Raw genomic sequence first — 40,417 nt, 5'->3', positions numbered from 1 at the left:
ATCGGTGGCGCTTTGCTTTTGAGGCCAACGCGGCACGCAGGCGCCTGGCGCTTGGCGCCTAACGCGCCACGCGGTACGCGATACGAAACCCTCCCCAGTGACGGCCGTTCACGTAGATCGGCGCCGACGCGTCCTTCATCACCACGAACTCCCCGCCTCCCATATCGCGCCGATACGTCTGCAGCAGCAATGGCTTGGTGTTGCGACCGGCCGCGGAGCCCGTACGGTCGTTGAACAACCGCCGGTTGCGGCAATGCGCCGCGTTCCATACGGGATCGTTGGTCGGCGTCTGCGAGAACTTGCGGTTGTGCGTTGGCAGATAGCCGTTCTCGTCGACGGCCGCGCAAAAGGCGATGCGCTCGTTCAGCGCGAGCAACGGTTCCTGAATGGCGGGCAGCGTCTCGTCGGTAAATCGCGTGAAACGGGCCATCAACTGCTGCGGATTGGAGCCGGGAATCGGTTCGTAGCTGCGATCGAACAACTCCTGCTCGCTGATTCGCCCCTTGGCCAGCGCCGCCTCGAAGCTCTCGCCGACTTGCCGCGCGGCGCGCCGCACGGCCCGGATGAACGGCGTGTCTTCCGTCTCGACATCCGCTTCGGCGATGAGCCCGATCAAGTGTTCCGAGACGGACAGCAAGCCGTTGATTCGCTCGCGCGCGCGCTCGACGTGTTCGGCCGAATGCGTGACGCCGTCAGCCATTTCGTCGACATGCGAGGCCAGCGTCGTGCACTCCGTTTCGATGGCTTCGCTGACCTGTGCAATCTGTCCCGCCTGACGATCGAACGTATCGAGCGCGGTACCCGCCGTCTCGATCACGCTCGCGATGGCGCGTGTGCCTTCCCGGGCGTCGTTCGCGCGGGCGACGTTGGCGTTGCTCTCGCGCATGAGCCGCTCGGTGCGCTCGCCCAATGCGGCGAGCGTGTGTTCGATCTGTTGCGTCGCTTCGGCGGTTTTGCTGGCGAGCAGTTTGACCTCGGTGGCCACGACCGCGAAGCTGCGGCCGGCCACCCCCGCGCGCGCCGCTTCGATGGCGGCATTGAGCGCCAACAGATTGGTTTGCCTGGCGATGACCGAGATACCTTCGGCAACCTTGCCGACATGATCGAGCGCTTCGCGCAGCCCGGCGATTTCGTCGGCCATGCCCGAGACGCCTTCCACGAGACCGTGGATCGATGCCAGCGAAGCGTGCGCGGTGTCGCGCGACGCCGCGATCTCGGCGCTGGCGCGATCCGCCACATCGCGGGCGTCTCGCGCGGCGGACGCAATGCGCTGATTCCCTTCACTGGTGTCGGCGGCAGCGCGGCGCAGTTCCTGGAACACTTCGGCCTGCCGTTTGATGCGCACCGCGATCTCGTCGACATTACCGGCGATGTCGCACAGTTCCACGCCGAGCGTACCGGCGTTGGTGGCCACCTCGTTCATGATGTTGACGGTCTGCGCGGCTCCCCTTGTGCGCGTGAATAGCCCCATCGTCAGTCTCCTCGCGTCTCTGATCTGCTTGTTATGACGAGGGCGCGAGCGCCGCCGGTACGGCGAGAACCGCCAGGCACACCGGGTAGACGTCTGCGCCGCACGCCGGCGCTTTCTTGCGCCGAGTGTCGAAAAGTATAACGGGAGAAAAAACGGCCGACTTGAGGGTTTCCTCTCGTTTTCCCGGCCCCGCTTCCCCCTCGCGCCCCGGCACGGGGCGACGCGCGTTGGCACTTTTCGACGTTGTCCGAGCACCCTCTCACGCACGGCTTACGCCGGACTTACTGCGTGGACTGACTACGCGTCGCGCCCCGTTGACGCACCGATCGCCACGCGCAGCGCATCGCCCACCGCGCGCACGAGCGCGCCGGCGTCGCGGCGATGCAGCAATGCGACTTCGCTGCTCGCGCTTTCGTCGTCGAGCGCCACGCGGTGCACTTGTGCACCGGCGAGCGCACCGAGGCTCTCCGGCACGATAGCCACACCGAAGCCCGCGGCCACCAGATCCACGAGCGTCGCCTTGCGCGACGTGGCGGCAGCCGCCCGAGGGAAGAAGCCATGCTGCTGGCACAGTTGTGCCACGCGATAGCTGAGTCCGCCGCGCTCGCGATGCGGCACGGAGACGAAAGGTTCGGCCGCCAGCGCCGCCACACTGACCGAGGTTTTCCCCACGAGGGCATGATGGGCCGGCACGAGCAATTGCAGGCGCTCCCGCGCAACGACCTCGCACACGATCGACGGCGCGGGACGCAGCACCGGCAGCCGCACCAGTCCCAGATCGACGCGCCCGGCTTCGATCTCGTCCTGCTGCTGCTCGGACGACAGCGTCGAGACATCGACGCTCACCCCCGCATGAGCCTGCAAATGTGCATGAAGCGCGGCGGGCAGCGCGCCGGCGAAGGGCACCGAGCTGGAATGCGCGAGCCGCACGGTGCCATGCTCGCCGCGCGCCACGCTGCGCGTGAGCGCCACGGAGCCGTCGAGGTCGGTGAGCACGCGCCGCGCCTCGCTCACGAACGTGCGCCCCGCCGGCGTGAGCGTCACGCCCTTCGACGAGCGCTCGAGCAACACCGCCTGAAGCTCGCGCTCGAGCTCCGATATCTGCCGGCTGAGCGCCGACTGTGCGACGAACAATCGCTCCGCGGCCGCGCTGAAGCCGCCTGCGTCTACCACTTCGAGGAAATACCGCAACTGCCGCAGCGACACCATGACCATGCCGTTTCGAGATCGAACATCGCCACATTCTATATTGGCGCGCATTAGCCTCGCCGCCCTATGCTGACGACGATCCCGCGCATGCCTGCGCGCCACTCGAACTCGCCAGCCCTCGCCCGTCACCATGCTCCCGATGCCGCTTCATCTCGTTCCCGACACAATCCTGGGCTCGCTGCTCGCCGCGCTTCCTTCCCCCGGGCATTGGGCGCTCATGAGCGCGGCGCTCGTCGTCGCGTACGTCATCTTCGGCATCGCCGGCTTCGGCACGGCACTCGTCGCCAGCCCTGTGCTTGCCTATGCCTTGCCCGTTGCGCAGATCGTGCCGATGCTCGCGCTGCTCGACTTCGGTGCCGCCTCGGGCAATGTGATGCGCAACGCGCGCGCAGCGGATGTGGCCGAACTGCGCCGGCTCTTACCGTCGATCGTCGCTGGCAGCCTCGTGGGGGGCGCGCTGCTGCTCACGTTGAAACCGGACATCCTGTTGCGCGCGCTGGGATGGTTCGTCTGCGCCTACGCCCTCTTTTCCCTGGCCGGACCGAAGGCGAAGTCACGACTCTCGCAGGCGTGGGCGATTCCGTTCGGCGCGCTGGGCGGTCTGTTCGGCGCCATGTTCGGCAGCGGCGGGTTTCTGTTCGCGATCTACCTCACGAGCCGTCTGGAGCGCGTCGAGGCCATGCGCATCACGCAGTCGACACTCATCGGCTTCAGTACCCTCGTGCGCGCCATGCTGTTCCTGATCGCCGGCGTCTACGCCAACGTGTCGATGCTCGCGACGGCCGCCTCCCTCGTGCCCGCCATGATCGCGGGAATGTGGCTCGGCAAGCACGTCACCCTGCGGCTCTCTCGCCAGCAGTTCGTGAGGCTCGTCAATATCGTCGTGCTCGCAGCCGGCATCGCGCTCCTGCTGCGCACTTGACGGACGAGCGGCCCAGCGCATGGGCGCCCCCGTTCGCTGGCGAGTGCGTGCCGAGCGTTGCAAACGGATATGCTGGCGACTTCCCCACCCGAGGTGTGCCCGTCATGCCCTCTGCCGCGCTCCCGGCTTTGCTCGTCTTCGGTGAAGCGCTCACCGACCTCATTCGTCAGCCGCACGGCGACGCCCGCCACTGGGTCAGTCGCGCGGGCGGCGCCTGCTGGAACGTGGCGCGCGTATGCGCCGCCATGGGGGTGCCGACGGGGTACGGTGGCGCGATCAGCACGCACGCGCCGTTCGGCACCGAGCTGCTCGCACTGACGCGTGCCGCCGGGCTCGACCCACGTTATGTCCAGCCGGTCGACGCCCCGCCGCTGGTCGCCGTGGTGCATCGGCACGATCCACCCGACTACTTCTTTCTCGGCAACGGTGCGGCCGATCTGGCCTTCGATCCGGCGGCCCTGCCGTCGGGCTGGCAAGACGCCGCACGCACGGCGCACTTCGGCTGCATCAGTCTCGTGCGCGAGCCGCTGGCAGGCACGTTGCTGGCGCTCGCGTCGTCATTGCACACGCGCGGCGTGACGATCAGCTTCGATCCGAATCTTCGCAACCTGATGGGGCCGGACTATCGTGCGACGTTTGCGCGAATGGCCGCGCTCGCCACGTGGCTCAAGCTTTCGGTCGAAGACCTGCGAGGACTCTATCCCGGTCGAACCGACGAGGACGCCCTTGCCGACGTCAGGCACATCGCCCCGCAAGTCCGAATATTGCTCACCGACGGCGAGCGCGGCATGCGCCTGTTGCTGCCCGGGGCCGAGGCGATTGCCCAGCCCGCCTACCGCGTGGACGTGGCGGATACCGTCGGCGCGGGCGACGCCGCCATCGGTGCATGGCTCGCGAGCCTGTCCCGCGCACCGGACGCCGCGCTGGCCCACCATCTGCGCCGTGCCGCGGCCGCCGCCGCGCTCGCCTGCACGCGCACGGGCGCGCACGCCCCGGACTGGCATGCGGTCGAAGCACTGATTCACGCGGCTCCCCGGGCGTGATCCGCACGCCGCCCCGGATCATCCATCCAGATTGTGGCTATGATGACACCCAATCATCACCATTTCCGATGGATTTACCATGACGCCTGACCAATTGCTGACCTTTGCGACCGTGGCCGAACTGGGCAACATCAGCCATGCGGCTCAGGCGCTCCATCTCTCTCAACCGGCGGTGTCGGGCCAGTTGCGACTGTTGCAGGAGTCGTTCGGCGAGCCGCTTTACCGGCGTGACGGTCGGGGAATCCGGCTCACCGCCGTGGGGGAGCAGGTCGCGGTATACGCCAACAAATTGCGGCAGGACTACCGCCAGGCGCTCACGCTGCGCGACAGTCTGCGCGGCATGGAAACCGGCGCGCTGCGCATCGGCGCGAGCACCACGCCCGCGAGCTACCTGCTGCCGTATGTCATTGCGGCGTTTCACCAGCGCTATCCGGCCGTCGCGCTCCACATCGTCGACGGCAACACGAGCGAGATCGTGGCGCAACTCGACCGGCTGGACGTGGCGTTCATCGAGGGCGCCGTGCCGCCGGGCCTGTCGCCGGAGATCGCGGTGCGGCCTTGGCGCGACGACGAGATCGTCGCCATTGCGCGGGCCGATCATCCGCTGGCACAGCATCCCGAGGGCGCGTCGCTGCAAAGCATCGCCGAGTACCCGTTGATTCTGCGCGAACCGGGATCCGGGGTGCGGGCGCTGGTGGCCCGGGCGTTCTCCGTGGCCGCGCTCACGCCGCGCGTCGCGCTGGAGCTGGCCGGCGTGGAAAGTATCAAGGAAGCCGTACGCGCGGGCATGGGCGTGGGATTCGTATCCGCGATGTCGATGCGCCACGAAGACGCGGCGCTCGCGGCGGTGCGTATCGACCCGCCACATGGGCTCAAGCGCCTGCTCACCGCACTCGTGCCGCACGCCGACGCGTTGTCGCGCCCCACCGAGCGCTTCCTCGCCCAATGCTTCGCGGGAGACGACACCGATTCGGCGGCCTTGCGGTGACACGCGGGAGCGACCCCATCGTACGCCCCGCGGCACTCGTCGCAACGCCCACCGGACCGGCGCGTCAGGCCGGGCTCCTACGGCCTCATTTGAAATCCCACGCCATCTGCTCGGCAACCGGGGTCGCCTCCGACGAGCGCACGCACACCTCCAGGTAGTCCGTCACCGACGGCGGCGCCGGGGTGCCTTCGGCGAGCAGGCGCCGGTTGTCGAAGACATAGTCGAGCGCCGCGAAGGATCCGTAGCGGCGCAACGCCTTGGCCATCAGACGGCTGTTGCCCTGCCCCAACTCGCTCGCGAGCCGCGGCGCGAGGCGGTCGATCTCGTCCGCCCCGACATGACGGAAGCGCTCGCCCAACGGCGCGACGCCCCGCGCCATGGCCAGCGCCGCTTCGATCTCACGGATCGTGCGCGCGCCGCCCTCGCCCGCCGACACGTGATAAAGGTCGTGGCGCAGGTGCGGCAGGAAGGCCAGGTCGATCAGCGCATCGGCGCAGAAATCGACCGGCACCACGTCGAGCCGGTCGTCGAGACCGCAGGTGAACGCCCCCAGCAACTGCACCATCCGGAACATCCAGAAGATGCTGCCCGACGGTTCGCACCCCAGCCGTGTGTGCCCCACCACGATCGACGGACGCGCCACGATCAGCGGCAGCCCCGGCCATTCGCGTCGCAGGCGACGCTCGGCTTCGGCCTTGGAGGCCGTGTAGGGCACGACCTGCCGGTCGGCACACGGCAGATCGTGCGATTCACGCACGAGCCCCGAAAGCGCATCGCCGCAGGCCATGGCGGTACCCACGTGCACGAAGCGTTCGAGCACCGGCGACGCGGCGACGGCACGCGCCAGCGCCAGCGTGCCGTTCACGTTGACGACGTCGAGCTTAGGGTGCGGCGAAAAGCTGGCGATCGCGCCCGCGTGGATCACGTGAGTGACGCGACGCATCCGTGGGTCGTCATCGAACGACACCGGATTCGCCAGGTCGCCGCACACGATGTTCGCTTCGGTCAGCGCAAGCCGATGCACCGGCGCCACACGGAAGCGATCCATCGCGGCGCGAACCCGCGAGAGTCCGTCGCTGCCGGTGCGTGCGCGCACGAGCAGCAGCAATGACGGGCCGAACCCGTCCTTCAGGAGCTGGGCGACGACGGCGCCGCCCACGAAACCGGTGCTTCCGGTAACGAGAATTCGCATGGCTGTGGCCTCACAAAGGCTGGAAGGTCAGGAACGCGGCGCGTGCTCAGAACGTGTAGTTCAGCGTTGCGGCGGCCTGGTAATTGGTCTTGTTGAATACGATGGGGCTCTTCGACGCATTGCCGGTGTAGCGCATCACGCCGCCGGCCACGTTTGTGCTCCAGTGCCTGGTGAACTTGTGCGTCCAGCTCGCCGTGAGACTCACGCCGTACAGCCCGCCACCGGCCGAGTACTGCCGATAGCCGGAATTCAGGCTTTGCGTCGGCGTCACGCCGAAATAGGTCTGCGCGTACTTGCCGCTCGCGAAGTGTGCGGCGGCGCCCACGGCGATCGAGTCTGCCGCCGACCGGTACACATCGCCGTCCACCGAGAAGCGATAGACGTTGCCGCGATCGCGATTGGACAGCGGGACATCGGCCGCCACACTGACGACCGCAATGTCGCCAATGGCATAGCCGGCTTGAAGCGTGGTGAACACCGAGCCTTTGATGTCCCCCATGCCACGCAGCTTGTTCGAGCCCGAGTCCAGCCCCCTGGCGCGATCCTTGCGGCCGCCGTCATACGCCATCGCGGCCGACAGGAAGAAGCCCTTCGGGAGGGAGAGCCGATACCCCACGCCCCCCAGGCCGACGAAAACCCCATAAGGCGTTTGCAGCGCGAGATTCAGCGCCGGGGTCGCACGATACTCGTCGCTGCCCATGTAGCGAGGCGACACACCGACACCGCCGCCGATCGTGAACTCGTAACCGCTCTCGGGTGCTTGCGAGGGAAGACTCTGATCGGGCTGAATGCCACTGTAGCGCGCTGGCTCGACCGCACCCGCGAGCGGCACGATAACGCAAAGCAGCAGGCCGGCGCCCGTCAGGCGCGGCAGATGTCGGGAGGTGCGTGCGAGGCGGTTCGGGCAAACGTTACAGCTTTTCATGGGACTCCTACAAAAATTCGGGGGATTTCGTTCGTCTTCGGCGGGGGGGGGCCAACGAATGCCACGCATGTTAGGCGCGATGCATTGCCATGGCTGTTACCCGATTTAGGAGAGTTGTGAACAAGTGTTTTCAATTGTTCGCAGGTTTGAAACGCCCGCCCGGCGGGGCGGCGGGGCAGTAGAATGCGCCTCGCGGGAGTGCCGCCGACCCTTCGCGGCACAGCACAAACAGGAAAAGGAATACGGCCATGTACCGTGTCTTGTTGGTCGAGGACGATGCGCGCCTGGCCGCGCTCGTCACCGAATATCTGCACGCCTACCGCTTCGAGGTGATGGTCGTGTCCAACGGCGCGCGCGCGCTCGAGCGTTTTCGTGCGTTCTCACCCGACATCGTGGTGCTCGATCTGATGCTGCCGGGCTTGGACGGCATGGAAATCTGCCGGCAATTGCGTGCCGTGAGCAGCACGCCGATCCTGATCCTCACGGCCCGCGAAGACACGTACGACCAGGTCGCCGGGCTTGAAGTGGGTGCCGACGACTACGTCGTGAAGCCGGTCGAGCCGCGCCTGCTGCTCGCCCGGCTGCGCGCGCTGCTGCGCCGGGTCGTGCCACCGGCCGAACCCGAGATCGGGTCCGACGACGGCATCGCCTTCGGCCAGCTGCGCATCGTGCCGCGCGACCGCATGGTGTTCTGGCGCGGCGCTCCGGTGGAGCTCAAGTCAAACGAGTTCAGCCTGTTGCTGATTCTGGCGCGCGGCGCCGGCCGTGTCGTGACCCGCGACGAGATCCTCCAGCAATTGCGCGGCATCGAGTTCGACGGCATCGACCGTACGGTCGACGTCGGCATCTACCGGTTGCGCAAGCGCTTCGAGGACACCGACGGCGAGCCGCAGCGCATCAAGACCGTCTGGGGGCGCGGCTATCTGTTCAGTCCGTCGGCGTGGGAGAGCTGAGCCATGTTTCGCATTCTTTTGAAGCTCTATGCGCTCGTCGCGATATCGCTGGTCGCCACCATCCTCATCATCAACCATGCGTTCGGCTACATCTTCTATGACGTGCTCAACCAGGCGTCGCAAAAGCAGTTGGGCGCGTACGCATGGCTCGTCAATGAGCGGATCAAGGCCCTGCCGGAGTCGCAATGGCCGGCCTTCATCGCGCAGCTGGAAAGCCACGGCAACGACAAATTCGAGATCAAGCCGCTCACCGACGTCGCCCTGCCGCGCGAGTACGCCCGCCAGGATCTCGAGGCCGGCAAAGTCGTTGCGACTGCAACGGACGGCGATCACTTTGCCATGCGCCTGGGCACTTCCGACTGGGCGCTGACCTCGGCAAGCGGCACGAGCACGGACTGGAATCTTCGGACCATCAACTATCTGGCCTACGCCGTGCTCGCATTGCTCACGCTCACGGCCGTGCTGACCTGGGTGCGGTGGTACTGGAACGACATGCAGGCCCTGAATCGGGCGGCGAGCCTGTTTGGCGAAGGCGACTTCACCGCGCGCGCCCGCGTCTCGCGTTTTTCCAACCTGACGGCACTCGTGCGGGTGTTCAACACCATGGCCGATCGCATCGAACGTTCGATCAAGACGCAAAAGGACATGATCAATGCGGTGTCGCACGAATTGCGCACGCCCATCGCCCGACTGGACTTCGGACTCGAGATCCTGCAACAGCGCCGCCACGAGCCCGACGCCAACGAGCGCATCAACGCGCTCAAGGGCGATATTCGCGAGCTTGACGAACTCGTCACGGAACTGCTCTCGCTCGCCCGCCTGGACCAGATCACGGCGCCTCCGGCGCGTCACGCGGTGTCGCTGCGCCTGATGTTCGACAGCCTGGCCGCAAATAGCACCGAGGTGCTCGCAGCCCGTTCCATTGCGCTCGATATCGCGGCCGAGCCCGGCGCGGACTGCGTCGAAGTCGAACCCAAGTTGCTCGCGCGTGCCGTGCAGAACCTGCTCAACAACGCCATGCGGCACACCACGCGGCGCATCGTTTGCGGCGCGAAGTCCTGCGACGGCGGCGACGTCATGATTTACGTGGACGATGATGGCGAAGGCGTGCCCGAGCCTGAGCGTGCACGCATCTTCGAACCGTTCCACCGCCTGGACAGCAGCCGCAATCGCGCCACCGGCGGCTTTGGCCTCGGGCTGGCGATCGTGCGGCGCATCGCCTTGTTACACGGGGGCAAGGTCGGTGTCGAGACCTCGCCGCTCGGCGGTGCGCGCTTCACCATCACGCTACCCGGACCGGCGCCGCGCTGATACGGCGCCTGCCCGGGCCTTCCCCGCGAACGCAACACCCGCGGCCGGCGATCGCATCGCCGGCCGCTTTCGTTACACGGTCCGCTTTGGCTGCGGTGGCTGCGGTGGCCGGGGTGCCCGGCGACGCCGGCCGCGTCGCCCGCGTCATGCACGCCGCGCACCTCGCGCAGGGAGAGCGCGTCGCACTTCGGACGACGACACATTGTCACGTCAGCGACATGTTGGCCGCTTACATTGGCGGCTCAATTTAATCCCAAAGAGGACCCTCATCATGAAACCCAACTTCCGCATCGCGGCGGTGGGGTGCTGCCTGGCGTTCGCCGGCAGCCTGCCCCTGCCCGCTCTGGCCCAGTCTCACGTTCAGCTCTACGGGCTGATCGACTCGGGCGTCGAATTCCTCACCAACGCCGACAAGAACGCCGCCGGCAGCACCGTCAACCTCACCCGCTTCACCTCGGGCAACCTCGCCGGTTCGCGCTGGGGTATCAAGGGCGCCGAAGACCTCGGCGGCGGCAACAAGGCCTTTTTCCTGCTCGAGAACGGCTTCAACCTCGGCAACGGTCAATCGCTGCAAGGCGGTCGCGAGTTCGGCCGTCTGGCCTATGTCGGCCTGTCGAACCGGTCGTTTGGCGCTTTCACCATCGGCCGCCAGGGCGGCGTGTTCCTCGACTGGGTGAGCAAGTTCAACCCGCTCAACAACGCCGTGTACGCGATCAAGATGCAGGACACGGCGTTCTCCGACCGGCTGGACAACAGCCTGCGCTACACCGGCAAGTTCGGCGGCGTGGAGGCCATGGTCCAGTACTCGAAAGGCTACGACGACGTGAACTTCGGGTCGGCGAGCACCACGCCGGGCGACAATCGCCGCGCGCAGGTCGTCGACGCCGGGGTGCGCTACGCCAGCGGCGCGCTGTCCTTCGTGATCGCCTACGATCAGAAGAACGGTGGCGCCACGTCGCCCAACGCCGCCATGACCGCGAAGGTCGGCGGCTACGAAGGCAACATCGACCGTCGCATTGCCGTCGCCGCGAAATACGCGCTGCAAAGCGTCGACCTCTTCGTGGGCTACCGCTACCTGAATGCCAAGGCCATCCATCTGTCGGCACTGAACAAAAGTCCTGTCGAAGCGTCGAGCTACTACTGGCTGGGTTCGACGTGGCATGCCATGCCCGCGCTCGACCTGTCGGCAACGGCCATGTACCAGGACTTCTACGGCACGAACCGCGACCCGCTGTCGTTCCAGGTCAGCGCCGACTACCGCTTCTCGAAGCGCACCGACGCCTACGTGAACCTCGGCTATGTGGTCAACCGCAACGGCTCCGATCTCGGCCTGAATGGTTTCGGCAGCAACGTGGTCGCCGGCAAGCATCAGTTCGGCACCATGGCCGGCATCAAGCACACCTTCTGATGACAGGCGACACTCGCGCCCCGTCGGCGCACGGCGTGTCGGTGTCGATACGCGCGCTGCACCAGCGCTTCGGTGCAACGCGCGTGCTCGACAGCGTCGATCTCGAGGTCCCGGCCGGGACCACGACCGCGTTGCTCGGGCCTTCGGGCTGCGGCAAGAGCACGCTGCTCAGGCTGCTCGCCGGACTGCTCACGCCCACCGGCGGCGAAATCCGCTTCGACGACCAGGTCGTCGCGAGCGAACACGTGTGCCACGCGCCCGAGCGGCGCTCGCTCGGCATGGTCTTCCAGGACTACGCCCTGTGGCCGCACATGAACGTGGCCGCCAACGTCGCGTTCCCTCTCGAGATGCGTGGCGTGAAGCGCCACGAACGGGTCCATCGCGTCGAAGAGGCGCTCTCGCTCGTCGGGCTCGCCGGCCTGGGCACACGTCGACCGCAGGCGCTCTCCGGCGGACAGCAGCAGCGTGTGGCACTGGCGCGCGCCATCGTCTCGGCCCCCCGGTTGCTGCTTTTCGACGAACCGCTTTCCAACCTCGACCGCGATCTGCGCGCGCGCCTGTGCGCGGACATCGGCGCGCTGCTCTCGCGCCTGGGCACCACGGCCGTGTATGTGACGCACGACCGCGACGAAGCCGAGGCGCTGGCCGATCAGATCGTGATCCTCGCCCACGGGCGCGTTGACAAACGTATTACGAGGTAGCCCATAATGCTCCACCGCAAAATCATCGCGACACTTACCATGGCCTTTGCTGCAAGCGTCGGCGTGCAACATGCGCATGCATTGACCGTCTATACCGCCGGCCCCGGCAATCTCAGCAAGAAGCTCGCCGCGGGTTTCGAAAAGAAGACCGGCATCAAGGTCGACGTGTTTCAGGCCACCACCGGCAAGGTCATGGCCCGCATCGAAGCCGAGCAGGCCAATCCGCGAGCCGACGTGCTGATCTCGGCGTCGTGGGACACCGCGCAGGACCTCGAGGGGCGCGGCTGGCTCGCACCGTTCCAGAGCGTCAACGCCGCGCACGTGCCCGCCCCGTTCAAGACGTCGCACTACGTCGCGCAAGGGCTCTCGGCGCTCGGCATCGTGTGGAATGCAAAGTCCGGCACGCCGGAGCCGCACGACTGGCGCGACCTGACCCGACCCGCCTATCGTGACCGCGTGACCATGCCCGACCCTGCCCTCTCGGGCGCGTCGGCCGATCTGCTGCTCGGATTGCAGGCGCGTCTGGGCAGCGAGGCGTGGAAGCTCTTCGACGAACTCAGGCAGAACGGCATGGTCGTCTCCGGCCCGAACGCGCAGGCGCTCAACCCGGTGCTGCAGGGCGCGAAGGCGGCCGTGTTCGGCGCGGTCGATTACGTCGCATACGCGGCGGCGGCCAACGGCGAGGCGATCAAGGTGATCTTCCCGACCAGCGGCACCGTGATCGCGCCGCGGCCCATGATGATCCTCAACACGTCGAAGCGGCAAGGGGAGGCACGCCAGTTCATCGATTACGTGCTCTCGGAAGCCGGCCAGCAACTGGTGGCCGAAGCGTGGCTGATTCCCGCGCGCGAGGACATCGCCATCAAGCGCGCCTCCTTCAAGGATCTACGCCTGCTGCCACAGGGGGAAGCGCAATCGTCGAGCGCCTCGCGCGCCGAAGTCCTGGCACGTTTCGCCAAACTCAACGGCCAGCACTGACGATGATCCCGTTTCGACGACTGCCCGCGGTGACGGTGGCCGCGCTCGCCGTGGTCGTGGCGTTGCCGGTCGCGTTCGTGCTGTTGCAGGCGATCTTTCCGCATCTGGCGACGGGTGCCTTCGACGCGCCGTTCGCGGCCGTGTGGCCGACGTTGTCCGACGCCGCCACCTGGCCGCTCGTGACCGATACGCTGCGCCTTGGCATGGCCGTGGCGCTTGGCACGGCGCTCGTGGGTGGCGCGCTGGGAGCGCTTCGCGGTCTGTTCCACGTGCCGGGCGCGCGTCTGTGGGACGTGTGCTTCCTGCTGCCGTTTCTCGTGCCGCCGTATCTCGCCGCACTCGGCTGGATGTTGCTGCTGCAAACCGGGGGATACGCCCAGCAACTCAGCGGGATCGACGCGGGCCGGTTCCTGTTCTCGCTGCCCGGCCTCGTCTTCGTCATGACGCTGAACATCTTCCCGGTGGTGTACTTCGCCGTGTCGCGCGCGTTTGCGACCACGGGGTCGCGTCTGGCCGACGTGGCGCGCGTGCACGGCGCGAGCGCCTGGCGTGCGTTCGCCAGGGTCACGCTGCCGCTTGCACTGCCCGCCTTTGCCGCCAGCCTGCTACTTGCATTCACCATGGCGATCGAGGAATTCGGCGCGCCCGCCGCGCTTGGCGCGCGTGCCGGCTTTTCCGTGCTGGTGACGTCCATCGAGGCCCGCTTCGCCGACTGGCCGATCGATCTGCCCGGCGCCTCGGTCCTCTCGGTCGTGCTGGCCGCCATGGCGTTGCTCGCATTCGTCTTGCAACACCGGCTCGCGGCAGGCAAGGATTTCGAGACACAGACCGGCAAACCGGTCGCCTCGCCCGCGCGCACGCTCGGCCGCTGGCGATGGCCGGTGCTGCTTGGCTTCGGGTGCGTGGCCATGCTCGCCACGGCCGCGCCGCTCTTCTCGATCCTGGCCACGGCGTTCTCGGGCACGCTCTCGGGCGGATTGTCCGTCGCCAATCTCACGACATCGCATTTCGCCGCACTGCTTGCCCAGGGCGCGGAGGGCCTCGAAGCGCTGGCCACGAGCCTGTCCCTCGCGCTGGGCACGTCGCTCGTGACCGGCGTGCTGGGGTTTCTGTGCGCCTGGTGCGTGGTGAAGTCGACAATGCGCGCGCGCGTGCTGATCGACGCCCTGTCGCTGCTGCCGCATGCCCTGCCAGGCATCGTCGTCGGCGTCGGGTTGATACTCGCCTGGAACCTGCCCTTCTGGCCGGTCACGCCTTACAACACGTGGGGCATTCTGCTGCTGTCCTACAGTTGCCTGCTGCTGCCTTACCCGGTGCGCTACACCAGCGCGGCGCTGCGCCAGATGGCTGCGTCGCTCGAAGCCGCGGCGCGTGTGCATGGCGCGCCGTCGGGCGTCACGCTGCGACGCATTACCCTGCCACTGGTCATGCCGGCGCTCGGCGCATCGCTGATGATCGTGTTCGCCATTGCCTCGCGCGAACTGGTCACCTCGCTGCTGCTCGCGCCGAGCGGCGTGCAGACGGTCTCGATCTTCATATGGCGCCAGTTCGAACAGGGTTCCATCGGACAAGGCATGGCGATGGGCGTGGTCTCGATGGCCGTGAGCGGCACCTTGCTCATGCTGGCCTCCCGACTGGGAGGCCGGCGCCAGGGCCACGCCTAGCGGCGCCAGCGCAGGGGACGCCGCAGCGGATGCCGCTGCGGCCCGACCGGCGCCCACACCGGCGAGGCTCCCGCCATGCCGGCCGCCTCGGGGCGGTAGTCGTCGTCGGCCACCCGGTCCATCGCCTCGGCCTGCTCATCTTTTTCGACGGTCTTGCTCGTGTCGATGAACAGCGCAGCCACCACGCCCGCGCCCAGCAGGGCCGCCGAAATGGCGAACGGCACGTTGTAGCTGCCGCTCGTCTCGATCAGATAGCCGAACGCCACCGGCGAAATCATGCCCGCCAGCCCGAAGCCGGTGTTCATCATCCCGCCCGCCGTGCCGGCGTACTTGCCCGCGATGTCGAGCGGCAGCGTCCACAGGACAGGGTTGGTGATTTCAAGGAAGAAGAACGACGCGGAGAGCAGCAGCACCGCCACGAGCGGATCGGACACCATCGTCATGGGCAGCAGGAAGGCGAGCGATCCCCCCATGCCCACCACCAGCACCGAGACGCGCGCGAAGCGCAACCGGCCGGTCGCCTTGTACAGCTTGTCGGAGACTACCCCGCCCAGCGTATCGCCAATCACACCGGCGAGCAGCGGCAATGCCGTGAACAGCGCCAGTCGCTTGAGATCGAACCCCTGCGACTCTCGCAGATAGGAAGGCATCCAGGTCAGGTACACCCAGAGCAGCCAGCCGTAGCAGAAATCGACGAACGTCACGAGCCACATGCGGCGGATGAGCTTGCGCCATGGCGTCGCGGCACGCTTGGCCCGCTCGCAGTCGCCCGTGCGATAGCCGATCTCGGTCACTTCCTCGGGCGTGATGCGACGATGCTGGTCGGGCGTGTTGGTGAACACCTTCATGTAGAGCAACGTCCACGCGAGGCTCACGACACCGAGCACGATGAACGCTTCGCGCCAGCCGAACGCCACCACGATGGCGAGCACCACCGGCGGCGTGATCGCGCCGCCCAGGCGCGCAAAGCTGTGCGTGATGCCCTGGGCGAAGCCGCGCTCGCCCACCGGCATCCAGTACGTAAAGGCGCGCGTGGCGGTCGGAAACGCCCCGCCTTCACCGATGCCGAGCACGAAGCGCAACACCACCAGCGTGAGGATGCTGCCGGCAAAGCCAGTCGCGAGCGTGGCCGCGCCCCAGATCAGCGAGAGCACCGTCAGCACCAGCTTCGGCCCGAAGCGATCGGCGAGCCACCCGCCGAAGATCTGCATGGCGGCATACGGGTAGGCGAAGGCGGAAAATACAAGCCCGAGTTGCACCGTCGTGAGTCCCATCTCCTGGCGGATGAACGGGCCGGCGACGGCAATGTTGACACGGTCGATGTACGAGATGAAATACATCAGGCACATGACCGCAAGAATGATGTGGCGCGTCTTCACGCGACCGGTACGCTTGTCCATGATGTCTCCTATGTATTTACGTCGCACACGTCATGCGTCTGCGATCGTGTCCTGCCGGTGAAACCATGCCCGGCCGGCGGCCGGCGCACGTGGGGGCGCTAACGTTGCAACAGCTTCAGGCGCTGCACCTTGCCCGACGGTCCGCGAGGAAGATCCGTCACGAAGTGAAACGCCTTCGGCGTCTTGTAGCGCCCGAGCGTCTTCAGGCAGTGCTCGCGCAGCGCCGCCGCGTCGGGGGGCATGTACGCCACGCCATCCACGCTACCCGTGGCATCCGCGGTGTCGGAGCCGTCCGGGCCACCCGCGCCGCGCACCACCACGAAAGCGACGATCTCCTGCCCGTACGCGGCGTCGGGCACGCCAACCGCGGCCGCTTCGAGCACTCCCGGGTGGCGCAGCAGGGCCTCGTCGATCTCGCGCGGTGCGATGTTCTCGCCGCCCTTGATGATCAGCTCCTTCGCACGACCGGAGATGTAGAAGTAGCCGTCCTCGTCGCGATGCCCGAGGTCGCCCGTGCGCAACCAGCCATCGGCCGTGAAGGCGTCGGCGGTTTCGTCGGGCCGCTTGTAATAGCCGCGCATGACCTGGGCGCCGCGCAGGACGAGCTCGCCGGTCTCGCCGGGTTCGGTCTGGGAGCCGTCGCGCCTCACGACCTTTGCCTCTGCACCCGACGGCAGGCCGATGCTGCCGATGCGGCGCCGCGAGGCATCGTAGGGGTTGCTGAATACAGGCGCCGCCGTCTCGGTCATGCCCATCGTCTCGATGATGCCGATGCCGAATCGCGCCTCGAATGCGCGATGGTGCTCGGCCGGCAGCGCTGCCGACGCACTGCGGCAGAATCGCAGGCCCGCCAGCACCGCGCGCTCAGGCGCCGGCGCTTCGAGCAGATACGCCACGATGGTCGGCACCACGTTGATCCACGAGCAGCGCGAAGTGCATACGTCGTGCCAGAAGGTGCGTGCCGAAAAGCGCGGCGCCATCACGACCGATCCACCGTGGAAAAGCGGCGTGAGCAGCGTGACGACCAGCCCGTTGATGTGATAGAGCGGCAGCGAAGCGAGCACGCGATCATCGTGGGTCAGGCGATGCTCCGCACTGATGAACGTTGCGTTGGTCAGCAGGTTGGCGTGTGTGAGCAACACCCCCTTCGGCACGCCCGTCGTGCCCGACGTGTACATGAGCAATGCCACGTCGCGCAGGTCGGGCGACGCGGGCGCGCGAGGCCCGTCGAGCACGGGGATCTCCGGGGACGCGCTGGCGTCCGGCGACGTGCAAACGAGCGCGACCGCCCGCGTCATGCCCTGCGCGCGCGCCGCGTCGAGCGCCGCCTGGACGGCCGGGAGCATCGCCTCGGACACGAAGACGAGGCGCGTGTCCGAATGCTCGACGATGTATTGCATCTGCGCCGGCTGACACAGCAGATTGATCGGATTGACGATCAGGCCGCTGTACATCGCCGCAAGAATCAAGCGAGCGGACTGGATACCGTTGCCCATACAGACCGACACGATATCGCCAGGCTGCAGCCCGGCTTGCACGAAGCGGCGCGCGAGTTCGCGACAATCGTCACGCAGTTCGGCGAAAGTGAGCGCCGCGGCCACGTCGTCGGGGCGTGCGCCGCCCTCCGCCGCCGGAATCAGATACGGACGCGCGCCGAGCGCCGCCGCCCGCGCGTCGATCAGCTCACGCACGGTGGCCGCCGATGCCGTCAGCACATCGAGCGCCGGACCGTCGAGGTCATTGCACGGGGTCTGCCGCGCAATGGCGCCTGCCACCGGGGCCGGATTCATGGGGGCGTTCATCGTCCGTACCTCGCGAAATAGTCGGCCAGCAGATCGTCGGCCTCGGGCACCTGCGCGGCGATCGGGTACGCCACACGCGTGACGTTCAGGTACTGACGAAAGCCCAGGTTGTCGGTGAAGTTGTTTTTTCCCCATGTCCCGCAACCCATCGACAGCGAGAACGGCAGCCCGTTGTCGAAATTGCCGCCGGTGGCGAAGCAGTGCGCCTGGTTCACGATCACGCGCGCGACCGGCAACATCTGTCCCAAATGCACCGCCTGTGCCGGATCGGCGCCGTGCAGGCCCACGGAGTGACCCGCGCCCATGTACGCGTAGATACGCTCGACGAGCGCCACGGCATCGTTGAAATCGCGCGCCCGATACACGGTGAGCACCGGCGAGAGCTTCTCGCCGGAGAACGGATACGCCGGGCCGGTGCCGGTCTCCTCCACCATCAGGAACGACGGGCGTTGCGCGGCCACTGCGTCGAGCCCGGCGAGCTGCGCGATCACGTCGGCGGTCTTGGCCGTGCAGCGGCCACTGAGCTTGCCGTCGTGCCACATCGTCGCCTCGAGCGCGCGCTTTTGCGACGCATCGAGGAGCACGCCGCCTGCGGCACGTAGCGCGTCGAGCATGGCGTCGTACACGACAGTGTCGATCACCACGCTGTTTTCCGAGGAGCAGCTCGTGGCATTGTCGAAGGTCTTCGAACGGGCGATCTTTTCGGCGGCGTCGCGCAGATCGGCGCTCGCCGAGACGATCGACGCCACATTGCCGGCGCCCACGCCGAAGGCGGGCGTGCCGCTCGTGTAGGCCATGCGCACGTTCGCCTGCGAACCGGTCGCGACCACGAGATCGGCCTGCCGCATCAGCGCCGCGGTGGCGGCCTTGGTCACCGGCTCGGGCAGCATCTGCACGAGGTCCGGCGACAGGCCCGCCTTTGCGAGTTCCGCGTGAATGAACCGCAGCAACAACGCACAGGCGCCATACCCCTTGGGCGAAGGAGCGACGATCACCGCATTGCCGCACTTGAGCGAATTGACGATCTTGTTCGCCGGCGTTGCGGCGGGATTGGTCGACGGTGTGATGGCGGCCACGACGCCGACCGGGCGAGCGATCTCGACGATCCCGCGCCGGGCGTCCTCGGCGATCACGCCATGCGTCTTGCGACCGTGCAGATCGCGCAACAAGCCGAGCGTCTTGCGAAAGTTCTTCTGGATCTTGTCGTCGACGTTGCCGAGTCCCGTGTCGTGCACGGCAAGCTCGGCGAGTTGCCGGTTGCGCGCCGGCGCCATGATCGCCCACGCGGCGGCCGCTGCGGCCGTATCGAGCGCCTGCTGGCCGCCCCGGGCGAAGTCGCGCTGCGCGGCGCGGGCGCGAGCGACGATCGCGCCCACCTGTGTCTCGATCTCGTCGGCGGCGGTGCCCGCCGGCGACGACGCATCGGCGTTCGACTGCGCGAGGGTCGCGCCGAAAGCCCGTGAATTCATGTGATGCCTCCTGGGTTTTTATCGATTGAGCTCGCGTACTCAATCTAGCCAACCCGGCGGCACCACAGGTCTCAAATTCCCGGACAAACCGGACACATCAGGAGGGTGTACAGGCTGTCCCGATATTCGGGACCGATAAAGTCCGCAAAAGTCATCAAACCGATGCAGAATCACAGGAAACAGCGCGCGCAACCACGACCCGGATCACGGCGCGGGCGTCGCGTAAAGGAGACGACATGACGGCATCGAACCAGTCGAACGCAGCCGCGGTGCGCGCGTTTCGGGTTCTCGAGACGCTCGCCGTGGCCGGCGGCCCGCTCTCGATGACAGACCTCGTGAACGCGCTGGGTCTGCCCAAACAGACCGTGCATCGCATCCTCACCCAGCTCAAGGACGCATGGCTGATCACCCGCAATGCGAGCGACCGTCGCTACGAGTGTTCGCCGCGCGTGCGCGCACTGGCGATCAACGTGTTGATGCAGACCGGCCCGGCGGCGGCGCGCCACGGACTGCTGCAACAGTTGGTCGCGAGCATTGGCGAGACCTGCAACCTCACCATGCTCTCGGGCAACGATGTGATCTACGTGGATCGGGTGGAGACGGAATGGCCGCTGCGCATGCACCTGCAGCCAGGCTCGCATGTCCCGCTGCACTGCTCCGCGAGCGGCAAGCTGTTGCTGAGCTTTCTTCCGAAAGAGCGGCGCGACCATCTGATCGACACGTTGCCGCTGCGCCGCTTCTCCGAGCGCACGTTCACCGACCGGACGGCACTGCGCAGCGAACTCGAACGCACGCGACGTCGCAAGATGGGCATCAACGACCAGGAGCACTTGCAGGGCCTGATCGCGATTGCCGTGCCGGTCATGCTCAGCCGCAATCGCGCCTGCGCCGCCATCGCCGTGCAGGCGCCCATCGGCCGTCTCACGCTCGACGACCTGCTGGCCTTCGAGCCGGAGCTGCGCATCGCCGCGGAGGAGACCGCCAGGACGTTCCGGCACTGACCGCCCACCGGGGGCCCGGCGGAACATGCGAACGGTCGTCGTTCAGGTACCGCTCACCAAGCTTTCGAAGACGTCTTGGCCGCCCATCTGCCCGCCCTTGAGCAGCACCTCCATGCCGTCGAGCGCAGGCACGTCGCTGTGCAGCCGACACAGCGGGGCGCCGTGCGCCAGCGTGCCGGCGTAAGTCATGCCCCACGCGTCGAGCGCACGCATGCCGTGGCTCGACGTGTCGCCGCCCGCGATGGCCATGCGCGAGACTTCGGCGCCTTGCAATACTCGCCGCAGCAAATCCCCACCGGCACGCGCGAGCGCCAGCGCCGATACGCCAATCGGCGAGGCGTGCGATGACGTCGACGCCTGCGAGACCTGCGATGCCTCCTGCGCTACCGTGCATGCCAGCGTGTGGTGACCCGCGCACAGGCGCAGCGACAGCTCGGCCGCCATCGCGTCGCGGTATCGTCCGTCGGACTCCACCAGTCGAGCCGCGTCGATACGGCACACGTCGAACGAGCGGGCCGCACGCACCTGGGCCGCCGTGACGGGCGACAGACTGCCGGCGAGCACGAACACGGGACCGCGCGCCGGTGCCACACGCGCCGCCTCGGGCACCGCGCGCAACGCCATGGCACTCGCGAACGCCTCGGTCACGCTGCTCGGCCCGACCGTGAGCAAGGCGGCACGCTGCGCCTGGCGCCAGAGCACCTCTCCGATGCGCGGCAAATCGGCGGGCACGGCCACGTCCCAGAGCACCGCGCGCACGCCTTCCCGCCGCAACGCGTCCAGTCGTCCCGCGAACGACTCGGCGGGCGTCGTCCAGGGCACGAGGCCGATGTCGGTGAGTCCCTGCGCGCCCAGATGCCGCCGCAGATCCGCCTCGTGCATCGGTGTCACCGGGTGCCGGCTCATGGTCGGATGGCGGTCGATACGGAACACTTCGCCGCCGGTGCCGGCCGCCGCGAAGAGATTGCCGAACAGACAGTACCGACCGAGGTTGGGCTGCCCGCCCAGCACGGCCGTCCATTCGCCCGGCATCGACGGCGCGAGCACTCGCACCGCCTCGCCGATGCTGCCCACGCCCGGCGCGCTGTCGAACGTCGAGCACGTCTTGTAGTGCAACACCGTGGGCTGCAAGCGACGTGCGAGCGCCGCGATCGGCGCCAGTTCCTCGCGCATGGCCTGCGGCGTGAGCGAGCGCGACACGCCTGCAATGCCGAGGCAGTCCAGACCGCGCAGGGCGTCGTCGGCCGCCATGGCCTCGAGCCTGGCCGAATCCGGCGGCGCGAGCAACAACAGGCTGCGCAGTCCCGCTCGGGCGGCCGTCGCCAGCGTGTCGGTGGCCCCGGTGAAGTCGTCGCCGTAGTACAGAAGGTGCGGGCGAAGCATCGTATCTGCCCTTGAAGTCATAAGTGTGTTGCGTGCGTGCTTCAGCGCCCGAAGAAGCGCACGGCGGCGGCCAGCGCGGGCGCATGGCGTGCCGCTTCATCGAGCGACTGCCCGGCGCGCATCGCCTGCCACGCGTCGCGCAGGCTCTGCACGCCGGCGCCCGCCCCGTCGGGATGCGCGAGAATGCCGCCTCCCGCCATGAAGAGCAGGTCGTCGCGCCCAAGCGCCTGCCAGGTCGCGGGCACCGTGCCGGCCCACTGACCGGAAGAAAAAGCGGGCATGACGCGATCGTCCGGGCCGTCGCCCGCATCGACGCAAAGCGGGGCATAGCAATCAAGCGCGGATTCGATGACCTCGTCATCGGGCTGCGCGAACTTGCCTTGCAGACCGTGCACGTGCATGTGATCCACGCCCGCGAGCCGCCAGAGCGCCTGATAGGCCTGGAAGCCGATGCCTAGCATCGGGTCGCGCGACATGGCGCCGTAGCCGTTCCGATGGCCGTGGATCGCCAGCGGCGTATGTCGACGCAGCGTCGTGACCGCCGAAAAGCCGCACCAGTTCAGACTGACCATCACGCAATTGCCCCCCTCGCGTTGCACGAGGTCGGCGTGACGCAGCATCTCTCCGGTCTCGTCCGTGATGTTGAAGGCCACCATCACCTGCTTGCCCGTGCGTTCGCGGTGCGCGCGCACTGCCGCCATGACCGCCGGCACGCGCTCGGCCAACGGCGCATGCACGGGGTTGGCGCACACCTCGTCATCCTTGATGAAGTCGACGCCCGCGTCGCACAGGCGCGAAACGAGCGCGGCCGTCTCGTCGGCGCGCATGCCGACGTTGGGCTTGAGGATCGTGCCGACGAGCGCACCCTGTGCCACGCCCGTGGCCCGGCGCGTGCCATCGATGCCGTAGCGCGGGAAATCGAATTGCCGACGATAGGCCGACGGCATCGCAACGCGCTCCAGGCGCATGCCCGTCACTTCCCCCAGGTCGTACAGGTTGCCCGCCAGCGTGGCGGCCAGCGTCGGCAGATTCGCCCCGACGTTGTCGCACGGAAACGCGATGCGCACCCGTGCGCGATGCCACGGTCCATTGCCCGCTCTCGGGTCCGTCGCGGCCAGACGATCGAGAAAGGCGTTCGGCAACGACGCGCGCGAGGCCTCGCCCACCCGCTCGACAGACTCGACCGTGGCGCGGGCACGGGCGCGCAACGCATCTGTCTCGCCCGCCACCCGGGTGAAGGTGCCGCAGGACTGCTCGCCGGCCATGACTTCGGCGACCTGCTCCGGGTCGAGCGGCGTCTCGATCAGGTATGTCGCACTCAGTGTCCGGTTCATAGCTTCGACAAATCGGGAAACTCACGCACCGGGTCGCTGCCATCCCACTGGGCGGCCGCCTCGCGAATCATCCTGAAGAGCGTGCCCTTCGGCCCCGCGACCTCGGACAATTCGATCGTGGTGCCCGGATGGCATCCCGCCTCCTCGCTGCGGTCCTCGAAATAGACGAAGCGTCCGTTTTCGCCCACCTCGCCGCTCATGCAAACCTCGAATCCGGCCGCACGCGCACGCGCGAGGTCCGCGTCGAAGTTCTCCGTCCAGTAGGCAACGTGCTGCGCGCCGCTGCGACCGGCATTGAGGAAGTCGCGATACATCGAGGGAACGTCGTTGCGAATCTGGAGCAGCTCGATCTGAAGGCCACCCGCGTTGGCGAGCGCCACCGCGTTGTGCGGTTCGAAGTGCGCCCCGCGATAGGTGTAGTTGCGGATCGGCACCCGGGGGTTGTAGTACCACGGCCCCACGCCGAGCACGCCGGACCAATAACGCATTGCCGCCTCGATGTCGGGCACGAGGTATGCCACCTGGCGAATCTCGCCAAAGAATCTGCTCATGGATCTTCCTGTCGTTCTATGTCATATGGCGACGCAAGACGCAAGACGCACGCCGCCGTCTTCGTTATCGAAGAAAACCTGTCGAGATCCAGGGGAACGCCGCCACCGCGATCAATCCGACGATCAGCGCCGCGAGATATCCCCAGATCGCGCGCATGCCCTTGGCGGGATCGACCCGCCCAATGGCGCAGGCCGCGTAGTACCCCACGCCGAACGGCGGCGCGAACAGTCCCAGCCCCATCGAGAGCACCACGATCATTGCGTAGTGAACTTCGTGGACCCCGACCGCCCGCGCGATCGGGAACATCAGCGGTCCGAACAGCACGATCGCCGGGATGCCCTCGAGCACGCTGCCGAGAATGACGAAGGCGAGCACAGAGACGGCGATGAATCCCGCGCCACCGCCCGGCACCCGTTCCATGGCCGAGGCGAGGTCCTGCGCGAATCCCGATTGCGTCAGGCCCCACGCCATGCCGGTGGCCGCGCCGATGATGAAGATGATCGCGCCGGACAGCGCGGCCGTCTCGACGAGCATGGGCATCAGACGACGTGCGTCGAACTGGCGATAGATCAGCAGGCCGGCCAGCACCGAGTACGCGATACCGATCGTCGAGACCTCGGTGGCCGTCGCAATACCCTCGACGACTGCGGCGCGGATCACGAACGGCAGGGCCAACGCCGGCAAGGCGTAGGTGAACGCCCGCAGCATTTCCTTGCGGTTCGCTTTCGCAACGCCGGACAGGTCTTCGCGGCGATAGCGCCACCACACCACGCAGCACAGGGCGATGCCCAGTACCACGCCGGGCAGCAGGCCGCCGGTGAAGAGCGCGGAGATCGACACGCCCGTGACCGAACCGATGGTGATCAGCACGATCGAGGGGGGAATCGTCTCCGTCTGCGCGCCGGTCGTGGACAGCAGCGCCACGAGATCGCCAGGGTCGGCGCCGCGCTTCTTCATCTCGGGGAACAACACCGGCGCGATCGCCGCCATGTCGGCCGCCTTCGAGCCGGAGATGCCGGACACCAGGTACATGCCGCCAATGAGGACATAGCTCAGACCGCCGCGCACGTGACCGAGCAGACTCGCGAGAAAGCGCACCATCGCCCGCGCCATGCCGGTCATTTCGATAAGCAGACCGAGAAAGACGAACAGCGGCACCGCGAGCAGGATCAGATGCGACATGCCCTCGTCCATCCGGCCGACCAGCACCACCAGCGGCGTGCGCGTCGTGAGGGCAAGAAAGCCGAACGTCGCCAGGGCAAACGAGAAGGCAATCGGCACGCCGGCAAACACGCACGCGCCCACGACCCCCGCGAAGAAAATGACGAGATTCCAGCGCCCGAGCGGTTCGAGCACGGGGCCAAGCAGCCAGAAAGCGGCACACACCGCCGCGACGACGGCAATGGCCTGCACGGCACGCACCGGCGTTGCGGTGCGCAGCAGACGCACCACGCCTGCGAGCGTCATCAGCGCGACTCCCACAGGCAGCGCGGCGGCGCGCCAGGCGTTGCTGATCTCCATCGCCGGCGTGATCACGAACGCTTCCTCGGAGGCATACTCGTATGCCGGATGCACAATGAACACGAGAAACGCCAGGGCGGCGGCGATCGCCAGCACATCGAGAAACGCCCGCGCGCCCGGCGACGCCTTGCCGACGAATGCCGTCATGCGCATGTGCTCGCCCCGGCGCAGTGCGACCACCGCGCCGAGCATCGACATCCAGAGAAACAGGATGCCGGCGAGCTCGTCGCTCCAGACGAGCGGCGCGTGAAAGACATATCGCGCCACCACGCCCGCGAGCATGACGACAATGTCGGCGAGAACGAGCAGCGCGGCCGGGATCTCCGTGAGCCAGCCGATGGCCCGGTCGATCGCGCTCACGACGCCGCGCCGGCCGACCGGACTCGCATCGGGCACCGGCGGCTGTGCGGAAGACACGCCATGCGGCGAATGCACGGGGCCGGGCGTCATGTCAGGCCACCTTGCCGGCCGTGGCTTCGAGCAGCGCCCAGGCCTGAGCGCCGAACTTCTTCTGCCACTCCGCGTAATAGCCCGACTTCTGCAATTGCGCACGGAACGTCTCCGGCGGCGCCGCATTGAATGCCAGCCCCTTGCTCGAGAGCTCGCTCTGCAGCCCCGTGTTGAGCTTATAGACGTCCTCGCGCTGCTTGATGGCCGCCTCGTTGAACGCACGCGCCACGATCACCTTGAGATCGTCGGGCAGCGCGCGCCACGACCGGCCGTTGACCACGAGGTGATAGCCGTCCCAGCTGTGGTTCGTGAGCGCGCAGTATTTCTGCACTTCATACAGCTTCGCCGTCTGCACGATGGCCAACGGGTTCTCCTGCGCATCGACCACGCGTGTCTGCAGGGCGGAATAGACCTCGCTGAACTGCAGGCTCGTCGGCGAGGCTTGCAGCGACTTGAACAGCGAGATGCCCATCGGGCTGACCGGCACGCGGATCTTCATGCCGGAGAGGTCGGCCGCCGTGGCGATCGGCTTGTTGCCGGTGGTGATCTGACGGAAGCCGTTGTCCCACATCTTCTCGAACGTGTAGAGGCCCGTCTTGGCGAAGGCCTCGCGAATGCTGTTGCCGAGCGGGCCGTCGACCGCACGCCACACCTGATCGTAGTTCGAGAACGCGAAGCCGACGGCCGTGATCGCGCTGATGGGCGCGAGCGTCGCAATCACCATCGTGCCGGCGTTGAAGATGTCGATACCGCCGTTGCGCACCTGCGCAAGCATGTCGGTGTCGCCGCCCAGCTGGTTATTGGGGAACACGCGCAACTCCATGCGGCCGCGGCTTTCGGTGGCGATGCGCGCGGCCACCTCCTGCGCCCGTACGTTCAGCGGGTGGCTGACGGGCAGATTGTTGCCGTACTTGAAGACGAATTCCGGCGCGGCGGCGCGCGCCGATCGCGGCCATATGCTGGTCACGCCGGTCACGCCGGCCACACCCGCGACGCCCAATGCCGGCAAGGCGGAAAGGGCGCGCAATACGTTGCGTCGGCCCTGAGAAGTTGAGCTGGTCATCCGCATGTCTCCTGATATTGTGGTTATGGCGCTACCGTGCGAGCGGCGGAACACCGCGTCGGCACGACCCTCCGTGACACCCCGGCACACCGATGGCCGGGTGCGCCGTGTCAATTGCAGCGAACGTGCATGCCGCCGTCGACGAGCAGCTCCACACCGTTGATGTAGCGCGCCTCGTCCGAAGCCAGGAACACCGCCGCATGGGCAACGTCCCACCCATCGCCCATGCGTCCGGTCGGCGACAGGCGATGGCGAGCTTCCACCATCTCCTGCTCGCTCGCGTAGAAGCCCGAGATTTGCCGGTAGATGTGCGGCGTATCCATCACGCCGGGCAAAATGCAGTTCGCCCGGATGCCCTGCGATGCGTACTGGAGCGCCACGCTTTGGGTAAGGGAGTTGACGGCGCCCTTCGACGCCGCATAGGCACAGTAGGCGTAACCGGTCCAGCGCACACCGCCCAGCGCGCCGATGTTGACGATGGCGCCGCTGCCCTGTGCCTGCATGCCCGGCAGCACCGCCTTGCAGGTCAGGAACATGCTCTTGACGTTGACCGCCATGACCCGGTCCCATACCGCCTCGGTGGTCTCCACCGGCCCGCCCTGCGAGGTGATGCCGACGTTGTTGTGCAGCACGTCGATCCGGCCATACGCCTCGACGGCGGCCGCCACGGTCTGACGGACCTGGTCCCAGCACGTGACGTCGGCCGCCAGCGCAATGGCGTCGTTGCCCTCCTCGGCGATGATCCGGCGGGTGACGTCGGCCGCCGCCGGATCCTGATCCACGGCCACGACCCTGGCACCCTGCCGGGCATACGCCACGGCGGCCGCCTTGCCATTGCCCCAGCCGTCGCCCGCCGATCCCGCGCCGAAGACCAGCGCGACCCGACCCTCCAGTCTTCGCGACGCGCACGCTCCCGTTGCTGCCATGACCTTGTCTCCTGTGCTTATTCTGTCGTTGCTGCCGCCTGCCCGATACAAGTGCAACGCATCCGAGGTCGTACGATAGGGGCGGCCGCACCGATTCGCCAACCCGTTTTTTTGATGTGATTTGATGGGTTTTGATGAAGTATGCTGTGGGAAAACGCGCCGCGTCACGGCGCGGGACGATACGGGAGACAGGAAGACGATGCGACGCAACATGCCCAATCTGGCGGATATCGCGCGGCTGGCCGGGGTGTCCACGGCGACGGTCGACCGCGTGCTGCACCGACGCTCGGGCGTGCGGCAAACGACCGTGCAGCGGGTGCTGCATGCGGCGGGCGAACTCCGGTACTTGCCGGAGCCCGAGCTCGAGGCCGTGCGTGCCATGCCGCCCACGCAGGTGTTATTCGTGCTTCCCGGGCGCAGCAGCAAGTTCCTGCGCATGCTCGGCGAATGGGTGCAATGCTCGCAAACGCAGTGGGCACCGTACCACGTCAACTGTCGTGTGCAGTTCATCCAGGGGTTCGATCCCCAGGCGCTGGCCTCGACGTTGCTTCGGCGTGGACGGGAGTGTCACGGGGTGGCGTTCATGCCGCTGGAGCATCCGAGCGTTCGCGAGGCGGTGGGCGTGCTCGCCGACGCGGGCGTCGCCACCGTGACACTGGTGTCCGATCTGTCGCATTCGCGACGCATCGCCTACGTGGGACTGGACAACGGCTCGGCCGGCAGGACGGCCGCTTACCTCATCGCCCGCTTCGTGGGCCCCGAGCGCGCCGCAAAGGTCGCGCTCATCGCCGGTTCGCTGAGCTACAAGGCGCATGTCGAACGCGAGGCCGGTTTCCTGCAGTTGTTTGCCGAGCAATACCCGCACATGCAGGTCGTCGGCCTGCGCGAAGGCTACGACGACGAAGCGGTCAACTATCGTCAGGCGCGCGCGCTGCTCGAACAACATCCGGATCTCGCGGCGATCTACAACATCGGCGGTGGGGCGCAGGGCATCGGACAGGCGCTCAAGGCAACAGGCAAGCAGCACAAGGTCGTTTTCATCGGCCACGGGCTCACGCCCGACACCCGCGCATTGCTCATCGATGGCTCCATGGATGCCGTGATCACGCAAAGTCCGCAAAGCGCCATCATGAATTGCGTGCGCATCTTCGCCAATCTCCGTGAAAAACGAGAGCTCACGGCGGGCGTGGAAGCCAATCGCAGCCAGGTGATTTTTCGCGAGAACCTGCCATAGAAAAACGCCGTGCGCGAATCGCTCTCGCGATTGCGCCACACGGCGTTGTCTTGCGCAAACCCTAAGCAGGAAGCATGACGAGACGTTGTCGGGCCTTAGGCGGCGACGGCCTCGCGCGGCGCCTGTGCGGCGTCGTCCTCCACCGAGCTGAGCATCAGGTGTTCGAAGGCGCCGAGCGATGCCTTGGCGCCCTCGCCCACGGCGATGACGATCTGCTTGAAAGGTACGGTCGTCACGTCGCCCGCCGCGAACACGCCGGGCACCGACGTCGCCCCCTTCGCATCGACCTCGATTTCGCCATGGCGCGACAGCGCCACGGTGCCCTTGAGCCACTCGGTGTTCGGTACCAGGCCAATCTGCACGAACACGCCTTCGAGCGCAATCGTCGACGTCTCACCCGAGACGCGATCGCGGTACACGAGCGCGTTGACCTTTTGCCTGTCGCCGACGATTTCGGTCGTCTGCGCGTTCGTGAGCACGCGCACGTTGGGCAGACTGCGCAGCTTGCGCTGGAGCACTTCGTCCGCACGCAGTTGCGCGCCGTACTCGATCAGCGTGACCTCGCTGACGATGCCCGCGAGATCGATGGCCGCCTCCACACCCGAATTGCCGCCACCCACGACCGCAACGCGCTTGCCCTTGAAGAGCGGACCGTCGCAATGCGGGCAGTACGCCACACCGCGATTGCGGTATTCGCGCTCGCCCGGCACGCCGATTTCCCGCCAGCGCGCGCCGGTGGCCAGCACTACCGCGCGCGCCTTGAGCACCGCTCCGCTGGCCAGATGCACTTCGTGGATCCTGCCCGGAATCAGCGCTTCGGCACGTTGCGTGTCGATGACGTCGACGTCGTAAGTCTTGACGTGCTGCTCGAGCGCCACAGCGAACTTAGGACCCTCCGTGTGCGTCACCGAGACGAAGTTCTCGATGGCCATGGTGTCGAGCACCTGACCGCCGAATCGCTCCGCCACCACGCCCGTCGCGATGCCCTTGCGGGCCGCGTAGATCGCAGCGGCCGCGCCTGCCGGGCCACCGCCGACGATCAGCATGTCATAGACCGGCTTGTTTTCAAGCGCCTTCGCGGCGCGGGCCGTCGCGCCGGTGTCGAGCTTCGCGAGCAATTCCTTCACGCTGGTGCGGCCCTGCGTGAACGACTCGCCGTTGAGAAACACCGTCGGCACGGCCATTACCTGGCGCGCCTCGACTTCCCCCTGGAACAACGCGCCGTCGATCGTTACCTGCTGGATGCGCGGATTGATGAGCGCCATGACATTGAGCGCCTGCACGACTTCCGGGCAGTTCTGGCAAGACAGCGAGATATATGTCTCGAAGCGGAAGTCGCCGTCGAGCGCGCGAATCTGGGCGATGGTGTCATCGTCGAGCTTCACCGGGTGGCCGCCGACTTGCAGCAGCGCCAGCACGAGCGAGGTGAATTCGTGCCCCATCGGCAGTCCGGCGAAGCGAATACGCGGCGCCTCGCCCGGCGTGCCGATGGCGAACGACGGACGACGCTCCTGCGCGTCGTCGCGCGCCGCCACGCGGATCTGCGCGCTGAGCGGTGCGATCTCGTCGACCAGCGCCTTCATCTCGGCCGATTTCGGGCTGTCGTCGAGCCACACGGCGATCTCGATCGGCCGCGTGACTTTCTGAAGGTACGTTTGCAATTGGGCTTTGAGGTTCGCGTCCAACATGGCGTGTTTTCCGTCTCGATAGCGTGAATGGAGTGAGCGAGGGTGAGCGAGATCCGCCGCGTCGGCCACATGGCTGGCGCAGGAAGCATCGGTAACTCGGAATTCGGGTGCCGGTGCGACGGGTTTAGGGGACCGACGCACCGGCGAGACGCCGCGACGTGACCGGCGCGGCGCTTGCTGCGGCCTTGCGCGGTACTTAGATCTTGCCGATCAGGTCGAGCGACGGGCTCAGCGTCTCGGCACCCGGCGTCCACTTCGCGGGGCAGACTTCGCCCGGGTGCGCGGCGATGTATTGCGCGGCCTGCACCTTGCGCAGCAGTTCCTTCGCATCGCGACCAATGCCGTTATCGTGGATTTCACACAGCTTGATCTGGCCTTCAGGGTTGATCACGAACGTGCCCCGCAGCGCCAGCCCTTCCTCTTCGATCAGCACGTCGAAATTGCGCGAGATGGCGAGCGTCGGGTCAGCCAGCATCGGGTACTGGATCTTGCCGATCGTGTCGGACGTGTCGTGCCAGGCCTTGTGCGTGAAGTGGGTGTCGGTCGAGACGCTGTAGATCTCGACGCCCAACTTCTTGAATTCGTCGTAATGGTCGGCCAGATCGCCCAGCTCGGTCGGGCACACGAACGTGAAGTCCGCCGGGTAGAACACCACCACCGACCACTTGCCCTTGAGGGTCTCGTCGGTCACGGTGATGAAGTCGCCATTTTGGTAGGCCTGGGCTTTGAACGGCTTGATCTGGGTGTTGATGATCGGCATATCGGTGTCTCTCTGACTGGGTGGAAAGTGTTGCCAGTATGCCGATAGCTATCGATTTATTGAAATTGATTATTAAAATCTATTCGATTGGGGCAGGCTATCGGGGTCGATAGCCTGCCTTGCCAGACGCGCGGGCGGCGCGACGCTCAGCCCTTGGGGTAGCGCACGGCGCGCACCTTGCCGCTGAGTCCGCCGCCGCAGTAAAAGAGGCCCTGACCATCGTATTCGAGTCCGCTCACGCCAACGCCGTCGGGCATCTGCACGCGCGTCATCACTTCCCCGTCGGTCGGGTCGACCTGGCGCAGTTCGCTCTCGTCGTTCTCCCATGTGCCATGCCACAGCTCATCGCCCACCCAGGTCACGCCGGTGACGAAGCGATCCGACTCGATGGTCCGCAGCACGCGCCCGTCCTGCGGATCGATCTGCAGGATGCGGCGGTCGCGATACTGGCCCAGCCAGAGGCTGCCTTCGGCCCACGTGAGTCCCGAATTACTGCCACTGCCATGCGTGAGGGCGATCGAATGCACCACGCGCCCGGTGGACGGGTCGATCTTGTCGATGCGCGCTTCGGCAATCTGATAGAGATATTTGCCGTCGAATGCGGTGCCCGCATCGCTCGGTGCATCGAGCGTGCGCTGCACCTTGCCGCTGGCCGGGTCGAAGGCGAGCAGAGTCTCGCCGGTGGCTGCCCAGACCCGCGCGCCGTCGAAGGTCACGCCATGAATTCGGTCGAAGCCCGGAAATGGTCCGTACTCCGAGATGATGCTGGCATCGCTCGCTGCCGCTTCGCGGGGAATTCGTTGAGATTGGTGCTTCATGTCAGGCTCCGGTTGAGACGCCACGTTTGGCGTGCAGGTCCACTCTAGCCAAACGACCATCCGGCAGGGAGTAACAATATCGTCGCGAATTCGGTGAGCGGCGGCGCCATCCAGCGACGCGCCCGCGCGTGTCCCACACAGCGCACCCGCCCTTGTGCCTGTAGCTCGCCGAGCGCGCGCTGCACCGTGCGCTGACTCGCGCCGAGGGCCAGCGCAAGCGCCGACGTCGACCAGGCGGCGCCGTCGGCGAGCAGCGCGATCAGCGACGCGCGCTCGCCGTCGATGGGCGGCAACAGCACCGATACGCCGCTCGCGCCGGTCGTGCGCAGCGCAAAACCGGCCTGCGTTGCATCGATCTCGGCAATGCCTTTGAGCAACGCGCGCAGGCGGCCGATTTCCACCCGCAAGCGCGCACGGTGCGTGTCGTCGGGACGTTCCAGGCGGAACGCCTCGGCAATCAGCGCTTCACGCGCGACATCGCCCGGCCAGGCACGCGCCAGCGGCAACGCGAGCGCGAACAACACCGGCCGGCGCGCGAGCGGGCGCCACAGATTGCCAATGCCCACACCGCGGCGACAGGCGTCCACGACAAGCGAGTCGCCGTGCAACAGCGCGGCCACGCCGTCGAGATCCAGCGCGCTTTCGCGCCCGGCCGCCCAGCGCCGTGCCGCGGGGCGCGAGAGCACGTCGCGAAGGCTTTGCACCTCGGCCGAGAGCGCGGGCACGTCCGCGGCGACCGCGGCGCTCCGGGCATTCGCGAGCGCGCGGCGCGCGTCGGCAATGCGCAGCGTTCGTAGCGCAAGCTCCGCGACGCACAGCGCATGAACGGCGGCGTGGCGAGCGGGTACGTCCGGCGAAGCCGCACCCTGCAGTGCTTGCGCTGCTGCGTCGAGTTTGCCCAGCAACAACAGGCGCCGCGCGACGAGCAGTCGCGCGAGCATTGCGTTGGGAACATCGCCGTGGGCGTCGAGTGTGACGGCCGCCGCCTGCAGCGCTCGCGTCGTGCCGTCGAGGTCACGCGTCGCGAGCGCGACTTCGGCGTCGGCGACGACGCACCGCGCGCGCGCCAGGGCTTCGTGCGCACCGAACCGTCGCGCGGCACGCTTGAGCAATTCGCGCGCACGAGGATACTCGCCGAGCTGCGCCATCGCGATGCCACGCAGCGCGAGCGCCGGCGGGTCGTCACGAAGGGCAACGCGGCGCAGCGCGCCAAGCGGATCGCCCGCGGCCAACGCGCGGGCGGAAGCGGCGATGAGGGAGTCCATCGCGCGATCTTACCCTGCGCGCCAGGGCACGACGCGGCGCACGGCGCCGCGACCATCGGACTGCGTCGCGTGGACAAAGCGCGGCAAGAGATGCGCCGCACCCCGCAAGCGCGGGCGGCGAAAATTCAATGGGCAGGAGGCGAAGCGTCGTCGCGACAGTCGCCTCCCGAACAGGAAGACGGTGCACCACGTGCGCGCGATGCCGGCGCGGACGACGTGCCCTGGCGTCCGAACCCGATCTGCTGGAAAACACCACCACCCAGTTCGAAGCCGGTGGCGTAGTGATAGGCGGCAACGGTCGAGCCGAGTGCCACCGACAGCAACAACAACGTACCCGTACGCCAGCGGCGTCGGACCGTGGAAGCCATGTCTCCTCCCTGTCAGAGGTCGCCCCGCGCTCAGGACACCGTATCCGGTCGTTCAGCGTCTTGGCGGGGTTCGAGTTCCAGTCACTGCTGAGTCTCGTTTTTTCGCGATTCTGCACGCACGCCGCCCCGTTTGTCATCCCGGGTATCCCTAAGACGGCCGAATATATCGCGATATGATATATTTTTGGGTTTTCGGACTTATCCCCTTCTCTCGTCCTTCGATTTATGCCTTCTCAGAATCCACCGATCACCGCAGATGCCCTGACCAAGAGCGATTTCGAGGCGCTTTCCGAGTTTCGCTACCGTCTGCGACGCTTCCTGAATTTCAGCGAGACGGCCGCGCGCGAAGAAGGGATAACGCCGCAGCAATACCTTTTGCTACTGCATGTGAAAGGTATACCGGGGCGCGACTGGGCGTCCATCAGTGAACTGGCCGAGCGCCTGCAGGCGGTGCATCACAGCGTGGTGGCGCTCGTGGCGCGTTGCGAGAAGGCCGGGCTGGTCACGCGTCGCCAGAACGAGAGCGACCGTCGCGTGGTGGAGGTGCATCTCAGCGCCACGGGCGAGGCGTGCCTGGCAAACCTGGCCGCGCAGCACCGCAACGAGTTGAGCACGTTCGCGGACATCTTCCACATTCGTGGCGTTCATCTGTAATCCGGCATTTGTCATGGCATCCGTTCCCCATACGTCTTCGCACCACGCCCCGATGGCCGCACCCGAGCATGCTCGCGACTTTTCGCGCTCGCCCGGCCTGCCACGCCTCATTGCGCTGGCCGCCGTCATCGGCTTTTGCGGCGTGCCCGCCGCGTGGCTGTTGCTCAACCTGATTCAGGGCTTCACGAACCTTTTCTTCTACCAGACGCTGTCCTTCGCGCCGCGCTCCCCGGCCAATCACACGCTCGGTGCGGCAGTGATCGCGCTACCGGTGATCGGCGGGTTGATCGTGGGCGCCATGGCGCGCTTCGGCACCGACAAGATCCGCGGCCACGGCATTCCGGAAGCCATCGAAGCCATTCTGTTCGGCAAGAGCAAGATGTCGCCGCGCGTGGCCGTCCTCAAGCCGTTGTCGTCGGGCATCGTGATCGGCAGCGGCGGGCCGTTCGGCGCGGAAGGTCCAATCATCATGACGGGCGGCGCCCTGGGTTCGCTCATCGCGCAGCACTTTCACCTGAGCGCCGCCGAGCGCAAGACGCTGCTCGTCGCGGGCGCGACCGCCGGCATGACGGCGGTGTTCGGCACACCGGTCGCGGCCGTGCTGCTCGCCGTGGAACTGCTGCTGTTCGAATGGCGCCCGCGCAGTCTTCTGCCGGTCATCACGGCCTGCGCGGTCGCGGGCTTCGCCCGACCGCTGTTGCTCGACGCCGGCCCGCTCTTCCCGCTGACGACGCCGGCCGTCGCCCCGGTCGCGCTGCTCTCGTGCGTGATCGCCGGCGTTTGCGCGGGCATGCTGTCCGCCGGTATGTCGCGGGCGCTCTACGCCATCGAAGACGCTTTTCACAAACTGCCGGTGCACTGGATGTGGTGGCCGGCCATCGGCGGTCTCGCGGTCGGCATCGGCGGCTACTTCCAGCCGCGCGCGCTCGGCGTGGGATACGACGTGATCGCCGACCTGCTCAACGGCCACTTCTCGATGCATGCCGCGCTGGCCCTGCTGCTCGTGAAAGCCGTCATCTGGGCGATTGCGCTCGGCTCGTGCACTTCGGGCGGTGTCCTCGCGCCGTTGCTCATGATCGGCGCGGGGCTGGGCACGCTGCTCGCCCCGGTGCTACCCGGCGGCGACGTCTCGCTGTGGGCGCTCGTGTGCATGGCCGCAACGCTGGCCGGGGTGCTCGGCGCGCCGCTCACGGCGATCGTGTTCGCGCTGGGTCTCACGCACGACGCCAATGCCCTGCTGCCGCTGCTGCTGACCTGCGGCATCTCCTACGGCGTGACGATCTGGATCATGCCGCGCTCGATCATGACCGAGAAGATCGCGCGTCGCGGGCGCCACATTCACCGCGAGTACGGGGTCGACCCACTCGAACGCCTGCACGTGGGCGAGTTGATGACGCGCGAGCCGGAATCGCTCGATGCGTCCCTGTCGATCGACGAGGCGGCTCGCACGGCGTTCGGCGCCGGACAGCGTCATCGCGCCTACCCGGTCGTCGACGCCGCGCACACCGTGCTGGGCATGGTGGATCGCCAGGCGCTCACACGCGCGCAAACGCAAGGGTTGCAAACGCTGGGGCAACTCTACGGGGTGAATCCGCCCCTCGTGGCATTGCCCTCGGAAACCGGGCGCATCGTCTCCGCGCGCTTCGCCGCGCATCATCTGGAGCGACTGCCGGTGGTGAGCGACGCCACATCGCGCAAGCTGATCGGCATCATCAGCCGCAGCGATCTCGTCAAGCCGGCCGAGCACTGGCGCTCCGAGGAAGAAGTGCGCGAGCGCATGATTCATCTCGGACGGCGACGCAACTGAACGCCGTTGCGCCGGCGGGCATCCGGTTAGTCACCCGCGGGACGCTCGACCCGAGCGCTTCGCGGCGTCTTCCTCTAAGCCGTGGGTGGATTCAAGGCGCGCAACCCGGCCGCCGCGATGGCTATGATCGACGCACCGGCAAGACGCTGAGCGCCGGCGAAAAAAAAGCGGCGCACCTGGCGCCGCGTTCGGTACTGCCACACGTAGTGGGGGTTGGGGCGGGTGGAGGTCGCCGCCGACGGTCAGTGCATCGCCGCGGAATTGCGTGCGTCGGACGATGCCGCCGCGCTCACGCCGTTGGCACGTTCCCAGGCATTCTTGGCGAGCAGTGCGACGGTGGCGATCAGGGCCGGAATCGCGAGCAGCGAAAACGTCGAGGCGAAGCCCAGATGACGACGCATCAGTTCGGCGCCGAGCAACGCACCGGCGATGCCGCCGAAGCGCCCGATGCCCAGCATCCACGCCACGCCCGTGGCGCGGCCGTGCGTCGGGTAGAACATGGCCGCCAGCGACGGCATCGACGACTGTGCGCCGTTCATCGCCGTGCCGGCCAGGAAGATTAGCGCGACCAGCAGTCCGATATTGCCCATCGCCTGCCCCACCGCGTACACCAGCACGGCCGTGAGCGCGTAGCCGGCCGCCACCACCTTCTGCGCGTTGAACCGGTCCATGAACCAACCGGACAGAATCGTGCCGATGCCGCCGCCCAGCGGGAACAGCGCGGTGATCAGCGCCGCGCGCTCGATCGTGAAGCCTGCGTCCTTGAACAGAATCGGCATCCAGCTCGTGAGCAGATAGAAGATCACGAGCCCCATGAAGTAGGTGACCCACAGCATCAGCGAACCGAAGCCGTATTGCTTCGAGAGCACGACACCGATGGCCGACCCGGCATGCTTCGGCGCCGCTTCGTTCACCGTGAACGCGCCCACATCGTCGAACGACTCCCCCGAAATGCGCGACAGAATGCGGCGCACGCGATCGATCGGCTTGCCCTGCACCACGAGGAACTTGACCGACTCCGGCAGGCAGAGCACCAGCAGGACCGACAGCACCAGCGGCAGCACGCCGCCGAGCACCAGCACACTGTGCCAGCCGAAATGCGGAATCAGCCACGAGGCGACGAAGCCGCCGACCGAGGCGCCGAGCGGGAACCCGCAGAACATCGTGTTGACGATCACCGCGCGGCGCGGTTGGGGCGCGTATTCGGAAATCAGCGTCACGGCGTTGGGCATGGCGGCGCCCAGCCCGAGCCCGGTCAGAAAGCGCAGCACCGTGAGCGTTTCGAGATCTTGCGCGAACGCCGTGGCAAGACTCGCCACGCCGAAGAAGACCACGGAGAGCACCAGCATCGTCTTGCGACCGAGCCGGTCGGCGAGCGGCCCGGCGAAGATCGCCCCGCCCGCCAGGCCGAACAGCGCCGCCGAAAGCACCGGTCCGAGCGAGCCCTTGTCGATGTGCCACTGCTGCACGAGCGCCGGCGCAATGTAGCCGATGGCAGCGGTATCGAAGCCGTCGATGGCGACGATGAAGAAACACAGGATCAGCACCAGCCACTGATAGCCGGAAAAGCGTTGTGCGTTGATATAGGCGGGCACATCCACCGTGCGCGGTTGCGTCATGAAACTGTCTCCTGGGGGCGTGGCCGCCCCGCTTGTCATCCCATTATTGTTATTGGAATCCGGCGTCGCCCGTATGCGTGCCTTGGGTCGGGGGGGGCGCGCGTTGCCTGCCCGGCGGCGTCTCGAATTCCGACGCTACTGTACGACGTTCGACCGCTCCCCGAAATGATCTTTCGTCAGGCCATCCATAACAGGGGGTTATGGTCGGCGGCGCCGGTCGCGGCAGCTGCGGCGGTCGGGCAGCCGCCACACCCACAGCGCCAGCGCTTTATCGGCCTGCCGCGATCAGGCCAACGGCAATCCGACGTAGTTCTCGGCCAGCATGAGTGACGCCGCGCGCGAACTCACCACGTATTCCAGTTCGGCGCGCTGCATCTGCTGCTCGAAGGGCGTCGCGTCGTCGAGCCGGTGCAGCATGCGCGTCATCCAGTAGGAGAAGTGCTCAGCGCGCCAGATTCGCCTGAGCGCCGCCTCGGAGTATCCCCGCAACCCGGCCTCGCTGTCGCGATGGAAGAAATCGTCGAGCGCGCGGGCCAGGCGCCAGACGTCTGCCACGGCGAGGTTCATGCCCTTCGCGCCCGTCGGCGGCACGATGTGTGCGGCGTCGCCGGCCAGGAACAGGCGGCCGTGCTGCATGGGCGTGGCGACAAAGCTGCGCATGGCGACCACGTTCTTCTGAAAGATCGGGCCTTCGGTGAGGCGCCAGCCGCCGGTCGTCTGCGTGCGCGTTTGCAGTTCGTGCCAGATGCGCTCGTCGGTCCAATCCTCGGCACGCTCGCTCGGGTCGCATTGAAAGTACATGCGCTGTACCGTGGGCGAGCGGGTGCTGATGAGCGCGAAGCCGCGTTCGTGCGCCGCGTAGATCAGTTCGTCCGACGACGGCGGCGCCTGCACCAGCACCCCGAACCACCCGAACGGATACACACGCTGGTACTCCTTGCGCACCGACGTGGGCATCGCGGGGCGGCACACGCCATGAAAGCCGTCGCAACCGGCAATGAAGTCGCACGTCAGGCGATGCGTCTGGCCGTTCGCCGTGAACTGCACGCTCGGCTGCGTGCTGTCGATGTCGTGTACGGACACGTCGGAGACGTCGAACAGCATCTCGCCATGCACCGCTTCGCGCGCCGCGATCAGGTCCTTGATGACTTCGTGTTGAGCGTAGACGGTGATCGCACGCCCCGTCAGTTCGGTGAGCGCAATGCGATGACGCTCGCCGCCGAAGGCGAGCTCCACGCCATGGTGCACCGCGCCCTCGCGACGCATGCGCTCGCCGACGCCCGTTTCGTTGAGGATGTCCATCGTGCCCTGCTCCAGCACGCCGGCGCGAATCGTCGATTCGACCGCCTCGCGCGAGCGCGATTCGAGCACGACCGACGCAATGCCTTGCAGGTGAAGCAAATGGGAAAGCAGCAGACCGGCGGGACCGGCCCCCACGATGACGACGGGGTAATGAGTGCGCATGAGTTGTCTCCTGTAATGGCTACGTCCTCGTGCGGGTACCGCCTGGCGGGCAGGTCGCGGCATGAAATACGGCAAGCGTGCGGATTGCATTTCTTGGCTACCTTTCGCACGCTGCCTCCCCTTGGGACTGCGCGTAAACGAGCATGTCGAAAGCGGCTTTCATACCTTGTCACGAGGAGCGAATGCGTCATATCTTATGGAGCACGCGCGTCGCATTGAATGGATGAATCGACGACTTTCTTGTACTTTTTCGACAACTTCGTCCGAGGGAAAACCAGTATGTCAGGCGCGTCATCACGGCTGCGCGCGGCGCGCGAGACGATCCCCGAATTTTCGCTGTATGGCGAGATGGCGGAAACCGACAGTGCGGATTTCGTCCATATCGAATGGATCGAAACGCGCAGCCGACTCTATGACTGGCACATCGACACGCACCGGCATCTGGGGCTGTTTCAGGTACTCGCGATCTTCGATGGCACGGTCGAAGCCAACGTCGACGAGTCCACCTGGGTCGTCGAGGGACCGGCCGTCATCACGGTGCACCCTTCGGCGGTGCACAACTTCCGCTTCTCGCGCGGCGCGCACGGCTTCGTGCTCACCATGGCACAGAGTGTGCCGTTCGACACGTCCATCGGTGCGGATGCCGACATGGCCGCGCTGCTGCGCAAGCCCTGGCTCTTCACGCTCGGCGACGCCCCTCAGACCCGCGATCGTCTCTACACCCTGCTCGGGTTGATCATGGACGAATTCTCGCGGCCGCAACTGGGGCACGGGGAAATGGTCGGATGGCTCACGCGTAGCGTGCTGCTGCTGCTCGCACGGCTGCATGCCCACCACGATTCGGCCACCCGCGCGGGGCGTACCGAACTGGATCTTTTCGCGCGCTTTCGCGCGCTCGTGGAAGCGCATTACACCGAAGCATGGGCCGTGCCCACGTATGCCGAACGACTGCACGTGACCGAGAGCAAGCTCAATCGGCTTTGCCGCCGCATCGCGGGCAAGTCGGCGTTCGATCTGGTGCAGGATCGCCTGATGCTCGAGGCCCGGCGCAAGCTCATCTACATCCCCGCGCCC

At 66.9% G+C, this 40,417-nt stretch carries 34 protein-coding genes (1 of these 34 running past the window's edge); 14 read left to right on the top strand and 20 right to left on the bottom strand.

The window, feature by feature from the left end:
• Positions 1-58 precede the first annotated feature (58 nt).
• A complete protein-coding gene (locus W930_RS0112920) occupies positions 59-1,471 on the bottom strand; it encodes a methyl-accepting chemotaxis protein (protein WP_023873312.1) in 1,413 nt (470 codons plus the stop codon).
• Between the two features lie 297 nt (positions 1,472-1,768).
• Positions 1,769-2,686: a LysR family transcriptional regulator gene (locus tag W930_RS27245; protein ID WP_235195541.1), complete on the bottom strand. Its 918-nt coding sequence runs from the start codon at positions 2,684-2,686 to the stop codon at positions 1,769-1,771.
• 133 nt (positions 2,687-2,819) lie between these two features.
• Here W930_RS27245 and W930_RS0112910 point away from each other — a divergent pair, with 133 nt between their 5' ends.
• The 3 genes from W930_RS0112910 (at position 2,820) to W930_RS0112900 (ending at position 5,633) form a co-directional block, all read left to right on the top strand.
• Entirely contained in the window at positions 2,820-3,602 is a 783-nt protein-coding gene (locus W930_RS0112910) for a sulfite exporter TauE/SafE family protein (RefSeq protein WP_080685244.1), read from the top strand.
• 104 nt (positions 3,603-3,706) lie between these two features.
• Positions 3,707-4,645, top strand: coding sequence for a carbohydrate kinase (locus W930_RS0112905; RefSeq protein ID WP_023873308.1), 939 nt, complete (start codon positions 3,707-3,709; stop codon positions 4,643-4,645).
• A gap of 79 nt (positions 4,646-4,724) precedes the next feature.
• Positions 4,725-5,633 (top strand): LysR family transcriptional regulator, encoded by a 909-nt coding sequence (locus W930_RS0112900; protein ID WP_023873307.1) that lies wholly within the window; start codon positions 4,725-4,727, stop codon positions 5,631-5,633.
• An 85-nt stretch (positions 5,634-5,718) separates the two neighbouring features.
• On the opposite strand, the gene W930_RS0112895 is transcribed toward W930_RS0112900, so the two are convergent.
• Both W930_RS0112895 and W930_RS27240 read right to left on the bottom strand, forming a co-directional pair.
• The gene (locus W930_RS0112895; RefSeq protein ID WP_023597278.1) at positions 5,719-6,825 is read right to left on the bottom strand and encodes an SDR family oxidoreductase; all 1,107 of its coding nucleotides are present in this window, start codon (positions 6,823-6,825) and stop codon (positions 5,719-5,721) included.
• Between the two features lie 46 nt (positions 6,826-6,871).
• Positions 6,872-7,750: a MipA/OmpV family protein gene (locus tag W930_RS27240; protein WP_023597279.1), complete on the bottom strand. Its 879-nt coding sequence runs from the start codon at positions 7,748-7,750 to the stop codon at positions 6,872-6,874.
• A gap of 248 nt (positions 7,751-7,998) precedes the next feature.
• Here W930_RS27240 and W930_RS0112885 point away from each other — a divergent pair, with 248 nt between their 5' ends.
• The 6 genes from W930_RS0112885 (at position 7,999) to W930_RS0112855 (ending at position 14,765) form a co-directional block, all read left to right on the top strand.
• Positions 7,999-8,703 (top strand): response regulator transcription factor, encoded by a 705-nt coding sequence (locus W930_RS0112885; RefSeq protein WP_023597280.1) that lies wholly within the window; start codon positions 7,999-8,001, stop codon positions 8,701-8,703.
• A gap of 3 nt (positions 8,704-8,706) precedes the next feature.
• Positions 8,707-10,014, top strand: a complete 1,308-nt coding sequence (locus tag W930_RS0112880) for an ATP-binding protein (RefSeq protein ID WP_023873305.1) — start codon at positions 8,707-8,709, stop codon at positions 10,012-10,014.
• 271 nt (positions 10,015-10,285) lie between these two features.
• Complete coding sequence (locus W930_RS0112870; RefSeq protein WP_023873303.1) at positions 10,286-11,422, top strand: porin; 1,137 nt, start codon at positions 10,286-10,288, stop codon at positions 11,420-11,422.
• Positions 11,422-12,123: an ABC transporter ATP-binding protein gene (locus W930_RS0112865; protein WP_024788746.1), complete on the top strand. Its 702-nt coding sequence runs from the start codon at positions 11,422-11,424 to the stop codon at positions 12,121-12,123. The genes W930_RS0112870 and W930_RS0112865 overlap by 1 nt, the downstream gene beginning before the upstream one ends.
• Positions 12,124-12,162: 39 nt before the next feature.
• Positions 12,163-13,101 carry an ABC transporter substrate-binding protein gene (locus W930_RS0112860; protein ID WP_224785309.1) on the top strand — a complete coding sequence of 313 codons (939 nt, stop codon included), beginning with the start codon at positions 12,163-12,165 and terminating at the stop codon, positions 13,099-13,101.
• 2 nt (positions 13,102-13,103) lie between these two features.
• Positions 13,104-14,765 (top strand): iron ABC transporter permease, encoded by a 1,662-nt coding sequence (locus W930_RS0112855; RefSeq protein WP_023873301.1) that lies wholly within the window; start codon positions 13,104-13,106, stop codon positions 14,763-14,765.
• Here the strand turns inward: W930_RS0112855 and W930_RS0112850 are convergent.
• The 3 genes from W930_RS0112850 to W930_RS0112840 all read right to left on the bottom strand — a co-directional run bounded on the left by W930_RS0112850 (position 14,762) and on the right by W930_RS0112840 (position 19,436).
• Positions 14,762-16,165 (bottom strand): MFS transporter, encoded by a 1,404-nt coding sequence (locus W930_RS0112850; protein ID WP_023597286.1) that lies wholly within the window; start codon positions 16,163-16,165, stop codon positions 14,762-14,764. The genes W930_RS0112855 and W930_RS0112850 overlap by 4 nt on opposite strands.
• Positions 16,166-16,263: 98 nt before the next feature.
• Positions 16,264-17,967, bottom strand: coding sequence for an AMP-binding protein (locus W930_RS0112845; RefSeq protein ID WP_023873300.1), 1,704 nt, complete (start codon positions 17,965-17,967; stop codon positions 16,264-16,266).
• Entirely contained in the window at positions 17,964-19,436 is a 1,473-nt protein-coding gene (locus tag W930_RS0112840; protein ID WP_023873299.1) for an aldehyde dehydrogenase family protein, read from the bottom strand. Before W930_RS0112840 ends, W930_RS0112845 begins: the two co-directional genes overlap by 4 nt.
• 236 nt (positions 19,437-19,672) lie before the next feature.
• On the opposite strand from W930_RS0112840, the gene W930_RS0112835 reads away from it, so the two are divergent.
• On the top strand, positions 19,673-20,437 hold the full coding sequence (locus tag W930_RS0112835; protein WP_023873297.1) for an IclR family transcriptional regulator: 765 nt from the start codon (positions 19,673-19,675) through the stop codon (positions 20,435-20,437).
• A 42-nt stretch (positions 20,438-20,479) separates the two neighbouring features.
• On the opposite strand, the gene W930_RS0112830 is transcribed toward W930_RS0112835, so the two are convergent.
• The 6 genes from W930_RS0112830 to W930_RS0112805 all read right to left on the bottom strand — a co-directional run bounded on the left by W930_RS0112830 (position 20,480) and on the right by W930_RS0112805 (position 27,666).
• Positions 20,480-21,820, bottom strand: a complete 1,341-nt coding sequence (locus tag W930_RS0112830; RefSeq protein ID WP_023873296.1) for a four-carbon acid sugar kinase family protein — start codon at positions 21,818-21,820, stop codon at positions 20,480-20,482.
• Between the two features lie 41 nt (positions 21,821-21,861).
• Complete coding sequence (locus tag W930_RS0112825) at positions 21,862-23,154, bottom strand: ribulose-bisphosphate carboxylase large subunit family protein (RefSeq protein ID WP_023873295.1); 1,293 nt, start codon at positions 23,152-23,154, stop codon at positions 21,862-21,864.
• The gene (locus W930_RS0112820) at positions 23,151-23,705 is read right to left on the bottom strand and encodes a VOC family protein (RefSeq protein ID WP_023873294.1); all 555 of its coding nucleotides are present in this window, start codon (positions 23,703-23,705) and stop codon (positions 23,151-23,153) included. Before W930_RS0112820 ends, W930_RS0112825 begins: the two co-directional genes overlap by 4 nt.
• Positions 23,706-23,769: 64 nt before the next feature.
• Entirely contained in the window at positions 23,770-25,677 is a 1,908-nt protein-coding gene (locus W930_RS0112815; RefSeq protein ID WP_023873293.1) for a TRAP transporter large permease subunit, read from the bottom strand.
• Position 25,678: 1 nt separating this feature from the next.
• Complete coding sequence (locus W930_RS0112810; RefSeq protein ID WP_023597294.1) at positions 25,679-26,740, bottom strand: TRAP transporter substrate-binding protein; 1,062 nt, start codon at positions 26,738-26,740, stop codon at positions 25,679-25,681.
• A gap of 110 nt (positions 26,741-26,850) precedes the next feature.
• Positions 26,851-27,666, bottom strand: coding sequence for an SDR family NAD(P)-dependent oxidoreductase (locus W930_RS0112805; RefSeq protein ID WP_023597295.1), 816 nt, complete (start codon positions 27,664-27,666; stop codon positions 26,851-26,853).
• Between the two features lie 199 nt (positions 27,667-27,865).
• Here W930_RS0112805 and W930_RS0112800 point away from each other — a divergent pair, with 199 nt between their 5' ends.
• Positions 27,866-28,900, top strand: a complete 1,035-nt coding sequence (locus W930_RS0112800) for a LacI family DNA-binding transcriptional regulator (RefSeq protein ID WP_023597296.1) — start codon at positions 27,866-27,868, stop codon at positions 28,898-28,900.
• Positions 28,901-28,995: 95 nt separating this feature from the next.
• On the opposite strand, the gene ahpF is transcribed toward W930_RS0112800, so the two are convergent.
• From ahpF to W930_RS0112775, 5 genes are all read right to left on the bottom strand, one after another.
• Positions 28,996-30,588: an alkyl hydroperoxide reductase subunit F gene (gene ahpF / locus W930_RS0112795; protein ID WP_023873290.1), complete on the bottom strand. Its 1,593-nt coding sequence runs from the start codon at positions 30,586-30,588 to the stop codon at positions 28,996-28,998.
• 196 nt (positions 30,589-30,784) lie between these two features.
• Complete coding sequence (gene ahpC / locus W930_RS0112790) at positions 30,785-31,348, bottom strand: alkyl hydroperoxide reductase subunit C (RefSeq protein ID WP_023597298.1); 564 nt, start codon at positions 31,346-31,348, stop codon at positions 30,785-30,787.
• Between the two features lie 146 nt (positions 31,349-31,494).
• Complete coding sequence (locus tag W930_RS0112785; RefSeq protein ID WP_023597299.1) at positions 31,495-32,166, bottom strand: PQQ-binding-like beta-propeller repeat protein; 672 nt, start codon at positions 32,164-32,166, stop codon at positions 31,495-31,497.
• A 44-nt stretch (positions 32,167-32,210) separates the two neighbouring features.
• On the bottom strand, positions 32,211-33,431 hold the full coding sequence (locus W930_RS0112780; protein WP_023873288.1) for a hypothetical protein: 1,221 nt from the start codon (positions 33,429-33,431) through the stop codon (positions 32,211-32,213).
• Between the two features lie 125 nt (positions 33,432-33,556).
• Complete coding sequence (locus W930_RS0112775) at positions 33,557-33,799, bottom strand: hypothetical protein (protein ID WP_023597301.1); 243 nt, start codon at positions 33,797-33,799, stop codon at positions 33,557-33,559.
• 225 nt (positions 33,800-34,024) lie between these two features.
• On the opposite strand from W930_RS0112775, the gene W930_RS0112770 reads away from it, so the two are divergent.
• A complete protein-coding gene (locus tag W930_RS0112770) occupies positions 34,025-34,453 on the top strand; it encodes a MarR family winged helix-turn-helix transcriptional regulator (protein WP_023597302.1) in 429 nt (142 codons plus the stop codon).
• A gap of 52 nt (positions 34,454-34,505) precedes the next feature.
• The gene (locus W930_RS0112765; protein WP_023597303.1) at positions 34,506-36,260 is read left to right on the top strand and encodes a chloride channel protein; all 1,755 of its coding nucleotides are present in this window, start codon (positions 34,506-34,508) and stop codon (positions 36,258-36,260) included.
• A gap of 242 nt (positions 36,261-36,502) precedes the next feature.
• Here the strand turns inward: W930_RS0112765 and W930_RS0112760 are convergent, their stop codons facing one another.
• Both W930_RS0112760 and pobA read right to left on the bottom strand, forming a co-directional pair.
• A complete protein-coding gene (locus W930_RS0112760; protein WP_023597304.1) occupies positions 36,503-37,879 on the bottom strand; it encodes an MFS transporter in 1,377 nt (458 codons plus the stop codon).
• A 285-nt stretch (positions 37,880-38,164) separates the two neighbouring features.
• Entirely contained in the window at positions 38,165-39,343 is a 1,179-nt protein-coding gene (pobA, locus tag W930_RS0112755; protein WP_023873286.1) for a 4-hydroxybenzoate 3-monooxygenase, read from the bottom strand.
• 279 nt (positions 39,344-39,622) lie between these two features.
• Between pobA and W930_RS0112750 the strand changes: the two genes are divergently transcribed.
• Positions 39,623-40,417, top strand: the 5' portion of a protein-coding gene (locus W930_RS0112750; protein WP_023597306.1) for a helix-turn-helix domain-containing protein. The gene runs 135 nt beyond the window's last position; the window shows 795 of its 930 coding nt (coding positions 1-795); the start codon lies at positions 39,623-39,625; its stop codon lies off the right edge, out of view.

Source organism: Pandoraea sp. E26 (genome assembly GCF_000681415.1).
Taxonomy (GTDB): Bacteria; Pseudomonadota; Gammaproteobacteria; order Burkholderiales; family Burkholderiaceae; genus Pandoraea; species Pandoraea pnomenusa.
This window is presented reverse-complemented; position numbering and strand designations above follow the sequence as displayed.

Bases quoted from the DNA above. Each gene is read 5' to 3' on its own strand.
- W930_RS0112785 (WP_023597299.1), bottom strand. From the start codon at position 32,166: ATGAAGCACCAATCTCAACGAATTCCCCGCGAAGCGGCAGCGAGCGAT.
- W930_RS0112760 (WP_023597304.1), bottom strand. From the start codon at position 37,879: ATGACGCAACCGCGCACGGTGGATGTGCCCGCCTATATCAACGCACAA.
- W930_RS0112840 (WP_023873299.1), bottom strand. From the start codon at position 19,436: ATGAATTCACGGGCTTTCGGCGCGACCCTCGCGCAGTCGAACGCCGAT.
- W930_RS0112815 (WP_023873293.1), bottom strand. From the start codon at position 25,677: ATGACGCCCGGCCCCGTGCATTCGCCGCATGGCGTGTCTTCCGCACAG.
- W930_RS0112880 (WP_023873305.1), top strand. From the start codon at position 8,707: ATGTTTCGCATTCTTTTGAAGCTCTATGCGCTCGTCGCGATATCGCTG.
- W930_RS0112830 (WP_023873296.1), bottom strand. From the start codon at position 21,820: ATGCTTCGCCCGCACCTTCTGTACTACGGCGACGACTTCACCGGGGCC.
- W930_RS0112885 (WP_023597280.1), top strand. From the start codon at position 7,999: ATGTACCGTGTCTTGTTGGTCGAGGACGATGCGCGCCTGGCCGCGCTC.
- W930_RS0112895 (WP_023597278.1), bottom strand. From the start codon at position 6,825: ATGCGAATTCTCGTTACCGGAAGCACCGGTTTCGTGGGCGGCGCCGTC.
- ahpC (WP_023597298.1), bottom strand. From the start codon at position 31,348: ATGCCGATCATCAACACCCAGATCAAGCCGTTCAAAGCCCAGGCCTAC.
- W930_RS0112775 (WP_023597301.1), bottom strand. From the start codon at position 33,799: ATGGCTTCCACGGTCCGACGCCGCTGGCGTACGGGTACGTTGTTGTTG.
- W930_RS0112780 (WP_023873288.1), bottom strand. From the start codon at position 33,431: ATGGACTCCCTCATCGCCGCTTCCGCCCGCGCGTTGGCCGCGGGCGAT.
- W930_RS27240 (WP_023597279.1), bottom strand. From the start codon at position 7,750: ATGAAAAGCTGTAACGTTTGCCCGAACCGCCTCGCACGCACCTCCCGA.
- W930_RS0112855 (WP_023873301.1), top strand. From the start codon at position 13,104: ATGATCCCGTTTCGACGACTGCCCGCGGTGACGGTGGCCGCGCTCGCC.
- W930_RS0112865 (WP_024788746.1), top strand. From the start codon at position 11,422: ATGACAGGCGACACTCGCGCCCCGTCGGCGCACGGCGTGTCGGTGTCG.
- W930_RS0112835 (WP_023873297.1), top strand. From the start codon at position 19,673: ATGACGGCATCGAACCAGTCGAACGCAGCCGCGGTGCGCGCGTTTCGG.
- W930_RS0112810 (WP_023597294.1), bottom strand. From the start codon at position 26,740: ATGACCAGCTCAACTTCTCAGGGCCGACGCAACGTATTGCGCGCCCTT.
- W930_RS0112820 (WP_023873294.1), bottom strand. From the start codon at position 23,705: ATGAGCAGATTCTTTGGCGAGATTCGCCAGGTGGCATACCTCGTGCCC.
- W930_RS0112905 (WP_023873308.1), top strand. From the start codon at position 3,707: ATGCCCTCTGCCGCGCTCCCGGCTTTGCTCGTCTTCGGTGAAGCGCTC.
- W930_RS0112805 (WP_023597295.1), bottom strand. From the start codon at position 27,666: ATGGCAGCAACGGGAGCGTGCGCGTCGCGAAGACTGGAGGGTCGGGTC.
- W930_RS0112900 (WP_023873307.1), top strand. From the start codon at position 4,725: ATGACGCCTGACCAATTGCTGACCTTTGCGACCGTGGCCGAACTGGGC.
- ahpF (WP_023873290.1), bottom strand. From the start codon at position 30,588: ATGTTGGACGCGAACCTCAAAGCCCAATTGCAAACGTACCTTCAGAAA.
- W930_RS0112910 (WP_080685244.1), top strand. From the start codon at position 2,820: ATGCCGCTTCATCTCGTTCCCGACACAATCCTGGGCTCGCTGCTCGCC.
- W930_RS0112825 (WP_023873295.1), bottom strand. From the start codon at position 23,154: ATGAACCGGACACTGAGTGCGACATACCTGATCGAGACGCCGCTCGAC.
- W930_RS0112845 (WP_023873300.1), bottom strand. From the start codon at position 17,967: ATGAACGCCCCCATGAATCCGGCCCCGGTGGCAGGCGCCATTGCGCGG.
- W930_RS0112870 (WP_023873303.1), top strand. From the start codon at position 10,286: ATGAAACCCAACTTCCGCATCGCGGCGGTGGGGTGCTGCCTGGCGTTC.
- W930_RS0112765 (WP_023597303.1), top strand. From the start codon at position 34,506: ATGGCCGCACCCGAGCATGCTCGCGACTTTTCGCGCTCGCCCGGCCTG.
- W930_RS0112770 (WP_023597302.1), top strand. From the start codon at position 34,025: ATGCCTTCTCAGAATCCACCGATCACCGCAGATGCCCTGACCAAGAGC.
- W930_RS0112850 (WP_023597286.1), bottom strand. From the start codon at position 16,165: ATGGACAAGCGTACCGGTCGCGTGAAGACGCGCCACATCATTCTTGCG.
- pobA (WP_023873286.1), bottom strand. From the start codon at position 39,343: ATGCGCACTCATTACCCCGTCGTCATCGTGGGGGCCGGTCCCGCCGGT.
- W930_RS0112920 (WP_023873312.1), bottom strand. From the start codon at position 1,471: ATGGGGCTATTCACGCGCACAAGGGGAGCCGCGCAGACCGTCAACATC.
- W930_RS0112860 (WP_224785309.1), top strand. From the start codon at position 12,163: ATGGCCTTTGCTGCAAGCGTCGGCGTGCAACATGCGCATGCATTGACC.
- W930_RS27245 (WP_235195541.1), bottom strand. From the start codon at position 2,686: ATGGTCATGGTGTCGCTGCGGCAGTTGCGGTATTTCCTCGAAGTGGTA.
- W930_RS0112800 (WP_023597296.1), top strand. From the start codon at position 27,866: ATGCGACGCAACATGCCCAATCTGGCGGATATCGCGCGGCTGGCCGGG.